Below are 46,884 nucleotides of genomic sequence, written 5' to 3'. Positions count from 1 at the left end.
GGTAAGCCGCATCGTCTCCGCATAGTTGAAGGCTTGGGGTGCTACGTCCCCTCTGCCCTTCGGGGTGAGGGGCCGCTCACGCAAAGCATGCGTACTTTCTGACGAAAAATAGCAAAGGCCCGGACGAGCCGAGCCTTTGAATTTCGTATCTAAAAGAATATCAAGCCGCCTGGTTCAACTCGTCGGCGATGACCGTATCGAGGTTGAGGAAGCAGACCATGGTCTTCTCGAGTGCGACGATGCCGCGGCAGAAGGCGCGCTGGGCTTCCGGGATGATTTCCGGCGGCGGCTGCAGGTCTTCGCTCTTGATGGTCATCATGTCGGAAACCTGTTCGACCAGCAGGCCGACCAGCTTGCCGGCGATGTCGGTGACAATTATCGCCGAGCGCTCGGAGGGTTCGGTCATCTTCATGCCGAGGCGGCAGGCCATGTCGATGACCGGGATCACCGCGCCGCGCAGGTTGATGAGGCCCAACACGTACGGCGGGGTATGCGGCATCGGCGTCACCGGCGCCCAACCGCGGATTTCGCGGATGGCCATGATGTCGATGCAGAATTCCTGGTCGCCCAGATGGAACGAAACGATTTCGAGATAGGCGCCCGACTGCTTGATGGCGTTGTTGTTCATGATCAGAATTCTTCCCAGTTGTCCCCGGCGGGAGCGGCGATGGCTTTGGCGGCAGAACCGCCGTTGAATGCGCCCGCGACTTTGCCGATCAGGCTGCGTGCGGGAGAAGGTCTCGAATGCGAGGCGGCGGTTGCCTCTCGCGGCGTTTGCCGGGCGCTCATGCCCTCGCCGGTTTTGAACTGCTTGATCAGTTGCGTCAGATTTTCGGCGTCGACGGCGAGCGTATGGCTTGCGGCATTCGTCTCTTCCACCATGGCCGCGTTCTTCTGCGTGACCTGATCCATCTGGCTGATCGAAGTATTGATTTCGTTCAATCCGACTGATTGTTCACGCGCAGAGGTTACGATTGATTTAACATGTTCGTCTATGCGCAGAACATCTTCGCCGATCTGGCGAAGCGCTTCACCCGCGGCTGTCACCAGTTCGCCGCCGATCTTCACTTCCTCGCCGGATTTTCCGATCAAGGTCTTGATATCCTTGGCAGCACCCGCAGCACGGCCGGCGAGTTCGCGCACTTCTTGGGCAACGACGGCGAAGCCCTTGCCGGCCTCGCCGGCGCGCGCTGCCTCGACACCGGCATTGAGCGCCAGGAGGTTCGTCTGGAATGCGATTTCGTCGATGACGTTGATGATCTTGCCGATCTCGCGGGAGGCGCCCTCGATTCGCTCCATCGCGGCCATCGCATCACCGACAACGATGTCCGACTTCGCGGTATTCTCGCGGGTGTGAGAGACCATGTGGCCGACTTCCTCGGCGCGGCTGGTGGCGTTACGGACGGTGGCGGTGATCTGGTCGAGGGCTGCCGAGGTTTCTTCCAGGGAAGCGGCCTGCTGCTCGGTGCGCTTGGCGAGATCGTCGGCGGCGGCGCGCATCTGGCGGCTGTTCGCCTCGATCGAGCTGCTGTTGATGGCGATATCACTCATCGCCTTGCGCAGCGTCGCGGTCGTCTGGTTGAAGTCCAGGCGCAAGCGCTCCAGCTCTTCGCGGAACGGCTGGTCGATGGTCACGGTCACGTCGCCGCCCGAAAGGCGGGTAAGGCCGGCGCCGAGAGCGGCGACGGCGGCGCTGAGCGCTTCGGCGTCGGCGAGCTTGGCGGCTTCGCGGGCACGGTGCTCAGCATCGCTGCGCTGTCTGTCTGTCTGGGCTTGGGCTTCAAGGTCGCGCTTCTCGATAGCGGCGAGGCGGAAGCCGTCGGCGGCGCGAGCCATCTCGCCTATTTCGTCGCCGCGGGTCTTTTCAGCGACGTTGCTGGCGAGATCGCCGTTCATGATGCGCTGCATGCTTTCGCGCACGGCGCCGATGCCACGCCGGATCGAGCCGCCATGGACATATTGCAGGACACCCATGACGAGGATGGCTAGGACGCCGAGGCCGATCTGCAGGATGAGGGCCTCTCGCGACACGGCATTGGCGAGCTCGACATGCTGCTGGGCGAAAATGGTGCCGTCAGCGGCGAGCTTGTCGAGGGTCGCGGTCAGCTCGTCGCCGGCGCCGTCGATCGCGTCGTCGATTTTGTCGAATTCCGCATCAGCCGCGCCCTGCTGAACCAGCGCGACGAGATCGACCTGTATTGCCTTGCCGATTGCGGCGACATCGGCGTCATAGCTCTTCAATAGGCTGTCGACTTGCATTTCATTCGCAAGAAGGTGCATCTCTTTCGAACCACCCGAAAGAGCAGTCAGCGAATCACCGATTAGTTTGATGCGCTCGGGCTCGACGGCCTTGCTGTCCTTGTCGACTATGATGTCCATCGCGGCCAAGACCATCGTCAGATTCGCAAGCCGCATGTCGCCGATATGGTTGACGCTCGCCTGGATCTCGCCGGCGCGGCGCAACGCCGTGTCGACCCGCATGTTCTCGTACCAGCCGACGCCGAGCATCGTTCCGAAACCGATGAAGGCCGCACCGCCCAGTGTCCAGAGCCGCTGGCTGACCGACAGGCTCTTGCGCACCGATGAATTCGTCATGAAAAGACCCCTCCACAAACCGCTCGGGTTTATGTTTTTCTTACCCTCATGCGGATGTCCGGAGGTTTCGCCACTCGGCAGACTTCATGTCAGAACGGCTCGACCGGGCCGCACGCACTGCTAAATATAGATGTGACGGCTTAAGCCTTTCCTAATGATGTTCATTGTGAGACCGTCGGTTCGGGCAGAAGGGAAGTCGTTCAGGCGCAATGCGTTTTTGATGAACGCCAAGTCTGGCAGATTGACTTTCGGGTGATCGACGGCTGCGGTTCGTGAGACAATTAATCACGGGTCAAAAAACATATTCTTGAATTGCGCGCCTTCGGCCGAGACGATAATCACGCCGGCAGGGGCGGGTGGCACATCCGCCCGATCGAGGATCACGCCATGAAGAGATTCCGCATCGCCGTCTGGATCGGTGTTCTGATACTTGCCGGGATTCTCGGCGCGGTGAGTTATTCCATGAAGTCGCGGGACGTCGTGGCGGAAGCTCCCTTCGGCGTGCCTTTCACGTTGGTTTCCCAGAGCGGCCAGCCGATCACCGAGCAGGCGCTGCGCGGCAAGCCGACGGCGCTGTTCTTCGGCTTTACCCATTGCCCGGAAGTTTGCCCGACAACGCTGTTCGAACTGAACGGATGGATGGAGAAGGTCGATCCCGACGGCGACAAGCTGCAGGCCTATTTTGTGACCGTCGATCCGGAGCGCGATACGCCTGAGATCATGAACGATTACGTGTCCAACGTTTCCAAGCGAATTACCGGCATTTCGGGCCCACCGGACAAGATCGCCGAGGTCATCAAGGGGTTCCGCGTCTATGCCAAGAAGGTGCCGGTCGACGAGAAGGATCCAAACGGCGACTATACGATGGATCATACTGCGTCGGTCTTCCTGCTCGATTCCGCCGGGCGGTTTTCCGGAACGATCGCCTATGGCGAAAATCCGGACACGGCGGTAAAGAAGCTGGAGAATCTCGTCCATAAGGGGTGATGGCTTCAGCGTGATGGGACGTTGGCTCGACCGATGGCGGGCAAGGGAAACGGGAAAGACCGCCTATCGTGAGTGAAATCCGCCTTTACGTGTCGACCACCGAAAGCCAGGCCGAAGCGATCCTCGATCTCCTGACCCAAGTCTTCGGCGAAGAAGACTTTGCCATCGGCACCACCGAAATCGATGAGAAGAAGGATATATGGGAGGCCTCGGTCTATATGATGGCCGAGGACGAGGCGGATGTGCGCTCCCGCATCGAGGCAGCGCTGAAGGTCGCTTTTCCCGATGCTCAGCTGTCGCGAGAAGTCATCCCGGATGTTGATTGGGTGGCGAAATCGCTGGAGGGCCTGAAGCCGGTCAGGGCGGGGCGCTTCCTGGTGCATGGCTCGCATGACCGAGATAAGGTCCGCTCCGGTGACATCACCATCGAGATCGATGCCGGCCAAGCCTTCGGTACCGGCCATCACGGAACAACGGCCGGTTGCCTGGAGATGATCGATGCAGTGATGTGTTCGCGCCGGGTTCGCAATGCGCTTGATCTCGGCACAGGCAGTGGCGTCCTGGCGATCGCGGTGCGTAAGCTCAAAAACATCCCGGTGCTTGCGACCGATATCGATCCGATCGCAACGCTGGTCGCGGCTGAGAACGTACGACGCAATGGCATCGCGTCTGGCATCGTCACGAAGACCGCACCGGGGTTCCATTCGACGGCCTTCTCGGAGAATGGCCCCTTCGACCTCATCATCGCCAATATTCTCGCCCGGCCCTTGATTCGGATGGCGCCAAAGCTCGCCACGCATCTTGCGCCCGGCGGATCGGTGATCCTTTCAGGCATTCTCGCGTCACAACGGTGGAAGGTGATCGCCGCCTATAGCGGCGCGCGGCTCCGCCATGTCAGGACGATCTGGCGGAACGGCTGGGTGACGATTCATTTCGATCGGCCTTGAGGAGGGAGAGGATCGGGGCGACGGGTGCGACTTACTCCCTCTTCTCCCCGCTGGGGAGAGGAGGGAACAAGTCGTGACGTCAGTTGTCCCACAGGATAGTGCGGTTTCCGTGCCGTTCTCAAAAGAAAAAGGCGGCGCCGATGGCACCGCCTTTGACCGGTCTTCCGGTCAATGCCCGCGAGCTCGAAGGAGGAGGAGCGCTCGAGCGGGCTCTACTGCATTCCAATAGGCTGGTCCGGGAGGGAGGAGACGGACAGGCTTTAAGCTTAGAACGCGTAGCTGGGCGCGCCCTGGTGGCGCGTGACGCGCTGGCCGGCACCGAGAAGCTTGAGGCTGTCCTCGTTCTGCGGACGGCGGGCGCCGATCACGTGACGCACAGTCTGGCGTTCGCCAGCCTGCACCGGGCTGCTATATGCGAAGCGCGAGAGAGAGGCGGTCATTTCAAAAATTCCTTTGTTTGCTGGCTCATCCGAACCGTTCGATGGTCGCTATATAGCTATTCTGAAATGCGGAGGCAGAGGGTTTTCATCATGGGAGCCATGCGGCCAATGCATAAAGCGTGCCAAATTAACTTTTGGCGTCACAGTTCCGTCAAAATGCCGCAGGCCCAACGGTTTCGCCTCGTTTCGTCGCTTTTTCTCCCCATCGATTTAAATTTCGCTAACATGGCCGGCATCCCGTTAACCAGATTCGTTTCAACCATTCGGATTTCCAGCATGTTCCAGTCTTTCGAAGTCACCTCCACGCCGCAGTTCGGCAAGGAACGAGTTTCGGCGCTGCGCGCTACTTTCGATTCGCTAGGCATCGATGCTTTCCTCGTGCCGCGCGCCGATGAGTTCAACGGCGAATATGTTCCGGCCTGCTCCGAGCGGCTGGCATGGCTGACGGGTTTCACCGGCTCGGCGGGCATCGCGCTGATCCTGCGGGCGCAGGCGATCGTCTTCGTCGACGGGCGCTATGTGACGCAGCTCGCCGAACAAGTCGACGGCTCGGTGTTTTCGGGCGGCGATCTGGTGAACGAGCCGCCGCATGTCTGGCTCGCCGCAAACGGAACTAAGGGGCTAAGGCTCGGCATCGATCCCTGGCTTCACGCCGGCGCGGAGGTACGGCGTCTGGAAAGCGCACTGGCGGAGATCGGCGGGAGGTTGGTCTTCCTGTCGTACAATCCGCTCGACAGGTTGTGGAGCGATCGGCCTGCCGAGCCGCTCGGCGCCGTCACCATCCAGAATGTCGCCCAAGCCGGCGTGCTGGCAAGCGATAAGATTGCGACGATAGCCGCCGATCTTTCGAAGAAAAACCTCGCCGCGGTGCTGATCGCCGATCCCTCCTCGGTTGCCTGGATCTTCAATATCCGCGGTGCCGACGTGCCGCACACGCCGCATCCGCTGGCACGCGCCATCATTCATGCCGACGGGCGGGCCGAACTCTTCCTCGACAAGCGCAAGACAGGCATCGAGCCCGAGGCCTATCTCGGGCAGATTTGCACGCAACTGCCGCCTTCGGCGCTCGAAGAGAGGCTTGCTGCCGTGTCCAGGGATGGCGGCCGCGTGCTGATCGATGCTGATATCGCCTCTCATGCGCTGGTGGAGATCATCCGCCGGGCTGGCGGGCAGGTGGTGGAGGGCGCCGACCCCGCCAAGCTGCCGCGCGCGGTGAAAAACGACGTCGAAATCAACGGCTCGGCCGCTGCACATCTGCAGGACGGGGCGGCGATGGTGGAATTCCTCTATTGGCTGTCGCAGGAAAAGCCCGGCACCGTAAGCGAAATCGCCGCCGCCGAACATCTGGAAGCGGTGCGCGCCCGTGTCGGCCAGAGCATGCAGAACCCGCTGAAGGATATATCCTTCGATACGATCTCGGGTGCCGGCGAACATGCGGCGATCATGCATTATCGCGTCACCACCGAGACCAACCGGATGATCGAGGCGGGCGAACTCTTCCTGATCGATTCCGGTGCGCAATATATCAACGGCACGACCGATATTACCCGCACGGTCGGGATCGGCACGGTTTCAGAGGAGCATCGCCGTTTCTTCACGATGGTGCTCAGGGGAATGATCCAGATCAGCACGGCACGTTTCCCGAAGGGCACACGCGGCTGCGACCTCGATCCGCTGGCGCGTATCGCGCTGTGGCGGGCAGGCGCCGACTTCGCCCACGGCACGGGACATGGGGTCGGCTCCTATCTCTCTGTGCATGAGGGACCGCAGCGTATCTCCAGGCTTTCGACGCAGGAGTTGCTGCCAGGCATGATCCTTTCGAACGAGCCGGGTTATTATCGGCCGGGCAGCTTCGGCATCCGTATCGAGAATCTGATCTATGTGCGCGGCGCCGAGGAGATCGAGGGAGGCGACTTGCCGATGCTCGGCTTTGAGACGCTGACCTTCTGCCCGATCGACCGCAGCCTTGTCATTCCCGAGCTTCTGACCCATGACGAGCTGCACTGGTTCAACGACTATCACCGCCGCACGCGTGAGGCGCTGATGCCGCTGATCCACGACCACGACGTCAGGGCGTGGCTCGAAAACGCGACGCTGCCGCTCGAATATTAGGCAAGAGGCGGCGGAGCACTACCTTGTGGCTGCAAGGCCGCGCATCTTTCAGGCACAGGGCAGGGCTCAGGCGCCGATCGTATAACGCCATGCCATCACGACAAGCCAGGCGGCGACGAGCATCCATGTATGGGAAATGCGCAGGCCGACGAACAGAGCGACGATCAGCGCCAGTTTCGATTCCCAGCCGCCAATGAAGAAGGCAGGTGCGACAAGAGTGGTCAGCACGGCGGCCGGCACGGCGTTCAGCGCCGCTTCCATGCGCGGGGGAATGCTCTTCATTCGGGTGATGAGGATATAACCGCCGATGCGGGTGGCGAAGGTAGCGACTGCTGCGGCGAGTATGACGAGCGCCATATGGAGATCGAATTCCATGGCTCAGACCTCGTGCACTTCGGATTGAAGGGCGTCGGCTTCGAGATCCGGCACCTCGCGCGACAGCGGCAGCAGGGCAGCCAGCACGATGCCGGCGGCCGCACCCAGGCTGACATGCCATGGCGAGCCGACATAGCGGTAGGCGAGCACTGATGCTACCGCGCTGACGAGCGCCACCGGCAGGAAGTTGTCGCGCTTGCGGAAGCCGAGGACGATGCCGAGGAAATAGGCCGGCAGCAAGATATCGAGTCCAATTGCCTTGGGATCGCCGATGAAGCCGCCGAGCAGGCCGCCGGCGACGCTGATCAGCACCCAGGGAATGTAGATGATGACGCCGAAGCCGAGATACCAGGCGAAGGTAAGCGGTTTGCCGGCTTCGCCCCGCTTGACTGCCTCGGCAAATTGCGGATCGACGAGCAGGAAAAAGGTGAAGAACTTCTGCACCGGGGTGAAATGGCCGATGTAGCGTGCTAAGGCCGCCGAATAGAGCACATGGCGAAAATTGACGGCCAGGATCGACAGCACGATCAGCCAGGCATGAACCTTGTGGCCGAAGAGTTCGATTCCGACCATCTGGCTGGCACCGGCATAGACCGTTGCGCTCATGAAGGCGGCCTCGGAAAGCGACATGCCGTTTTCAACCGCCAGTGCTCCGAACAGCGCGCCAAAGGGCGCCGATGCCAGCGCAACGGCCGAGCCGCCCCGCAAACCTTCAACAAAGTCGGCGCGATTCATGTGAGTGTCCTGTTGGAAATTCAGGTTTTCCTTATGGGCTAGGGTCTTCCACGGCAATTGAATTTCGTTGATTGACCGATCGATTTCGCTGAAGCATCAACGTCGTGATTGCATTTGTCGGAGAACCAGGCATGCAGAAAATCGAATTTTCCAGGGAAGAAAAGGCTGAGATCGTTTCGCGCATCCGCGCTTATTTCGACCGCGAACTGGATCCCATCGGCACCCTGCCGGCCGAATTTCTGCTCGATTTTTTTACCGAGGAGATCGGGCCTTACTTCTACAATCGAGGGCTGAGAGATGCCCAGGCTGCCTTACTGAAGAGAATGGAAGACGTGGCCGAAGATATCCATCTTCTCGAGAGAGAGCAGAAATCCAGCGCCTGAAAATCAGACGGCAGGCCTGCTTAACGCCAAATTATGGCTGCGGCGATACGGTCGGCGCTTTCCTTCACCAGGTTGGTGTCATTTGGCCCTGATTGTCTCTGTTATTGATGAACCACGATCCGCCAGGCTTGCCAAGGCGATGCTCTTCCTCGCCTGGCTTGCGCTGGCGTCTGCGCTTTGCTGGTCCGAAACGGTATGGCGTGACGAAGTTCGCGCATTGTCACTGGCCCTTCAGGGAGACAATTTCGCCGCTATGCTTCGCCAACTGCAGGGTGAGGGGCATCCTGCCCTGTGGTATATCCTGCTGCGCGCCGCCTATGTCATAGTCGGCTCACCCGTCGTCTTGAAAATCGTCGCACTGACGATTGCGGCGGCCGCCGCCTACCTTCTTGTTTTCCGGTTGAAACTGCCCCTTCCCATCATGCTGCTGTCGCTGTTCAGCAGCTTCTCGATTTTCGATTATGCGGCGATGTCGCGAAATTACGGCATCAGCATGCTGGTGGTCTTCCTTATCGTCCTGAGCTGGGAGAGGGGAGCACGCAAGGGGATATTGCTCGGCTTGTTGTTTGCCTTGCTGGCAAATACCAATGTCCACTCGGTCGTCCTCGTCGGCGGCTTTCTCGCCTATTGGTTTTTCGATCTGGTTCTGGCGCGGCCAAGCCCCCCTTTGAGCGCATATCGGGGCTTTGTGACAGCTGCTGCCATTGCCGCGGTCGGCGTTGTTCTGTGCGTCATGACAGTCTATCCGACCTTCAACGATGCCGGGCAGAACGATCTCGCGGACAAGAATTTCGCTTTGCTTGTCCTTTCTGCCTTTACCGCGGCCAGTTCCTATTTCATGGCATTCTACCCCGACCGGGTCCTTGAACTGATCGTGGCTGATCCATTGCTCGCCCGGATTTTCGCGTCGCTCATGGCTGTGCTCATCTATGGCAGTCTGTTGGGGCTGGCCAACCGGCGACCGGCGATGTTCGCAGCAGCACTGGTTCTCCTCGGGCTTTCCCTGCTTTTTACGCTCGTTTATCCAGGTAGCTACAGGCATCAGGCGCTGTGGCTGGTCTTCATGATCGCAATCACCGCTTTGACCCAGCCCCCTCGGCTCAGCCCCGTCGATGTTGCCGGCACCGAAGCTGCCGTCGTCGTGAAGATCGGGCGTCTGTGCTTGATGATATTGCTCGCGCTGCAGGTCGCTTCCGGCATCGAGAGGGTCCATCAATTCCTTTTCAGCGATATGCCGCTCAGCCGAGCCCAGGATCTCGGCTCGTTCATTCAATCTCGTCCTGATCTCAAGGATGCGATCATCATGGCGGATCCCGACTATCTCGTTGAAGCCTTGTCCTATTACGTTTCCAATCGCACCTATCTTCTAAGAGAGGAACGGTTCGGTGCCATTGTGCATTATACCCGCAATGCGCGGCTTTCTCTCAGCCTTGCCGACATTCTGCAGACGGCGCGGCAGTTGCAGCAAAGCGAGCATGCCCCCGTCGTCATTCTTCTCTCACAGCGGCTTGACCGAATTGCCGCGCCGGTCTCATTGCGCGAAAGTTACAATTGGCTGCTGTCCCTGACGCCAGATGACATTTCCGCATTCCGGAGCGAGACGACCCTCGTCAAGCGCTTCGGCCCCGTTGCCGGCAGCGATGAGACATTCGACGCCTATTTGTTGAAATAGTCGGCGATCGCAAGCTCATTGGCGCAAGGCATCTGCGCTTTTAATCACAGCGATGCCATGCGCCCGCATCTCGTCGATAGCGGCGGCAACACCTTCGGGGGTAATGCCGCGACTTGCATCCTCGATGAAGCGCACGCGCACACCAGGCATCATCTCGAGCGCGTCGAGCGCCGAGAACTTGACACAGTAATCGGTCGCCAGCCCGCAAACGTCGAGATCGGTGACACCTTGTTCCTGGAGAAAATTGGAAAGACCGGTCGAAGCATCCCGGTCATTGTCGCGGAATGCCGAATAGCTGTCGATCCTGGGATCCTCGCCCTTCTGCTGGATCAGGTCGATCTCTTCGGATCTCAGGTGCGGATGCAGTTCGGCGTCGAGCGTACCCTGGATACAGTGGTCGGGCCACATCATCTGTGGCTTGCCGGACAATTCGCCCATCTCGAAGGGAGCGGCGCCCGGATGGGCAGAGGCGAAACTGCCGTGGCCGGGCGGATGCCAGTCCTGCGAGGCGACGATCAAATCATATTTGCCGCTGTCGATCAGCCGGTTTGCGACGGGAACCACCTTGTCGCCGTCCGGCACCGGCAGATTGCCGCCGGGACAGAAGCCGTTTTGGATATCGACGAGCAGCAGCGCTTTCATCAAGGCCAATCCCTTCGCGTTATTGCAATGCAAATGCCAAATGCACCGAACACACCACTAGTGGATTTCCCAGCGCGGGTGCGCAAGTGTTAATTCTAGTACCTCCGGTAGTAGCTGGTCGAAAAAGCACACGCTAATGCAACCATGGATATTGGTCGCGATGACTCTCCTCTCGAAATGGCGGGAGGCGAAGGTTTTACGCTGCGGGATCTCCCCGGCAGAGCCTCATTTTCCCGGTGTCAGCCTTCATCGGTTTACCGGCTGAGGTGCTGCAGCACCGTCTTCGACGGCGACGTCCGCTCGAGCTTGCCCGCCGCCGCGATTTCTGCCTTCTTGGCTCATCAGCAAATCGAGATTGAAGCCATGTCCGAGCCTCAAGCAGATGAAAAGATCGATGCCACCTTCCGCAATGGCTCGCTGACTGCGACCGGGATCATTCTTGGTTTCTCCCTCAATTTCATCAGTCTCTGGGTGTCCAATCCCAATGACTGGAGCCGCGTCGATCTGCTACCGATGTTGTTCCTGACCGTCGGTATCGCCATTCAGGTGAAGGTGTTTGCCGATCTGCTCGCGCGCGACTCCCTGCTCGCCGCAAAATATGACCGGGCTCGGCGACTGTTCCTGATCGGGCTGTCGATCGTCGCCGTCGGAATGGGGATCGCCCTGCTGAACGATATTCTCGGACTCAGCAGTATGCGGATGTTCGGGTAAGGGTTCCCACGCGGTATCACCGCAAATCACACGCGCTCGACGAACCCGTCCAGCACCCGTTTCTGACCGGCGCGATCAAAATCGATCGTCAGCTTGTTGCCTTCGATGCCGGTGATGTTGCCGTTGCCGAACTTCAGGTGGAAGACGCGGTCGCCGAGGGTGAAGCGCGACGGCTCCGAGGACGTGGACTTCGCCACCAGTTCGCCGTCGATCATGCGCCCCTTCGGGCCGCTTTCGCCGTAACCGATGCGTTCGACGGCGTGGCCGGAGCGGGTGCCCCAATTCTCGCGCGTGGCGTCGGTCCTGTTGGCCTGCGCACGTTTCCAGCCGGGGGTCGAATAGGAGTTGGCGAAAGGTTCGGCCTTGTCGAAGCGGGACTGGCCGTAGCCGCCGCGGCCGTAAGCGCCGTAGCTCTGTTCCATCTCGGCGACCTCGACATGGGTCTCCGGCAGTTCGTCCAGGAAACGCGAGGGCAGGGTCGATTGCCAGAGACCGTGGATGCGGCGGTTGGAGACGAACCAGATGTGGCAGCGGCGTTTGGCGCGGGTAATGCCGACATAGGCGAGACGGCGTTCCTCCTCCAGGCCGGCGCGGCCGCTTTCATCGAGCGAGCGCTGGTGCGGAAAAAGGCCTTCCTCCCAGCCGGGCAGGAAGACGGTGTCGAATTCCAGGCCTTTGGCCGAGTGCAGCGTCATGATCGAGACGGCATCGAGGTTCTCGTTGGTCTCGGCATCCATCACGAGGGAAACGTGCTCCAGGAAGCCGCGCATTGACTCGAAGCTTTCCATCGAGCGGATCAGTTCCTTGAGGTTTTCGAGACGGCCCGGGGCTTCGGCGCTCTTGTCGTTCTTCCACATGTCGGTATAGCCGGACTCTTCGAGGATCTGCTCGGCAAGTTCGGTATGCGGTGTGTTTTCAAGCAGCTCCTGCCATCGGCGGAAGGATTGAATCACATCGAAGAGGGCTTTGCGCGCCTTTGGCTTCAACTCGTCCGTTTCGATGATGTCGGCCGCTGCCGCCAGCATCGGGATGTCGCGGGCTCGGGCATAATCATGCAGCGCACGCACCGTTGTATCGCCGAGGCCACGCTTCGGCGTGTTGATGATGCGCTCGAAGGCGAGGTCGTCGGCCGGTTGTGCGACGAGCCGGAAATAGGCCATGGCATCGCGGATTTCGAGGCGCTCATAGAAGCGCGGGCCGCCAATGACTCGGTAGTTGAGGCCAAGGGTGACGAAGCGATCTTCGAATTCGCGCATCTGGAAGGAGGCGCGCACCAGGATCGCCATGTCGTTCAGCAGATGCTTGCTGCGCTGGAGTTGCTCGATCTCCTCGCCAATGGCGCGGGCTTCCTCCTCGGAGTCCCAGGAGGCGTGAACCTGCACCTTGACGTCATCGGGATCGGTGCGATCGGTGAACAACGTCTTGCCCAGACGCCCTTCATTATGGGCGATCAGATGGGCGGCGGCACCGAGGATATGTTCGGTCGATCGGTAGTTGCGCTCGAGCTTGATCACCTTGGCGCCGGGGAAATCCTTCTCGAAGCGAAGAATATTGTCGACCTCCGCACCGCGCCAGCCATAGATCGACTGGTCGTCGTCACCGACGCAGCAGACATTCTGCGGCTCGCCCCTGCTGCGCTGGGCCAGCAGCCTCAGCCACATATATTGGGCGGTGTTGGTATCCTGATATTCGTCGACGAGGATATAGCGGAAGCGGCCGTGATATTCCTTTAGGAGATCCGGATTCTTGCGGAAGATCGCGATCGGATGCATCAGCAGGTCGCCGAAATCGCAGGCGTTCAGCGTCGACAAGCGCGCCTGATAGGCGAAATAGAGATCGCGGCCGCGGCCATTGGCGAAGGCGCGGGCATCGCCTTCGGAAATATCGGCCGGTCCGAGGCCCTTGTTTTTCCAGGTGTCGATCATGCCGGCGAACTGCTTTGCCGGCCAGCGCTTGTCGTCGAGACCTTCGGCCTGGATCAACTGCTTGATCAGGCGGACGACGTCATCGGTGTCGAGGATGGTGAAATCGGAACTGAGGCCAACCAGCTCGGCATGGCGGCGCAGAAGCTTGACGCCGATCGAATGGAAGGTGCCGAGCCAGGGCATGCCTTCGACGGCGCCGCCGACGAGCAGGGCGATGCGCTCCTTCATCTCGCGCGCGGCCTTGTTGGTAAAGGTGACGGCGAGGATCTGCGACGGGAAGGCGCGGCCGGTATTGAGGATGTGGGCGATGCGGGTCGTCAGCACGCGTGTCTTTCCGGTGCCGGCGCCGGCGAGCACGAGGACAGGACCTTCCAGCGTTTCGACGGCTTCAGTCTGTTCCGGGTTCAGTCCAGCGAGATAATCCGGCCGCTTGCCGCCGTCGCGCGCCGCCATGGCGCGGGCGGCGATGCCGCCGCCAGCGGAGGGTCTTCCGGCTGCAGCGACGGACGGCTGCGGCTTGCGCGCCACTTCGCCGGGCTCTTCGTCGAAGAAGGGAATATCGTCGAAACTATTGCTCATGGCGCGTAATGTAGTGATTCGGGAAGGAAAGACCAGAAAAGATGTTCTGCTTTCATTCCCGAACCACCACTATTGCCTGGGTGCGGGTGGCGAGGCTGCCGCGGGTGAGCGGGCGAAAAATTCCGATCGCAGCCTGTCGGAACCGGCGCCGACCAGACGTCCTCGAAGCACGGACAGAAGTCCGGGATACTCGCCAACAAGGAGGCTGTCTATGCCGAAGGTCATTTCAAATCTCTGGTTCGCCGAGCAGGCACGCGAAGCCGTCGAATTCTACGTGTCGATGATTCCGGATTCCAGGATCGGCCGCACCACCATACTTCCGGCGGAAACGCCGAGTGGGCCTCCCGGCAGCGTCGAGCTGATCGAATTCACGCTCGGCAACCAAGCTTTCCTGGCGATGAAGGCCGGCCCGCTCGATAGCTTCAACCACTCGTTCTCGATCGCGGTTCTTCTCGATAGCCAGGCGGAGATCGACCGGATATGGGATGGCTTCCTCGCCAACGGCGGCACGCCGGAGGCATGCGGCTGGCTGAAGGACCGCTGGGGCCTGTCCTGGCAGATCGTGCCGCGCGCTCTCTCGGAGATGATCGCCGACGAAGATCGCGAGCGGGCAAGGCGTGTCACCGAAGTCATGCTCGGGATGGTCAAGATCGATGTGGCTGCGCTGGAGAAAGCGTTCAACGGCTGAGAGCCGGGAGGCGCGCGATCGCAATAAACCGGGCAGGGGTTACTTCGCCCGGTTTCATCCCGCGGGGGCGCGCTCACTGCCCCGCAATCAGAGCCGGCTTGCTCTTGCCGGCGGGAAATCGCCGATTTTCCACGGCTCGAATCACGGGCGCTATTGCACACCTTTTTGACCTTCATGTCACGTCGCTAAATGTGCTGATATCGCGACGCCCCTTTTCTCAACTACAATAAGAAACAGTTTCGTAGAGTAAAAAAATACCGGTGCATGCACAATTTTGTGCATTGCCACAAACGGCCGGTCAGCGTGGAATATACCTACGAAACTATTGATTCTTAGGAACGCCGTGGCCATCTCGATGGTTATACGGCTTAGAGCCTGCGGCATAACCTTAATGGAGGTCCCATGCTGAGTGAATCCGTATTCGATGCGTTTACCCGCAGTTATGAAGCGCGTCGCGAAAGCGACATGTCGGTCTCGGACTATCTTGATCTCTGCAAGACCGATCCGATCGCCTATGCCAACGCCACCGAGCGTCTGCTCGCTGCCATAGGCGAACCACAGATGGTGGACACCGCCAAGGACGCGCGCCTCGGCAGGATCTTCATGAACAGGACGATCCGGGTTTATCCGGCCTTTGCCGGTTTTCACGGCATGGAAGAGACAATCGAACGCATCGTCTCCTTCTTTCGGCATGCAGCGCAGGGGCTCGAGGAGCGCAAGCAGATTCTTTATCTGCTCGGTCCGGTCGGGGGCGGCAAGTCGTCCTTGGCTGAGCGGCTGAAGCAGTTGATGGAAGTGCATCCGATCTATGTGCTGAAGGCGGGCGAAGAGATCAGCCCCGTGTTCGAAAGCCCGCTCAATCTCTTCGATCCGGAGACGATGGGCCCGCTCCTGCAGGAGCAATACGGAATCCCGCAGCGGCGGCTGAACGGATTGATGAGCCCGTGGTGCCTGAAGCGGCTCGACGATTTCGGAGGCGATATCTCCCGATTCCGCGTCGTCAGGATACAACCCTCGCGATTGCGCCAGATCGCAATTGCCAAGACCGAGCCAGGCGATGAGAACAACCAGGACATCTCCTCGTTGGTCGGCAAGGTAGATATCCGCAAGCTGGAAACCTACTCTCAGAACGATCCGGATGCCTACAGCTATTCGGGCGGGCTGAACCGCGCCAATCAAGGCGTGCTCGAATTCGTGGAGATGTTCAAGGCGCCGATCAAGATGCTGCATCCGTTGCTGACGGCAACGCAGGAGGGCAACTATATCGGCTCGGAGAATATCGGCGCCATACCTTTCTCCGGAATCGTCCTCGCTCATTCGAATGAGGCGGAGTGGCAGACTTTCAAGGCCAACAAGAACAATGAGGCCTTCATCGACCGTATCTGTGTGATCAAAGTGCCCTATTGCCTGCGGGTGACAGAAGAACAGAGGATCTACGAAAAGCTGATCGAGGGATCGGAACTGGTGGACGCACCATGCGCCCCGGCAACGCTCGAAATGCTGGCGCGTTTCTCCGTTCTTTCGCGTCTGCGCAAGCACGAGAATTCGACCTTCTTCTCGAAGATGCGCACCTATGACGGGGAGAGCCTGAAAGAAAGCGATCCGCGTGCCCGCAGCGTCCAGGAATACCGGGATGCTGCCGGTATCGACGAAGGCATGGACGGAATATCGACCCGCTTCGCCTTCAAAGTGCTCGCCTCCACCTTCAATCACGACACGACTGACATTGGCGCTGATCCCGTCCATCTGATGTATGTGCTGGAACAGGCGATCCGTCGCGAGCAGTTTCCCGATGATGTCGAGAAGCGTTATCTCGAGTTCATCAAGGCCGATCTTGCGCCACGCTACGCAGAGTTCATTGGCAACGAGATACAGAAGGCCTATCTTGAATCTTATGCGGACTACGGACAGAATCTGTTCGACCGCTACGTAGATTATGCCGATGCGTGGATCGAAGATGTGGACTTCAAGGATCCCGATACTGGTCAGCTTCTCGACCGCGAGCTCCTCAATCAGGAGCTGACGAAGATCGAAAAGCCGGCGGGAATCGCCAATCCGAAGGATTTCCGCAACGAAATCGTCAAGTTCTCACTGAGATCGCGGGCAGCGAATGGCGGAAAAAATCCGTCATGGACGAGCTACGAGAAAATCCGGGAAGTCATCGAGAAGCGTATGTTCTCGCAGGTCGAAGATCTCTTGCCGGTGATTTCCTTCGGATCGAAGAAGGATTCGGAAACAGAAAAGAAGCATAGCGAATTCGTCTCGCGCATGGCCGCGCGAGGTTACACGGAACGGCAGGTTCGGCGCCTCGTCGAATGGTACATGCGCGTCAAACAGGCAAGTTAATGCGGAGCCATTATGCACATTGTCGACCGGCGGCTAAATCCGCGCGGTAAAAGTCTGGAAAATCGTCAGCGGTTCCTTCGACGCATGAAGGGAGCCGTGCAGCAGGCGGTGAAACGTTCGCTGCAAAATCGAAACATTCGAGACGTGCTCGACGGCGGGGAGATCAGCCTGCCGATCGATGGGATGGCAGAACCAAGCTTTCGAAGGGGTGAAGGCGGCATCGCCGACCACATCCTGCCCGGGAACCGGGCTTTCGTCGAGGGGGACATCATTCCGCGGCCGCCGGGCGGGAAGGGCGGAAAACCAAAAGATGCAGGCGAGGGCGACGGTGAGGATGGCTTCCGTTTCGTACTGACGCGGGAGGAATTCCTCGATGTGTTCCTTGACGACCTCGAATTGCCAGACCTCGCCAAGCGGCGTCTAGCCGAAACCGAGGAGGAAACTCCGTTCCGGGCCGGCTATTCCGTATCAGGGTCGCCTTCCAACATTGCCGTCGGCCGCACGACGAAGCTGGCAATGATGCGCCGCGTTGCGCTTGGCCGCCCACGCCGCGAAGAAATCGAAGCCCTGCAGCGGCAGATCGAGGAATGCAAGGACGAGGAGACCCGTCTGGCACTTGAGACAAAACTCAAAGCCCTGACGGAAAAAAGCCGGCGCATTCCCTATATCGATCCGCTTGATGTCCGCTATCGCCGCTTCGAAAACGAGCCGAAGCCAGTCGCGAAAGCGGTGATGTTCTGCCTGATGGACGTGTCAGGCTCCATGTCGGAGCACATGAAGGACCTCGCGAAGCGATTCTATCTGCTGCTCTACCTTTTCCTGTCGAAACGCTACAAGAAGGTGGAAATCGTCTTCATCCGTCATACCGACAGGGCTGAGGAGGTCGATGAGGAAACCTTCTTCTACGGCCCGGCGACGGGTGGCACGCTGGTTTCGAGTGCGCTTGCCGCAATGCGGGCAATTATCGCAGCGCGTTTCGACCCGGCGGAGTGGAATATTTATGGTGCCCAGGCCTCGGATGGCGACAACGCCCATTCGGACGGAAATCTGACCGGGCAGCTGCTGCGCGAGATTTTGCCGCTATGCCAGTATTTCGCCTATATCGAAGTCGGCGAGGAGGGCGGCGATTCTTCAATATCGCGATCGCCGCTGTGGATGCTCTATGATGGGATCCGTTCCGAACCGCTGCCGCTTTCAATGCGCAAGGTCTGCCGGCGAAGCGAAATATTCCCTGTTTTCCACGATCTCTTCCAGAAACGTGAGGCACAGTCGAAGGTGACGCCATGACCATGACGGTGAGGCCAAGAGAGCGGCTCCTATTCGATGGGGCCGACTGGGACTTTGCAACGCTGCAGCGCATCCACGATGCGTGCGAAGAGATCGCGCTCGGTGAACTCGGCCTCGATGTCTATCCGAACCAGATCGAAGTCATTACCTCGGAGCAGATGCTGGATGCCTATTCCTCAACCGGCATGCCGCTCTTTTACCGTCATTGGTCCTTCGGAAAGCACTTCGCGCATCACGAGACCTTCTACCGCCGCGGGATGCGCGATCTTGCCTACGAGATCGTCATCAACAGCTCTCCCTGCATCTCCTATCTGATGGAGGAAAACACGGCGACGATGCAGACGCTCGTCACCGCCCATGCGGCCTTCGGCCACAATCACTTCTTCAAGAACAACTATCTCTTCAAGCTCTGGACCGATGCCGAGGGAATTCTTGATTATCTCGATTTCGCCAAAGGCTATATCACCCGCTGCGAAGAGCGCTACGGCGAGACGGCGGTCGAAAGAACGCTCGATGCGGCGCATGCGCTCATGTCGCATGGGGTGCATCGATATGCCGGCAAGACCACCATCGACCTTCGCCAGGAGGAGAAGCGGGAACAGGAGCGTCGCGCCCACGAGGAGCAGATGTTCAACGATCTGTGGCGCACGGTTCCCGTCGGGAAGGCGAAGAAGACGGGTGACATAGGCTTGGAAAAGCGGCGCGCCGCGCTCGGTCTCCCGCAGGATAATATCCTCTATTTTCTCGAGAAATCTGCGCCCCGGCTGCAGCCGTGGCAGCGAGAGATCCTTCGCATCGTGCGCCACGTCGCGCAATATTTCCATCCCCAGCGGCAGACCAAGGTGATGAACGAGGGAACCGCCACCTTCGTCCACTATCAGATCATGAACCGACTTCACGAGCGGGGGCAGATCAGCGACGGCAACTTCCTCGAATTCCTGAAGTCGCATGCCAATGTCGTCTTCCAGCCAAACTACGACGATCGGCGGTTCTCGGGTTTCAATCCCTATGCGCTTGGTTTTGCGATGATGCAGGACATCGAGAGGATCGTCACGAAGCCGACGGAAGAGGACCGGGCATGGTTTCCCGATATCGCGGGAAGAGGCGACGCGATGGTGGTCCTGCGCGACATCTGGGCGAATTACCGCGACGAAAGTTTCATCAGCCAGTTCCTCAGTCCGAACCTGATCCGACGGTTTCGGCTGTTCCATCTCTACGACGACCCGGAACAGACCGAAGGTGTGCTGGTTTCGGCAATTCACAATGAACGCGGCTATCTGCGCATTCGCCGCCAGCTCTCCCGCGAATACGATATCGGCTGGACCGATCCGGCAATCGATATCGTCGATGTCGATCTCGCCGGCGACCGTCGCCTGTTGCTGCAGCATATCGTCATGAACGGCTGCTATCTGCAGGAAGGTGACACGAAGCTCGTCCTGCAACATCTTGCCGATCTCTGGGGCTACGATGTGCTGCTCCAGGAAATCGACGGTTCGAGCAGCGTGGCGAAGGAACACACGGCAAGCCCGCGCAAGATCGTTCAATGATCCGGTTTTTTGCAACGTGTCGGGCTAAAGGGCATCGTACGCCTTCATCCTTTGTCCGCATCCGGCGGCGATCGGCAATTATCGATGGCAACAAACACAAAGGCTGCGTAATTTAACGCCGCTGCAATCGTTCATATTGGTCTCCACTCAACCTAATTCCACGTTGCAGCGACCTTTCGGGATAGCGCAAAGGCGAGCGACAATGAGTGAAACGCGGCGGAAGCTGACGACGATCTTCTGTGCTGACGTGCAAGACTACACACGGCTGATGGGGGCCGACGAGGAGGGGACGCTTGCGACGCTGAAGCGCTGCCGCGACGCGATGGCACATTTGATTGAGAGCCATGGCGGTCGCGTCGTCAACACCTGGGGCGACGGACTGATCGCCGAGTTTCCGAGCGTCGTCGAAGCCGTGCGCGCGGCCGTCGATACCCAGAACGAACTTGCCGGCTTCAATGCCGGCCGCCCGAGCGACGGGCGCATGCTCTTCCGCATCGGCATCAATCTCGGCGACGTGATCGTCGAAGGCGATGACATTTATGGCGACGGCGTCAATATCGCCGCGCGGCTGCAGACGTCGGCTTCGCCCGGAGGCATCGTAATATCAAGCACCGTCTACGATCAGGTGCGCAACAAGGTGGCTGTTGGTTTCGAGTTTCTCGGGCCGCTGACGGTGAAGAACGTCGAAGAGGGCGTGCCGAGCTACGCGGTCAAGATCGGCGAGGGAGGCGACGAAACGCCGCCTGCCGAACGACCCGCCGCCCGGCAACAGCCAGCCGCCGCCGTCACGGCCGAGGCAAGGCCGGTGTCCGGCGGACGGAGGCTGTTTGCCGTGCTTGGCGTCATCGCCCTCGTGCTGATCTTCATCAATCTCCTGTCGTGGCAGGGTGTTTTCTGGGCGCGCTTTCCACTGCTTGCGATAGCCGTTGTTGCAGCGCTCGCCTGGAATCGTGAACAGACGCGTTTCGACCGCAGGATGGCCACGCTCGCGATTGTGGCGCTCGGCATCATCGGCATCAACGTCCTCACCTGGAGCGGGACCTTCTGGGCGGTTTGGCCGATACTGGGGATCGCAGCAACCATCGGCCTGCGGTGGTCGCTGCGTCGATAGCTAGTTCTTCACTGGTTTTGCTGGTTATCTCGCTTCTGTAACGACGGCGACAAGAGGTTTCGAGTTTCGTTCAAGCAAAAGTGAGCGGCCGGGTTATTTCCAATCTTCGCTGATATTACAAATCGGTAATGCCGGCCGCTTATGCTTGTCGGTAAGCTGTAAACGCGCGATATTGTCGCACCAGATGGGAAGCTTGATCCCGCAGCGCCTCTTTCGACCGGCCCTGGTCCAACCTCGAGTCCCTCCGGAGACGTGAATGGCCTTTTGGAAGCAGTTTATACTTTCACTCATCGTCATCATTGCCGGCTTCGCCGCGTGGGTTTTCCTTGCGCCCGGCGCCGGCGATAAGATGCGTGATGCCGGCATCCCCGACAGTCTCGTTTCGAAGATTGCGCCGAAGGCCGAGGAGACTGCGGACGCCGGTGCTTCCGCCGGGGCACGGGGACAACGGGGCGAGGGGCAAGGACAGGGTCAAAACCGCCGCGGCGGCGGGCGCAACAGCGCCATTCTCGTCGCGACGGAAGCCGTCGTCCAGGGCGTCGTCAACGACCGGCTGAATGCCATCGGTACAGGCGATGCGATCCGTTCCGTCGCGGTAACGCCGCAGGCATCGGGCACGATCCGCGAAATCCTCATCAAGTCGGGCGACAGGGTGAAAGCCGGGCAGGTGCTCGCCAAGCTCGACAGCGAGGAGCAGGTGATCGCCCGCGGCCAGGCGGACGTGGCGGTGAAGGCCGCGGTCGAGAAATCCAATCTCTATCACAACATCAAGTCCAGCGTGTCGCGCATGGACGTCTTCGATTCCGAGATCGCCGAGCAGGGCGCGCGACTGCAGTTGCAGGCCGCCGAACTCAATCTCGCCCGACGCAACATCACGGCCCCGATCGACGGCATCGTCGGCATCGTGCCCGTCAATATCGGCGACAATGTCACCACAACCACGCCGATCGTCACACTGGACGATCGGTCGGAAATCCTCGTCGATTTCTGGGTGCCGGAGCGCTTTGCCAACACGGTTGCGGTCGGCCAGCCGGTTGAGGCGATGTCGGTGGCAAGACCGGGGCAGATGTTTTCCGGCGTGATCGAGGCTGTCGACAACCGCATTGATGCGGCAAGCCGCACGCTGCGCCTGCGCGCCCGCATCGACAATGCCTCCGACGAGCTGCGCGCCGGCATGTCCTTCAGCGTCAGCATGAAATTCCCCGGCGACAAATATCCGGCGGTCGATCCGCAGTCGGTGCAGTGGGATTCGCAAGGGTCCTTCGTCTGGCGTGTGACCGACGACAAGTCGCACAAGGTGCGCGTGAGCGTCGTGCAGCGCAATCCCGACTTCATTCTCGTCAAGGCCGACCTCAAGGACGGCGACAAGATCGTGACGCAGGGCCTGCAGCGCGTGCGTGAGGGTGGCGCGGTGCGTGTTTCCGCCGATGTTGCCGCGAGTGGGGAGGTCGCCACCCAATGAACGTGACGGAACTGCCTCAGGACCGAGCGTCGAGCAAGCAGAGTTTCACCGCGCTTTTCGTTCGCCGGCCGATCCTGGCGCTGGTGTTCAATACGCTGATGGTCGTCGCCGGCCTTGCAGCCTATGTCGGCGTCGAGGTGCGGGAGCTGCCTGATGTCGACCGTCCCGTCGTCACCGTGCGCACCACTTTCGACGGCGCTTCACCGCAGACGATTGACCAGGAACTGACCAAGGTGATCGAGGGTGCAGTCGCCCGCGTCAGCGGCCTGAAGTCGATCTCCTCGACCTCTTCCTTCGGCCAGAGCCGGGTGACGCTCGAATTCTCCGATGCGATCGATCTCGCCGTCGCCGCCAACGACGTGCGCGATGCAATCGGCCGCATCACGCAGAACCTGCCAGACGAGGCAGATGCGCCGCAGATCGTCAAGGCGGATTCGGATTCTTCGCCGATCATGCGCCTTGCCGTCACCTCCACCAAGCTCAACATGGACGACCTGACGCAGCTCGTCGAGAACGAGGTGATCGATCGCCTCGCCTCCGTCGATGGCGTCGCGGATGTCGAGGAATATGGCGACCAGGAGAAGGTCTTCCGCGTCGATGTCGATCAGGGGGCGCTCGCCAGCCGCGGGCTCACCATTGGCGACCTTACCAAGGCGCTCGACAATGCCGCGCTCGACGTGCCGGCCGGCTCGCTGAAGAGCGCGACGCAGGATATCGTCGTGCGTGCCACCGCCAATCTGCAGACGCCGGCGGATTTTTCCGATGTCATGCTGCAAGACCGCGTCCGGCTGGGCGATGTCGCGACGGTGACGCTCGGGCCGCGCGACGGCGATACGGCGCTGCGCTCGAACGGCAAGCCCGGCATCGGCCTTGGCATCATCCGTCAGGCGCAGTCGAATACGCTCAATATTTCGACCGGCATCAAGGCGGCCGTCGAGCAACTATCGAAGACGCTGCCCGAGGGAACGACGATCGCCATCACCAGCGACGATGCGGTCTTCATCCAGGGCGCGATCCATGAGGTGGTGCTGGCGCTGGTGCTTGCCGCCGTCATCGTCACCGCGGTTATCTATCTCTTCCTGCGCGACTGGCGGGCAACGCTGATCCCGGCCGTCAGTATGCCCGTGGCGCTGATCGGCACGCTGGCGGCAATTTACATGGTCGGTTTCTCAATCAACATCCTGACGCTGCTCGCCATCGTGCTGGCGACCGGCCTCGTCGTCGACGACGCGATTGTGGTGCTCGAAAACATCGTGCGCCGGCGCGCCGAGGGCATGGGACCGCGCGCGGCCGCCGTGCTCGGCACCCGCGAAGTGTTCTTCGCAGTTATCGCCACGACAGCGACGCTGGCGGCCGTCTTCATCCCGCTTTCGTTCCTGCCGGGGCAGGTCGGCGGTCTCTTCCGCGAATTCGGCTTTGTACTCGCCTTCTCGGTAGGACTATCGTCGATCGTGGCGCTGACGCTCTGCCCGATGCTCGCCTCGCGCATGCTGACGAAGCCGATGATTGAGGATCACGGAGCGCTCGGTCGCTTCGGCGGCGCGCTCGCCCGTTGCTACAAATGGGCACTGCACGGGTGCCTCAACGCGCCCTTCGTGGTTATCCTGGTCTCGTTGATGTTTGCCGGCGCGGCGCTCATCGCCTTCTCGACGGTCAAGAGCGAGCTCACGCCCGAGGAGGACCGGTCACTGGTGATGATGCGGCTGACGTCGCCGCAGGGATCGAGCCTCGAATATACCCGCGACAAGATGCAGCTCGTCGAGGAATATCTGCAGCCGCTGGTCGATAGCGGCGACATCCGCAACGTCTTCTCGATCTCCGGGCAGGGCGGCTCGCTGAACAGCGGCTTCATGGTGCTGACGCTTGCTCCCTGGGGAGAGCGTCACCGGACCCAGGCCGAGATCGTCGGCGACATCAATCAGGCGGCAGCGAAGGTGCCGGCGCTGCGCGGCAACGCCATATCTTCCAACAGCCTGCGCATCCGCGGCGCCGGCAGCGGCGTGCAGATGGCGCTTGTTGGGAACGATCACGAGGCGCTGACGGCGGCGGCCGCCAAGCTGGTGCAGGGGCTCGACGCCACCGGCCACTACGATACGCCGCGGCTCACCAACGAGCCCAGTCAAGCGCAGGTGTCGGTGGCGATCGACCGCGAGCGTGCTTCCGATCTCGGCATCGACATCACGGGGCTATCGACGGCGATCCAGTCGCTGCTCGAAGGGCGCTCGGTGGTCGATGTCTTCGTCGACGGGGAATCCTATCCCGTGCTTTTGACTTCGACGACGCGGCCTATCGATGATCCCACGGATCTCGAAAACGTGTTCCTGAAAACCGGTGACGGCAAGATCGTGCCGATGTCCGTCATCGCCACGATGAAGGAAGGATCGGTCGCGCCGCAGCTGAACCGCGAGCAGCAGCTCGCCTCCGTCGCGATCACCGCCGGCCTCAAGAACGGCATGTCGCTCGGCGATGCCGTGAGACAGGTGACGGAACTTGCCGAGCCCCTGCTGCCGCCCGGCGCACGTTTGCTGCCGCTTGCGGAAGCCGCGACGCTGGAAGAGAATTCGAGCGGCATGACGCTGACCTTCGGTTTTGCCATCGTCATCATCTTCCTGGTACTCGCCGCCCAGTTCGAAAGTGTGCTCTCATCGGTAATCATCATGTCGACGGTGCCGCTCGGCCTTGCCTGCGCCGTCTTCGCTTTGATCATCACCGGTTCCAGCCTGAACATCTATAGCCAGATCGGCCTGGTGCTGCTCGTCGGCGTGATGGCGAAGAACGGCATCCTGATCGTCGAATTCGCAAATCAGTTGCGTGACAGGGGCGAGAACGTGCGCTCTTCGATCGAGAAGGCCTGCGCGCTGCGCCTTCGCCCCGTGATGATGACGATGATCGCCACCATCCTCGGCGGCGTGCCGCTGGTCTTTGCCCACGGCGCGGGTGCGGAAGCGCGCGTGGCGCTCGGCTGGGTGATCGTCGGCGGCCTTGGCTTCGCCACGCTGGTGACGCTGTTCATCACGCCGGTCGCCTATCTCCTGCTTGCCCGCTTCGCCAAGCCGCATGCCCATGAGGAGGCGCGCCTGCACGAGGAGATGTCGGTCGCGACGGGGCCGCGCGCAGCGCCCGACGAGGAGCAGTTGCAGGCCGCCGAGTAAGCCTTCCATCCGCATTGAACACGCCGCCGGATTGCCATTCGGCGGCGTTTCTTATGGTGTATGAAGCCTTGCGGAATAAGATAAATTTCCTCTGAAGATTAGCCGTTTTTTAAGCATAAGCGGCAATGATCGTGGCCAGGAGCCGACTGGCCTTCTTCGTTTCTTGAAGGCAATGCGCTGGAGACCCAGCGACCCCGGACATGAGTGTCTGTGCGGAAGGTTCATCCCTGTTCAGTTGCGTTCTGTTGTGTTTTTGGAGTCTAGTTCCGTGAGTATTTATCAGCGCGTCTCCGTTGATGCGGCGCTCCATGTGCTGCGTGATATCAATCGCAATATGACGGTCACGCAGAACCACATCACGACAGGCATGCGAGTTGCCAAAGCGGCCGACAACGCTGTTTATTGGTCGATCGCCACCACCGCGCGCACCGACAACAAGGCCATTTCGGCGGTCCAGGACGCGCTCGGCATGGCGGCTGCGACAATGGGCACGGCCTATACCGGTGTCCAGAACGTCATCGACGTTGTCTCCGAGATCAAGGCCAAGCTCGTCGCCGCCACCGAGGACGGGGTCGACAAGAACAAGATCAACGAAGAACTCAAACAGTTGCAGGAGCAACTGCGCAGCGTTTCGGAATCGGCGACCTTCAACAGCGACAACTGGGTGATCCTCACCAATGACGCGACGCCGACGCAGCCGCGCCAGATCCCGGCTTCCTTCATCCGCAATGCCGACGGTACGGTCTCCGTGGGCATGCTGAGCTACCATATCGACAACACGCCTGTGGGGGCGACCACGTCCAAGGATGCGCGCTACCTGATCGATGACCGGGCCACTGGTTCCGGCGAATACGGCGTGTTGACCTCGGCCTATTTCGCTACGGAACTCGGCGCTTCGCAGGACTACGTGCTGATGACCAGCAAGAACGGCACCACCACCGGCCAGGTGGTGATTTCCGTCTCTTCAAGCACGACGAAAGGTCAGCTCAGCGAAATGATCAGCGTGGTTGATGCCGCCCTGACGCAGCTGACCACGGTCGGATCGGCCTTCGGCGCGCTGGAAAAACGCATCGAGCTGCAGAACGACTTCGCCACTCAGCTGCACGACAACATCACCGCCGGCATCGGCCGGCTCGTTGATGCCGACATGGAGGAGGAGTCGAGCAGATTGAGGGCGCTGCAGACGCAGCAGCAGCTCGGCCTCCAATCGCTGAACATTGCCAATGCGACCTACGACACCGTCAGGCAGTTGTTCCAGAATTTCTAAGGGTGAGATTGGGCGCTTGGAGCGGCACCGCAATGTTTGTTGTTTGGAGTCCGAGTATCTCGTAGGAAGATTTGGCGCGCCCACTTCTCCTCCTCATTCCTGTGCTCGTCACAGGAACGAGGAGGAGAACGAAGCGCGCCCGCCGACCCGGTAAAAACTGGTGATATCCGTGCCTTGCTGCAACATGGCTGCTGTTTCGGCGCCTGAAATTCCCCTATCAAGGGAACATCTTCATTTTCTTGCCGTATTCCTTGCCATTTGCTCGCATCAGTTTTGAACGGAGACCGTCCTGTCCATGATCAAGAAATTCATACTTCTGGCTGTCGCAGCAAGCTATCTCAGCGCCTGCACGACGACCGATCCCTATACTGGTGAGCAGAAGGTTTCCAATACAGCGGGCGGTGCGGCGCTCGGCGCGCTCGGTGGCGCTCTTGTCGGCGTGGCCGTTGGCGGCGGCGGGCATGGCAAGCGCAACGCAGCGCTGATCGGCGCCGGTATCGGCGCGCTGGCCGGCGGCGCGATCGGCAACTACATGGACCAGCAGGAAGCCGAGCTTCGCGCCCAGCTCGAAGGTACCGGCATCTCCGTCACCCGCCAGGGCGACAACATCATTCTCAACATGCCCTCGAACATCACTTTCGATGTCGACCAGGACGCGGTGAAGCCGGGCTTCTATCCGACGCTGAATTCGGTGGCGATCGTGCTGCGCAAGTTCAACCGCACCCTGATCGACGTCAACGGCCATACGGATTCGACCGGCAGCCTGCAGCATAACCAGGACCTGTCACAGCGCCGCGCGCTTTCGGTTGCCGATTATCTCGGCGGCCAGGGCATCGACCAGCGCCGCGTCTCCGCCGTCGGCTTCGGCCCGTCCCAGCCCGTCGCCTCCAACGCGACCGAGGCCGGCCGCGCTCAGAACCGCCGCGTCGAGATCCAGATCGCGCCCATCACGCAGGGCTGAGCAGGCGCTCTCTCAGACAACAGAAGGCCAGGCTCGCCCTCGGCCTCTTTCGTTTCTGCTGATCGCATCAATGCTGCATCGTCGCGCCTTTGGTGATCTTGTCGACAATCTTCTTGTCGGCTCTGATCGCAATGCCGACGATATTGGCGTCGTCAGGGGCATACTCGGCAAAGACGGCGCGGTTGGCGGCGTCATGGCCGGTGGCAAACATCTCCTCGATGAATATGGAGGCGGTTACCTCACGTTCCAGCGCGCGGCGGTGGATGGTCGATATCGTCGCTTCGTCGGCGGAAAGCACGATGATTGGCTGGATCGATAGCGGATTGTAGAGATTGCCGGCGCGGTCCTTATACGGCTCTCCGATGATCTCGGGATATTGTCCGGCGATGCCCGTCGACAGGAAGGCTGTGACGTTCAGCTTCTGCCAGCCGGCAAGATTGTTTCGCAGGACGATCGCAATTTTGGTATCAAACATTCCAGTCTCTCTCATCAGGGTATCGAAACGCGTTGAGCCAGGATCTAACGCCGCAGGTCTTCGAGGGTCTTGAACGTTTGTGCGAGCCGCAGGTGGGCAGCGGCATGCTGGCCGCGCCCGCTGGCAGCGGCATCCTGACTGCGCCCTCCTTTCCCGGCATCGAGCGTATCGAGGCGCAGTTTTCCGGCAACGTCTTCGAGCCGCATCGGCACGATACCTATGCGCTTGGTGTCACGCTGCACGGCGTTCAGACTTTCACATATCGCGGCGAGCGGCGCTTCAGCCTGCCGGGGCAAGTGATCGTGCTGCATCCCGACGAGGAGCATGACGGCGGTGCGGCGACCGAGGCCGGGCTGCATTACCGCATGCTCTACATGGAGCCTTCGCTGCTGACGGAATGCCTTGAGGCGGAGAAGATCGGGCTTCCCTTCGTCGAGCAGCCCGTGATTGCCGATAGTGCGCTGGCGAAGGTGCTTTTGGGAGCGCTCGGCGCACTCGATCGGGAGCTGGAAGAGCTTTTCGTCGACGATTTCGTCAGCCACGTCGCCGGCGGCCTGTCACGGCATTCGCAGATGCGCCGCCGGCCACTGGGCACGGTTGCCTGGCGGCAGGTGCGGGCAGCACGCGATTATCTGGAGGCGCATGCGCTGAGGCCCGTGCGCTCGGGGGAACTGGAGAAGATTACCGGCCTTGACCGCTTCACGCTGTCACGGCATTTCCGCACGGCCTTTGCCACCAGCCCGCACCGCTACTTGCTGATGCGGCGCCTGCAGCAGGCGAGGGCGCTGATAGGTACCGGCGAGGGTTTTGCCGACGTGGCGGCCGCGACGGGTTTTGCCGACCAGGCGCATTTCAATCGCCATTTCAAGAAGGCCTACGGCGTCACTCCCGGCCAGTGGGTCAGTCTCAGACGGGGTTTTCCGCAAGGCCGGAACGGCGCGCGATAAAGCGGGCAAGCGCCGGCCCGATCAGCAGAATGACCAGGAAACGGCCGGTCTGCATGGCCATGACAAAGGGCACGTCGACATCGCTTGATGCAGCGATGATGGCGACGGAATCGGCGCCGCCGGGGCTGGTGGCGAGATAGGCGGTCAGGGGATCGATGCCGGCGAAGACGTGCAATGCCGCCGCCATGCAGCCGCAGAGCGCCATCAGCAGCACGATACAGGCAGCGACCCGCGGCAGGGCGCGCGCCACATGGCTGATGATCGAGCGGGTGAAACGCAGGCCGATGCTCCAGCCGACGAGCGCATAGGCGGTGGCAAGCAGCCACATAGGCAGCTCGATCTTCAAAAGGCCAACGCCCTGCAGGAAGGCGCCGAGAAAGAGCGGCACGATGATCATGCCTCCCTGTATGCGCAGGCGCCGCACGCCATGGGCGCAAAAGCCGGTAAAGGCGATCGTCGCGGCAAAGGCTGGCCAGTCTACCGGGGGAAAGAGGACGAGCGGCGGTGGCTCGCCGCCATCGGCCGCCACCCACAGCCGCGATACCACCGATGCGCCGACGGCGACGAAGACGACGCGCAGATATTGCATGAAGGCGACGAGGCGGGCATCGGCGCCATAGGCTTCGGACATGATGACCATGGCGGAAGCGCCGCCCGGCGAGGAGCCCCAGACGGCAGTCGTTCCCGGCAGCACCTGCCAGCGCGTCAAGAGCCAGCCGAGGCCGGTGGCGATGGCGATGACCGAGAAGATGAACAGCAGGAAGATCGGCGCGTCCTTCGCCATCGTGCCGAGAATATCAGGGGTGATGGTGCGCGCCATCATCAGGCCGACGAGGACTTGGCCGAGCTGCAGCGGCAGAAGCGGCACGCGAAGCTTTCCCTTGCCGACGGTCAGCGTCAGCACGATGGCCGCGACCATCGGCCCGATCAGCAGCGAGGCGGGCAGGGCCGAGAGTTCGAGGAAGATGGTAAAGGCTGTGGAAAGCGCGAGCAGCAACGCCCATTTCGGCAGGCCGGCATCCCGCAGCAGGCGGTGCGCGTGGCTGAGTGGCATGAATCCCCGTGTGTTTCTCGGCCGGTGCCAAGCCCTGAGGCTGAAGATGGGAGGAAGCTCCGGCATGACGAAGAGAGGCCGGCTCAAGGGCCGGTCGGTGCTGCTTCGGTATAGGCGGGCGCCGCGAGCGCGGTCAATTGCGAAATCTGGCTTCCGGCGAGGCAGCATGCGAATTTGATTCAAGCCTCGCATCAAGTCCTTGTTATCTCATCTGAGTCGAACATGCTGGACGAGGAAATCGAGCAGGGCGCGCACACGCGCCGGCAGCGGTCCGCCCTGTCCCATATAGACGGCATAGAATTCTTCGATATCGCCGGGATTGGCGGCTTCCAGTACCGGCACCAGCCGGCCGGCATCGATATCGGCGCGCACGGTGAAGGCGGCCAGCCGCGCAAGACCGGCGCCAGAGAGCGCGAGATGGCGCATGGCTTCCCCGTCTCCAACCTGCACGCCCGGCGTGATCGGCACGGACACGGTTTCGCCGTTCTCGCGCAGCGGCCAGCCCTCGACGGCGCGGGCGTAGGAAAAGCCGATGCGGCAATGGCGGCTGAGATCGGCGACGCTGCGCGGTTCGCCATGACGACTGATATATTCGGGCGAAACGACAATGAGCTTGCTAGTGGTGCCGAGCTTGCGGGCAATCAGGCTGGAGTTCTTCAAGGGGCCGGTGCGGATCGCAACGTCGGCGCGTTCTTCCATCAGATCGACCACCCTGTCGGTGTGAGCGATATCGAGCGTAACGGCGGGATGAAGCGCCATGAAGGCGGGCACGAGTGGCGCCAGCACATGATTGCCGAAGGAGCCGCTGGTATTGATACGGATGCGGCCCGAGGCCTGTTCGCGTGACGACGCCTGGCGCTCGGCCTCGGCGATATCGGCAAGGATGGCGATGCTGCGCTCATAGAAGGCGCAGCCCTCCGGCGTCAGTTGCAGCTTGCGGGTCGAGCGGTTGACGAGGCGGACGCCGAGGCGCGCCTCCAGCCGGGCGACGAGCTTGCTCACGGCCGACGGCGTCATGCGCCGCGCCGAGGCGGCTGCGGAAAAGCCGCCACGCTCGACAACACTGATGAAGACTTCCATTTCCCCCGAGCGGTTGATGTCCTGACGGCCCATGATGAATTCAAGTCACAGATGATGTTCTGTTTCGCAATCTATATCAACGGAAATGCCGGGTCTATCTCGGAGGAAACACAGGAGACAGATCGATGGAGTACAGAAATCTCGGCGCATCGGGCCTCAGAGTGCCGGTCCTTAGCTTCGGCGCGGGCACGTTCGGCGGCAGCGGTCCGCTGTTCGGCGCCTGGGGCAATACTGATGCCGAAGAAGCCCGGCGGCTCGTGGACATCTGCCTCGAAGCCGGCGTCAATCTCTTCGATACGGCCGATGTTTATTCGGCCGGCGCTTCCGAAGAGGTGCTCGGTCAGGCGATCCGCAGCCGGCGGGATGCCGTGCTGATTTCGACCAAGACCGCGCTACCGATGGGCGAGGGGCCGCAGGATTGGGGCACGTCGCGGGCGCGGCTGATCCGCGCGACGGAGGATGCACTGCGACGGCTCGGCACCGACTATATCGACCTTTTGCAGCTTCACGCCTTCGATGCCTCGACCCCGGTCGAGGAGGTGCTATCGACTCTCGACAGCCTCGTCGCCGCAGGCAAGATCCGCTATGTCGGCGTCTCGAATTTTTCCGGCTGGGAGCTGATGAAGTCGCTCGCGGCGGCCGAGCGCTGGGGCCATCCGCGTTATGTTGCCCATCAGGTCTATTATTCGCTGGCGGGTCGCGACTATGAATGGGAGCTGATGCCGCTCGGCGCCGATCAAGGCGTCGGCGCCCTCGTATGGAGCCCGCTCGCCTGGGGGCGGCTTACCGGCAAGATCCGCCGCGGTGAGCCGCTGCCGGCCGCCAGTCGATTGCACGAGACAGCCCAGTATGGCCCACCTGTCGACGACGAGAGGCTGTTCGACATCATCGAGGTGCTGGATTCGATCGCAGCGGAGATCGGCAAGACGGTGCCGCAGATCGCGATAAACTGGCTGCTCGGCCGGCCGACGGTATCGAGCGTCATCATCGGCGCCCGCAACGAAGATCAACTCAGGCAGAACCTTGGCGCGGCCGACTGGAGCCTGTCGAAGGATCAGATCGAAAGGCTCGACGCGGTCAGCGCGGTGACGGCGCCTTATCCTTATTTCCCCTATCGACGGCAGCAGGGCTTTGCGCTCCTCAATCCACCGATCGTCTGAGGCGGTCGGCCCGGCCTGTCCATGGCTCCTGGTCTACAACAAAAGGGGAGTGAAATCTTTTCCCAATCTTAACTGGACAGCCGCTTTGACTTGCCCCATACCCAGCCTGCTGCATATCTCCTGAAACGGAATCGATGTAAGACGAAATTATGCAGCAATTTTAAAGTTCTACAGCGTCCATTTACGTCTGAGCGGACGTGCGGCGCAGTAGTCTGCGGGACGCGGTCTCGTCCACGCGGAATGGCAGGGAGAACAAAGGGATGGCGCTGAAGGACGCAAGGGCTGGAACACGCAACGAGGCGGGGATATCCGCTGTGCTCGGTATTCTCAAGCAGAGCTTCGGCGAGCGTTTCCAAACCGGCCAGTCCTTCCGTGAACAGCACGCCCATACGACCACCTATATTCCGCCGCTACTGCCCGATGGCGTTCTCTTTGCCGAAAGCGCCGAAGATGTGAAGATGGCGGTCAGGGCCTGTGCGGCGCACAAGGTGCCGCTGATCGGTTTCGGCACCGGTTCCTCGCTGGAAGGTCAGGTCAATGCCGTCAATGGCGGTATTTCGATCGATCTCAGCCGCATGAGCCGGGTGCTTGAGGTCAATGCGGAGGATCTCGACTGCACGGTCGAGCCCGGTATCACCCGCGAGGCGCTAAACGTCCATCTGCGCGATACCGGCCTGTTCTTTCCGATCGATCCCGGCGCCAATGCCTCGATCGGCGGCATGGCGTCGACGCGGGCCTCCGGCACCAATGCGGTGCGCTACGGCACGATGAAGGACAATGTGCTTGCCGTCACGGCAGTCACCGCCAATGGTGAGGAGATCCGCACGGCGCGGCGCGCCCGCAAGTCTTCGGCCGGCTATGACCTGACGCGGCTCTTTGTCGGCGCCGAGGGCACGCTCGGCATATTGACCTCGGTGACGCTGCGCCTGCAGGCGATCCCGCAGAAGATTGCCGGCGGCGTCTGCGCCTTTCCGAGCATCAAGGCGGCCTGCGACGCCGTCATCATGACGATTCAGATGGGCATTCCGGTGGCCCGCATCGAGCTGCTCGATGCTGTGCAGATGCGGGCGTGCAACGCCTATTCCGGGCTGTCTTATGCCGAAAGCCCAACGCTTTTCCTTGAATTCCACGGCACCGACGCGACCGTGCCGCTGCAATCGGCAGCCTTCGCCGAGATTGCGGCTGAATGTGGCGGGAGCGAGTTTCTGTGGACCGCCAATGCCGAGGAGCGGACGAAGCTCTGGAAGGCGCGTCATAACGCATACTTTTCCGCGAGGGCGCTGGCGCCGGGGCTTGCCGCACTTTCGACCGATGTTTGTGTTCCGATATCGAGGCTTGCCGATTGCGTTTCCGAAACGCAGGCGGATATCGAGGAACATGGGCTGCTCGGCCCTATCGTCGGCCACGCCGGCGACGGGAATTTCCATGTGCTGCTGTTGTTCGACGACAAAAGCGCCGGAGACATAGCCAGGGCCGAGAGCTTCGTTGAGCGGCTCAACCGCCGGGCACTCGATATGGACGGAACATGCACCGGGGAGCACGGCATCGGGCAAGGCAAGATGGCCTTTCTGGAGCAGGAGCTCGGAGGCTCGGTGGATCTGATGCGACAGGTGAAGCAGGCGCTCGATCCGGACGGCATCTTCAATCCCGGCAAGATTTTCCACCAAGGCTGAAAACGGAATATTCTCATGAACTTGGGCCTTGCCCATCGCATGAATAGCGCTAGTGTCGACAACAGAACCCTGAACAGTGTCGGCAACACAATCCCGAATGGAGAATCCTTGCATTGGTAGGCCGGTTCCTCGTCTTTTTGGGGGGAGTGATCGTCGTAGTGCTGTTTGTGGCGCTGCTTGCGCCGTTGTTCATCGACTGGACGGATTTCCGGAAGAACTTCGAGGATCAGGCAAGCCGCATCATCGGTAAGAAAGTCACCGTCCACGGCACGGTGGATGCCCGTCTGTTGCCGTTTCCGTCGGTGACGTTGCATGATGTGCGTGTCGGTCAGGAGGCTGACGGCACGCCGATCGTCAAGGTCGAACAATTTTCCATGGATGCCGAGCTTGCTCCTTTCCTGTCCGGCGAGGCGCTGATCTTTGATATGCGCGTCGTCAATCCGAAGGTGCGCCTCAGATTGCTCAAGGACGGCACACTCGACTGGATGCGCGGCAGCCGCGCCGAAATACCGGCCAAAACAGTCGTTCTCGAAAATGTGCATGTCAGCGGCGGCGAAGTCGATTTCCTCGACGACCAGGCGGGCCGGGCGCGCCGTATCACTGGCCTGAATGCGGAGATGTCGGCCAAATCGCTCGCCGGCCCCTGGCGCGTCGAGGGCGATGCGGCCCTCGACGGCGAACACGGCAATTTCTCGATTTTGAGCAGCCAGCCGGACGAGAAGGGCGTGCTGCGCATGCGCACGAAGCTGTCGCCGGACAAACATCCGGTCAGTATCGATCTCGACGGCGAACTGAAGCTGGTCGACCGCAAGCCGAACTATCAGGGCCAGCTTTCGGCGGCGATCGAAAACCGCAACAGCGCCAGGTCGGCCAACAAGAACGAGCAGCCGCCGAGGCTCAAAGGCCGCTTCGAGCTTACCAACGAACGTATCCGCATTCCCGAATACCGGATGGAGATCGGCCCGACGGACGATCCCTATGTGATAACCGGGGAGGCGACACTCGATACCGGCAACGCGCCTGAGTTCTTGTTGACCGCTGACGGGCAGCAGATAGACGTGAACCGCATCGGCAATCAGGGCGCGGCCGGCAAGACGACGCGGGATGCCGCGGTTTCGGCGCGCCAACGGTTGAATTCTCTGATCGATATCGTCGCGCAGGTGCCGATCCCGCAGGTGCCCGGTAAGGCAAGCGTCAAACTGCCGGCCATCGTTGCCGGCGACACAACGCTACGCGATGTGCAACTGGAGCTGGAGCCGGCCGGTGCCGGATGGATGATCGACAGCGCCGTCGGCACGCTGCCGGGGCGCACGCAGGTGGAAGGCAAGGGCAAGCTCCTGCTTCAGGGAGAACCCTCGTTCAACGGCCAGATCGTGGTTGCCTCGAACCAGCCAACGGGACTAGCCTCCTGGCTGGCCGGCTCGGTTGACCCGGCCATCCGCCAATTGCGGCAGGCGGGTTTTTCCGCCAATGTCAGCCTGACTCATGAATTGCAGCGTTTCGAAAATCTCGAAATCGCCATCGGATCGGCGACGCTGAAGGGCCGCCTGGAACGGCAGGCGATCTCCGGCCAGACGCCGACCCTGTCGGTGGCGCTGAATGGCGACACGCTCGATCTTGACGCGCTGCAGGCGCTGGCTGGTCTCGCGACCGGGCAGGAGAGCGGCGACAATGTCCTCGACCATAAGATCGCCGCGCAGCTCAAGGCCGACAGGTTCACCGCCTTCGGGGTTGACGCCGAGAATGTCGAGACCACCTTCACGATTGCCGACGGGGCGCTTGCGGTCGACCGGCTGTCAGTCAAGAATCTCGCGGGCGCCGAGCTGACGGCGACCGGCCGGGCAGAAGGTTCGCTGCTCGACTATAAGGGTGCGGGTGAGATCACCTTCAAATCGGCCGATCCCGGCGGTTTCTTCACCATGCTGCGCGAGCATCTTCCGCACCATCCCGTGCTCGATCGGCTGGTGCGCAATGCCGGCTGGTACGGCAATACGGCGTTGCGCGGTGCGCTGACGCTCGGCGGCGACGAGGGCGATGCGATGACAGTGACGCTGGCCGGCGTCTCGAACGGCAGCCGGGTGAACCTTGACTACCGCATGTCCGATCTCCTGGCGCTGACCGGCAACGGCACGACGAGCCTTGAGGCGACGCTCGAAAACGCCGTGCCATCAATCCTGTTCGGTCAGGCCGGGCTCGACCCGCTGCCGGTCGATGTCGGCGCGAATGGCCGCCTGACCCTCAAGGTGAAGGCGTCGGGCAACGATCCTGCCGATGCGGCGCTGACCTTTGCGACCGACCGGACCTCGTTTACCGCAAAGGGCAAGGTTGACGTGCGGCCGGAGAGCTTCATGAATGGCCAGATCGCGCTTTCGCTCGACAGCGCCGATATCGACCCTTATCTCATCATGAACGGTATTGCCCTGCCGCAGACCGGAACGGGGTTGCCGCTCGGCCTGCAGGTCAATGCCGCCGTCGATAGCGACAAGATCGTTTTGTCCGATCTCAAGGGACATGCGGCCGACAACGCGTTTTCCGGTGCGCTGACCTTCGATCGCAAGGCTGCGAAGACAACGGCGAGCGGCGAGCTGACGCTTGCCAAGGCAGATGCCGGCTGGCTCGGCGAGGCGGTGTTCGGCCAGATCGTCGATCCCGCCAGCGGCACGCTGTCGAAGGCGCCTCTGGGCCTGCCCACCTTCAAGGATCTGGACGTCAGGGTGAAGCTGTCGGCCAAGGAATTCTGGCCCGGCCTGCCGGAAATAGCCGTGTCCGATTTCACCAGCAACGTCGCCTATAAGGGCGACGAGTTGCAGCTCAACGACATGGCCGGCAACTGGGAAGGCGGCAAGCTCTCCGGCAATCTTCTCTTCACCAATGCCGACGGCACCGGTTTCCTGCAGACGAAGCTGGCGCTTGCCGATTCCGATCTCGCCGGGGTCATCTGGCTGCGTGACGGCGCACCGGTCGCCAACGGCAAGTTCGGATTGTCGCTGTCGTTGGAGGCCTCGGGCAAGACGATCAGTGAGATCGCCAGCTCGCTCAATGGTTCGGGGGAGCTGAGACTCGGCGATATGAGCATACGCGGACTTAACCTCGCCATTCTTCCGCCGCTGCTTGCCGCCACCGACCCAATGCAGGAACAGATCAACGCCGGCAAGGTGCATCCGATCGTCGAGACGTTGCTCAACAACGGCGAGGCGAAGTTGCCGCCGCTCGGAATACCCTTCAACGTCACCGACGGGACGCTCAGGGTGCAGAATGTGACCGTGGCCAACGATCTGGCCCGGGTTACCGCCGACGCGCAGATCGCCTTGCCGGAGCAGCGGATCAGCGCGACGGTCGGTATCGGCCTCAATCCAGGCGCGGAGGCGCTTCCTGGTGTCGAACCGGCGCTGCGGCTGAACTTTTCCGGCATGTTGCCGTCACCCGGCAAGACGATGGACGTGACCGATATCACCAGCTACCTGTCGCTGCGTGCTTTTGAGCGCGAGCGGCGGCGGGTCGAGCGGCTGCAGGCGATCGTGCTCGAAAAGCAGCGCCTGCGCCGCGAGGTGGCGCTCTATCGTTTCAATGACGCCGAGCGCGTCAGAGCGGCGGAAATCGAACGGCAACGGCAGGCTGAGGAAGAGCGGCTGCGAAGACTGGCGCAGGAGACAGCTGCGCAGAAGGCTGCTGCCGAGGCGGAGGCCGCACGTGCGGAGGCAAAAGCCAAGGCTGATGCGCAGGCGAGGGCGGCCGCCGAGGCGGAGGCGGCCCGGCGCTCCGGGCAGATGCAGCCCGGTCAGCTCGATTTCGACCATCTGCCGGGCATTCAGGCGCAATGAAGACGCGTGGGGTTTGCGTCGCCTGATATTTCAGATTTTTATTTGAATTCCCGGCGTCACGGCCGGCCGCCACAGCCGGCTTTCGCCCACGAAAGCACATGGAGCCGCAGCGCTGAGGATAGGTTGCTGGCCGGCGGGCGGTGGTCGTCGATCTCGGAAATCAGGGCGGCAAGCGACATGGAACGGCTTGCCGCAATCGTCTTCAGCTCGGCCCAGAATTCATCTTCCAGCGAAAAGCTGGTGCGATGGCCATGCAGTGTCGCCGAGTGCTTGCGGATCATCAGCCGGTTCACATCGCTATCGGCTTGGAGGATCGATTCAAGGAAATCGCGCAAGTGGCTGATCGCCGATTCGTTTCCGGCTCTTCAAGCTTTGCGTGAAGCTTCATGCGCCGTCGTCATCCGTCTCGATCCGGCCATCGCGGTGAGCCTTGTCGGCCTTCTCGTTCAGAGTGCGGGTGAGCTGCTTTTCGGCCTTGGTGCGGCCGAAGGAAATACGGTTCTGCTCCGCCTGCTTCTCCTTTTCGGAGCGGGCCTGCTTTTTGCGAAACTGACGCAGATTGATGATTTCGGCGCTCATGCGCGAGGCTTGATCCTTATGAAAAAAGGGAGGCTCGGCCTCCCTTTGAAATCACTGCTTCTTGCGGAAGGAGTCGAGCGAGACGACGGAGCCAGGTTTTTTCTCTTCGCCGTCGGCCGGTTTTGCGCCGGCGGCTTCATCGGACTTTCCTGCCGCGTCGACGGGATAGGCGGTGATCTCACCGGACGGCAGTTCCTCGCCGTCGGCGAGCGGCACGTCGAATTCGAGCTCGAAATTGACCGAGGGATCATAGAAGCCGCGGATCGCATTGAACGGTATGACCAGCTTCTCCGGAACGTCGGAGAAGGAAAGGCCAATTTCGAAATGCGTTTCGGTGATCTTGAGATCCCAGAACTGATGCTGGATGACGATAGTCATCTGCTCGGGATATTTGGACTTCAGGTGCTGGGAGATGCGCACGCCGGCGGCACCCGTGAGGAAGGTGATGAAGAAGTGGTGGTCGCCGGGCAGACGACCCGTCGTTGCTACCTCCGCCAAAACCTTGCGGATGACGCCGCGAAGTGCATCCTGCGCCAGAATGTCGTAGCGGATATGATCCTGCCCCATGCTTTTCCTGTCTTTCGTCGGTTCTGAAGTCTTTTCACAAGGTTTATGGCACGTTCAGGCGCCTTGGGAAAGTCCGGAGCCGAGTCACGCATAGATCAGCATACATGATTTCAGTCTGAGGGAGAAGGTGAAGGCTTCTGTTGCCAGGTGCCTTCGGACCCCGCCTAGAGGTGCGAACCACTAGGACTTTGATTGAAGTGTCACACCGCGATTAAGCAGCGAGACGAGCTTCCGCATAGTTGTCGTTTGCAACTACAATTTTAGCCCGATAACGGCGGTACAATGCCGAGCAAAAAGTCGATCTTTACACCCTTGTCGATCCTATTTCGCCCCCATCAAAAGCCGGCCTTGATACCGCCGGTTTTTGGTGGAGGCGCCGGGTACCGCCCCCGGGTCCAATAGGTTTATTACACCGCTCATTTATTGCCATAGCCGGCCCGAGAGCCAGCAGGGCTGATATAGTGATTTCCGTCGTCCAAGGAAAGGGCAAACGTCATAAAAGCTTTAGTCGGGCGGAAGAAAGAACGGGAAAATATCCGCCTGCGATTGGTTTCCTCAAAGCGAAGGCTTAAATTGGAGAAAACGGAATCAGCGCGACATGCAGCAATATCTCGATCTCCTCACCCATGTGATGGAAAAAGGCTCCGACCGGGGCGACCGCACCGGCACCGGCACGCGTTCGGTCTTCGGCTACCAGATGCGCTTCGATCTCGAGGAAGGCTTTCCCGTCCTGACGACGAAGAAGCTGCATCTGCGCTCGATCATCCACGAGCTTTTATGGTTCCTGAAGGGCGAGACGAATATCCGCTATCTCAAGGAGAACGGCGTCTCGATCTGGGATGAGTGGGCCGACGAGAACGGCGATCTCGGGCCGGTCTACGGTGCCCAGTGGCGCTCCTGGCCGGCACCGGACGGTGGCCATATCGACCAGATCGCCAATCTCGTCAAAGGTATCGTCAACAATCCGAACTCACGCCGCCACATCGTCTCAGCCTGGAATCCGGCCGAGGTCGACCAGATGGCGCTGCCGCCCTGCCATTGCCTGTTTCAGTTTTACGTGGCCGACGGCAAACTCTCCTGCCAGTTGTACCAGCGCTCCGCCGATATTTTCCTTGGCGTGCCCTTCAACATCGCCTCCTATGCGCTTTTGACGATGATGGTGGCCCAGGTGACGGGGCTCAAAGGGGGCGATTTCGTCCATACCCTCGGCGACGCGCATCTCTATCACAATCATTTCGACCAGGCGAAGCTGCAGCTGACGCGTCGGCCAAAGCCGCTGCCCTTCATGCGGATCAATCCTGAAGTGAAGGATATCTTCGGGTTCAGGTTCGAGGATTTCGAGCTGATCGGCTATGAGGCCGATGCCAATATCAAGGCGCCGATCGCCGTCTGAGCCGGGACTTTTCATGGCTGAAATCCGCAGGACCATCATCGCCGCCGTCGCACGCAACGGGACCATCGGCCGGGAAGGCGACATGCCATGGCGGCTATCGAGCGATCTCAAGCGCTTTAAGGCGCTGACGCTTGGCAAGCCTGTCGTGATGGGCCGCAAGACCTATGACTCGATCGGCAAGCCGCTGCCGGGGCGGCCGAACGTGGTCATTTCGCGACGAGCAGCGATCGAACACCCCGATGTCGGCATGGCCCATTCGCTGACCGAGGCGATCGACGCTGCCGACAGATTGGCGCTGCAAACCGGGGCCGGCGAAATCTGCATCATCGGCGGCGGGCAGATCTATGCTCAGGCCATCGATCTTGCCGATCGGCTATGCATTACGCATGTCGAGGCCGATCTTGACGGCGACGCGTTTTTTCCGGCGATTGATGCGGGCGTCTGGCAGGCGGGGGAGGTAGTCGCCGTGCCCGCTGGCGAGAAGGACAGCTACCCCACGCGCTACGTCGTCTATGAACGCCGTCGCGCCTGAAAACGAACTATTTTCCAATTAAATTGACCAAGTTTCTCACGCTGCGTTGAAAGCCGGTGCGGCGATACCTATAACGGTCACCAACGCATCGGCCGGTCAGCCCCCACGGTCCCGAATGCGGGGAAGACTTAACGAACAACGAGGTTTTGATGCCCTGGAGCAATCAGAATGGCGGCGGCGGCCCTTGGGGCGGCGGCGGTAACAATCAGGGACCATGGGGCCAAGGGCCGAACCGCCCACGTGGCGGCAAGGGCGGACCGCCTGATCTGGAAGACATCATCCGGCGCGGTCAGGATCAGCTGCGCAATATCGTTCCCGGCGGTTTCAATGGTGGCGTGGCGGCGATCGTCGTGGCGATCGTCGCTGTTTTCTGGCTGATCCAGTGCGTCTACACCGTCCAGCCGGACGAACGTGGCGTCGAGCTGCGCTTCGGCAAGCCGAGAGAAGAGATTTCCATGCCCGGCCTGCATTTCCGCATCTGGCCGATGGACGCGGTCGAGATCGTGAAGGTGACCGAGCAGCAGCAGAATATCGGCGGACGCAACAACAGCAATTCGACGGCTGGACTGATGCTTTCCGGCGACCAGAACATCGTCAACGTGCAGTTCTCCGTGCTCTACACGATCAATGACCCGAAATCCTATCTTTTCCGTCTCGAAAATCCGGCTGAAACGCTGCAGCAGGTTTCAGAAAGCGCCATGCGCGAAATCGTCGGCCGGCGCCCGGCACAAGATGCCTTCCGTGACAATCGCGGACCGATCGAAACCGAAGTGCGCAACATCATCCAGGATACGATGGATCGCTATGGCGCCGGCATTGCGATCAACCGCGTGACGATCGAGGACGTCGCACCGCCGCGCGACGTGGCCGATGCCTTCGAGGAAGTGCAGCGTGCCGATCAGGACAAGCAGCGCCTCGTGGAGGAAGCGAACCAGTACGCCAATCAGAAGCTCGGCCAGGCCCGCGGTGACGCGGCCCGCATCCGCGAAGCCGCAGCGGCCTATAAGGACCGGATCGTCAAGGAGGCTGAAGGTGAAGCGCAACGCTTCGTTTCGATCTACGACGAATATTCCAAGGCTCCTGACGTGACGCGGGAGCGGCTGTTCCTGGAAACGATGGAACAGGTGCTGAAGGGTTCCAAAAAAGTGATCATAGACCAAAAGGCGGGCGCCGTGCCTTATCTGCCTCTCAATGAGGTCGGCAGGCCGACGCAGCAACAACAGCAGCAGGGAGGCTGAGACCCATGTCGAACAGACTTCCGGTAATTCTGATCCTCCTGGCGGTCGTGCTGGTCGGGATCTATTCCTCGGTCTTCGTGGTGAGTGCCCGCGAACAGGCCATCGTCGTTCGCTTCGGTGAAATCCAGTCGGTCAAGACTGACCCTGGCATCTATTTCAAGCTGCCTTTCGCTTTTGCCGATGCCGACAGGGTGCAATACGTGCCGAAGCAGGAACTCCGCTTCGATCTTGACAATATCCGTGTCCAGGTTTCCGGCGGCGCATTTTATGAGGTAAATGCCTTCCTCATCTACCGTATCAATGACGCGCGCCGCTTCCGCGAAACCGTTTCGGGCGACAGGGAGGCGGCAGAAGCGCGGCTTCGTACCCGCCTCGATTCCGCTTTGCGCAGGGTCTACGGCGTGCGCAGCATCGAAGCCGCGCTCTCCCGGGAACGCGTGGCGATGATGCTCGAGGTTCGCAACGAACTGCAAGCCGATGCGGAGACGCTCGGAATCACGCTCGACGACGTGCGCATCAGCCGGACGGACCTCACTCAGGATGTTTCCGAGCGCACCTACAACCGCATGCGGGCCGAGCGACTGGCGGAAGCCGAACTGCTGCGGGCGCAGGGCACTGAGGAAGGCCAGCGCCGCCGCGCCATCGCCGACCGCCAGGTCGTTGAGCTGACCGCCGGCGCACAACGCGACTCCGAGATCCTGCGTGGCCAGGGCGATGCCGAACGCAACCGCGTCTTCGCCGAGGCATTCTCAAGGGACCCGGGTTTCTTCGAGTTTTACCGCTCGATGGCGGCCTATGCGGCGACGCTTTCGTCGCAGGACACAACGCTGGTTCTGTCGCCGGATTCGGAATTCTTCCGCTATTTCAACAACGCCGCCGGCGCCGCGCCGGCGAGCCCGGCTGCGTCGGCTCCCGCAACGCCCGAAGCAACCGCTCCGGCGCCAGCCCAGCCGGCGAACTGAAAGCGCCGGGATCTGTTTCCCTCCAAGATCGAGAAAGGGTCGGCCCAGCGCCGGCCCTTTCGATTTCAAGAGGTAAGGCCGGGCTTTTGTGATGGTCCGTCAGATTGCACGGGGATTTCGCGAAAAGGTGATTTCACCCTCCATCATTCCGCCTTATGCTGGTGCTGAATATGCGCATTTACGCCTTATGAGGAAGCTTGATGGCCCCGACGATTCGCTTGCCCTTCAGACGAACGCTCGCGCTTCTGGCCAGCGCCACCATCCTGGCGCAAGCCGGCGTGAGCGGGGTGGCTTTTGCGCAAACCACGCCTGAAACAGCAGCGCCCGGGGTTGCCGCGCCTGTTCCGGCTGCTCCCACGCCACCTGCATCTACCACGCCGCAGCAGACGCCACCGGTTCAGACCGTCATGCCGACCAACGGTCCGGCTTCCGTTGCCGATCTCGCAGAAGGGTTGCTCGATGCTGTGGTCAATATCTCGACCTCGCAGAATGTGAAGGATGACGAAGGGGTCGGCCCGGCGCCGCGTGCCCCTGACGGGTCACCATTCCAGGAATTCTTCAACGACTTCTTCAACAAACAGCAGGGCAACAAGGGCCCCAACCATAATGTCAGCTCGCTTGGATCCGGTTTCGTCATCGATCCGGCCGGCTATATCGTGACCAACAACCATGTGATCGAGGGCGCCGACGACATCGAGGTCAATTTCGCCAACGGCTCGAAGCTCAAGGCGAAGCTGATCGGCACGGATACGAAGACCGATCTTTCCGTGTTGAAGGTCGAGCCGAAGACACCGCTGAAATCGGTGAAATTCGGCGACTCCAGCGAGATGCGCATCGGCGACTGGGTCATGGCGATCGGCAATCCATTCGGCTTCGGCGGTTCGGTGACGGTCGGCATCATTTCCGGGCGCGGCCGCAACATCAATGCCGGCCCCTACGACAACTTCATCCAGACGGATGCGGCGATCAACAAGGGCAATTCCGGGGGGCCGCTCTTCAACATGAAGGGTGAAGTGATCGGCATCAACACGGCGATCATCTCGCCGAGCGGCGGCTCGATCGGCATCGGCTTCTCGGTACCGTCCGAACTTGCTTCCGGCGTCGTCGAGCAGTTGCGCCAGTATGGCGAGACGCGGCGCGGCTGGCTCGGCGTGCGCATCCAGCCGGTGACCGACGACATCGCCGACAGTCTCGGGCTCGACACCGCCAAGGGCGCGCTGGTCGCCGGCGTCATCAAGGGCGGTCCCGTCGACGACGGCTCGATCAAGGCGGGCGACGTCATTCTGAAATTCGACGGCAAGGCGGTCAATGAAATGCGCGACCTGCCGCGCGTCGTGGCGGAAAGCACGGTCGGAAAAGAAGTCGACGTCGTGGTGCTGCGCGACGGCAAGGAGCAGACCGTCAAGGTGAAGCTCGGCCGGCTCGAAGACAGCGATCAGGCGGCATCCGGCGATGCAGCGCCGGATGGCGTGATCACCCCTGATCCCGACGAAAACGACGATATGGATCAGCCGGATACTGGCGATCAGGCAGCGCCCGCACCGGGCACACCGGCGCCGGACCAGCACCAACAGGGCCAGGTATCGCCGGATGCGGCCATGCCGAAGAACGTGCTCGGTTTGTCGCTGTCGCTCCTCAGTCCCGAAACACGCAAGGCTTTCGGCATCGCCGAAAGCGTCGACGGCGTCGTCGTGACGGAGGTGGAGGCCGGCTCCGCCTCGGCCGAAAAGGGGTTGAAGCCAGGGGACGTTATCGTCGAGGTGGCACAGGAGTTCATGAAATCCCCGGATGCGGTCGCGGCCAAGGTGAAATCGCTGAAACAGGAAGGGCGCCGCAACGCCCAGCTGATGATCGCATCGGCAAACGGCGATCTGCGGTTCGTTGCGGTGCCGATGGAATAGGAGAACTGCGGCGGTGGCGACTAGGTGCCGCCTTCCTGTTCTCGCTCAACTCCTCCCGCATTCCTGTGACGAGCGCAGGAATGCGGGAGGAGGGGCGTTTCGGCCTTCTTAGCCCATCACGAAATCGGTCTTCCGATAACCCTGGATATAAAGAAGTGCCGTCAGGTCGGCGTGATTGATGCGCATCCGCGCCTGAGCGGCGACAGTGGGCTTGGCGTGAAGGGCGACGCCGGAGCCGGCGAGTTGCAGCATGCCGAGATCATTGGCGCCGTCGCCGACGGCGATTGCCTCCTGTGGCGAAATGCCGAGGCTTGCTGAAATCTCGTTCAGCGCATCCACCTTTGCCTGCTTGCCGAGGATAGGTTCGGCGACGAAGCCGGAGAGAATGCCATCCTCGTCCAGCAGCGTATTGGCGCGGTTTTCGTCGAAGCCAAGAGTGGCGGCGATGCGGCTGGTAAAGACGGTGAAGCCGCCGGAGACGAGGGCGGTGTAATGACCTTTCGATTTCATGGTGGCGATCAGCTCCGGCCCTCCCGGCGTCAGCGTGATGCGCTTGGCGATGACCTCGTCGACAACCGAGATCGGCAGTCCTTTCAAGAGGGCGACGCGCTCGCGCAGGGCGGGCTCAAAGGCGATCTCGCCATTCATGGCGCGGGCGGTGATGTCGGCGACCTTCTCCTTCAGGCCGACTTCTGCGGCGAGTTCGTCGATGCATTCCTGGCCGATCATCGTCGAATCCATGTCGGCGATCAGCAGCTTCTTGCGGCGGCTGTCCTGCTCCTGGATGACGAGGTCGATGGGGGCGCTCGAAATGACGGCGAGAAGATTGGCCTCGGCCGCTTGCGCATCCGCGCCGTCGCGCAGTGCGATGTCGCAGGCAACGCCGTCGGCCAGCCAGTAGAGGCCGGAAGCGGTTACTGCCTCGGCCGCTTGTTCGGCAATGCTGGGAGTAAGCACAGGATTTGACGGATTGGCAACAAGCGTGGCAACGAGGGCCATGATGGAAAACCTTCTGAGCGTAGAGAACGCGATCCTGATAACCGGGCCGACCGCCAGCGGCAAGTCCGCCCTTGCCGTGGAATTGGCCAAGCGCCATGACGGCGCGGTCGTCAATGCCGACAGCATGCAGGTCTACGATACGCTGCGGGTGCTGACCGCGCGTCCGTCGGAAGAGGAGATGCAGGGCGTGCCGCATCATCTCTACGGTCACGTGCCGCCGGGGGCCGGCTATTCCACAGGCGCCTGGCTGCGCGATGTCTCGGCGCTTTTGCCGGCCCTCAGGGCCGCCGGGCAGCTACCGGTTTTCGTCGGCGGCACCGGGCTTTACTTCAAGGCGCTGACCGGCGGTCTCTCCGAGATGCCTGATATACCGGAAGTACTGCGGGAAGACTTGCGCACGCGACTCGTGGAGGAGGGGCCGGATGCGCTTTACGTTGAGCTTTGCGAGGCCGATCCCGCCATGGCGGCAAGCCTCAACCGCCAGGACGGTCAGCGCATCGTCCGGGCGCTGGAGGTAATCAAAGCGACGGGACGCTCGATCGCCGATTTCCAGGTCCGGTCCGGGCCTGTGGTGATCGA

The 46,884-nt window shown here is 61.1% G+C and carries 39 protein-coding genes and 1 other RNA gene (1 of these 40 running past the window's edge); 25 read left to right on the top strand and 15 right to left on the bottom strand.

The genetic code is table 11. The features are described 5' to 3' along the window. Positions 1–160 precede the first annotated feature (160 nt). Both AC13QO_RS13320 and AC13QO_RS13315 read right to left on the bottom strand, forming a co-directional pair. A complete protein-coding gene (locus AC13QO_RS13320; RefSeq protein WP_004668786.1) occupies positions 161–628 on the bottom strand; it encodes a chemotaxis protein CheW in 468 nt (155 codons plus the stop codon). A 2-nt stretch (positions 629–630) separates the two neighbouring features. Continuing rightward, positions 631–2,595, bottom strand: a complete 1,965-nt coding sequence (locus tag AC13QO_RS13315) for a methyl-accepting chemotaxis protein (RefSeq protein WP_488540842.1) — start codon at positions 2,593–2,595, stop codon at positions 631–633. 387 nt (positions 2,596–2,982) lie between these two features. On the opposite strand from AC13QO_RS13315, the gene AC13QO_RS13310 reads away from it, so the two are divergent. Together AC13QO_RS13310 and AC13QO_RS13305 are read left to right on the top strand one after the other, a co-directional pair. Beyond that, entirely contained in the window at positions 2,983–3,582 is a 600-nt protein-coding gene (locus AC13QO_RS13310; protein ID WP_488540841.1) for an SCO family protein, read from the top strand. A gap of 68 nt (positions 3,583–3,650) precedes the next feature. Then, entirely contained in the window at positions 3,651–4,529 is an 879-nt protein-coding gene (locus tag AC13QO_RS13305; protein WP_488540840.1) for a 50S ribosomal protein L11 methyltransferase, read from the top strand. A 266-nt stretch (positions 4,530–4,795) separates the two neighbouring features. Here the strand turns inward: AC13QO_RS13305 and AC13QO_RS13300 are convergent, their stop codons facing one another. Then, positions 4,796–4,969 (bottom strand): hypothetical protein, encoded by a 174-nt coding sequence (locus AC13QO_RS13300; RefSeq protein ID WP_004668779.1) that lies wholly within the window; start codon positions 4,967–4,969, stop codon positions 4,796–4,798. Between the two features lie 276 nt (positions 4,970–5,245). Here AC13QO_RS13300 and AC13QO_RS13295 point away from each other — a divergent pair, with 276 nt between their 5' ends. Beyond that, positions 5,246–7,081, top strand: a complete 1,836-nt coding sequence (locus tag AC13QO_RS13295; RefSeq protein ID WP_488540839.1) for an aminopeptidase P family protein — start codon at positions 5,246–5,248, stop codon at positions 7,079–7,081. 66 nt (positions 7,082–7,147) lie between these two features. Here AC13QO_RS13295 and AC13QO_RS13290 read toward each other — a convergent pair whose 3' ends face one another. Continuing rightward, positions 7,148–7,456: an AzlD family protein gene (locus tag AC13QO_RS13290; protein ID WP_488540838.1), complete on the bottom strand. Its 309-nt coding sequence runs from the start codon at positions 7,454–7,456 to the stop codon at positions 7,148–7,150. A 3-nt stretch (positions 7,457–7,459) separates the two neighbouring features. Further along, positions 7,460–8,191 carry an AzlC family ABC transporter permease gene (locus AC13QO_RS13285; protein ID WP_488540837.1) on the bottom strand — a complete coding sequence of 244 codons (732 nt, stop codon included), beginning with the start codon at positions 8,189–8,191 and terminating at the stop codon, positions 7,460–7,462. 131 nt (positions 8,192–8,322) lie between these two features. On the opposite strand from AC13QO_RS13285, the gene AC13QO_RS13280 reads away from it, so the two are divergent. After that, the gene (locus AC13QO_RS13280; RefSeq protein ID WP_221112233.1) at positions 8,323–8,574 is read left to right on the top strand and encodes a DUF2164 domain-containing protein; all 252 of its coding nucleotides are present in this window, start codon (positions 8,323–8,325) and stop codon (positions 8,572–8,574) included. An 82-nt stretch (positions 8,575–8,656) separates the two neighbouring features. Then, complete coding sequence (locus tag AC13QO_RS13275; RefSeq protein WP_488540836.1) at positions 8,657–10,246, top strand: hypothetical protein; 1,590 nt, start codon at positions 8,657–8,659, stop codon at positions 10,244–10,246. 15 nt (positions 10,247–10,261) lie between these two features. Here the strand turns inward: AC13QO_RS13275 and pncA are convergent, their stop codons facing one another. Then, positions 10,262–10,888, bottom strand: coding sequence for a bifunctional nicotinamidase/pyrazinamidase (gene pncA, locus AC13QO_RS13270; RefSeq protein WP_285191565.1), 627 nt, complete (start codon positions 10,886–10,888; stop codon positions 10,262–10,264). Between the two features lie 363 nt (positions 10,889–11,251). Here pncA and AC13QO_RS13265 point away from each other — a divergent pair, with 363 nt between their 5' ends. Further along, positions 11,252–11,599 carry a hypothetical protein gene (locus AC13QO_RS13265; RefSeq protein ID WP_085780124.1) on the top strand — a complete coding sequence of 116 codons (348 nt, stop codon included), beginning with the start codon at positions 11,252–11,254 and terminating at the stop codon, positions 11,597–11,599. 26 nt (positions 11,600–11,625) lie between these two features. On the opposite strand, the gene AC13QO_RS13260 is transcribed toward AC13QO_RS13265, so the two are convergent. Continuing rightward, the gene (locus AC13QO_RS13260; protein ID WP_488540835.1) at positions 11,626–14,103 is read right to left on the bottom strand and encodes an ATP-dependent helicase; all 2,478 of its coding nucleotides are present in this window, start codon (positions 14,101–14,103) and stop codon (positions 11,626–11,628) included. A 211-nt stretch (positions 14,104–14,314) separates the two neighbouring features. On the opposite strand from AC13QO_RS13260, the gene AC13QO_RS13255 reads away from it, so the two are divergent. The 9 genes from AC13QO_RS13255 (at position 14,315) to AC13QO_RS13215 (ending at position 27,924) form a co-directional block, all read left to right on the top strand. Continuing rightward, positions 14,315–14,791, top strand: coding sequence for a VOC family protein (locus AC13QO_RS13255; RefSeq protein WP_488540834.1), 477 nt, complete (start codon positions 14,315–14,317; stop codon positions 14,789–14,791). A 402-nt stretch (positions 14,792–15,193) separates the two neighbouring features. Continuing rightward, complete coding sequence (locus AC13QO_RS13250; RefSeq protein WP_488540833.1) at positions 15,194–17,137, top strand: PrkA family serine protein kinase; 1,944 nt, start codon at positions 15,194–15,196, stop codon at positions 17,135–17,137. Positions 17,138–17,149: 12 nt separating this feature from the next. After that, positions 17,150–18,424 (top strand): YeaH/YhbH family protein, encoded by a 1,275-nt coding sequence (locus AC13QO_RS13245; RefSeq protein ID WP_085778756.1) that lies wholly within the window; start codon positions 17,150–17,152, stop codon positions 18,422–18,424. Then, complete coding sequence (locus tag AC13QO_RS13240) at positions 18,421–19,971, top strand: SpoVR family protein (RefSeq protein ID WP_488540832.1); 1,551 nt, start codon at positions 18,421–18,423, stop codon at positions 19,969–19,971. Before AC13QO_RS13245 ends, AC13QO_RS13240 begins: the two co-directional genes overlap by 4 nt. A 202-nt stretch (positions 19,972–20,173) precedes the next feature. Continuing rightward, on the top strand, positions 20,174–21,082 hold the full coding sequence (locus tag AC13QO_RS13235) for an adenylate/guanylate cyclase domain-containing protein (protein ID WP_488540831.1): 909 nt from the start codon (positions 20,174–20,176) through the stop codon (positions 21,080–21,082). 256 nt (positions 21,083–21,338) lie between these two features. Beyond that, positions 21,339–22,544 (top strand): efflux RND transporter periplasmic adaptor subunit, encoded by a 1,206-nt coding sequence (locus tag AC13QO_RS13230; RefSeq protein WP_085778753.1) that lies wholly within the window; start codon positions 21,339–21,341, stop codon positions 22,542–22,544. Next, positions 22,541–25,696: an efflux RND transporter permease subunit gene (locus AC13QO_RS13225; protein ID WP_085778752.1), complete on the top strand. Its 3,156-nt coding sequence runs from the start codon at positions 22,541–22,543 to the stop codon at positions 25,694–25,696. The genes AC13QO_RS13230 and AC13QO_RS13225 overlap by 4 nt, the downstream gene beginning before the upstream one ends. A gap of 268 nt (positions 25,697–25,964) precedes the next feature. Next, positions 25,965–26,963, top strand: coding sequence for a flagellin N-terminal helical domain-containing protein (locus AC13QO_RS13220; RefSeq protein ID WP_085778751.1), 999 nt, complete (start codon positions 25,965–25,967; stop codon positions 26,961–26,963). Between the two features lie 295 nt (positions 26,964–27,258). Beyond that, complete coding sequence (locus AC13QO_RS13215; RefSeq protein ID WP_085778750.1) at positions 27,259–27,924, top strand: YiaD family glycine zipper/OmpA-like lipoprotein; 666 nt, start codon at positions 27,259–27,261, stop codon at positions 27,922–27,924. A 67-nt stretch (positions 27,925–27,991) separates the two neighbouring features. Here the strand turns inward: AC13QO_RS13215 and AC13QO_RS13210 are convergent, their stop codons facing one another. Continuing rightward, the gene (locus tag AC13QO_RS13210; RefSeq protein WP_085778749.1) at positions 27,992–28,399 is read right to left on the bottom strand and encodes a DUF2000 family protein; all 408 of its coding nucleotides are present in this window, start codon (positions 28,397–28,399) and stop codon (positions 27,992–27,994) included. A 32-nt stretch (positions 28,400–28,431) separates the two neighbouring features. On the opposite strand from AC13QO_RS13210, the gene AC13QO_RS13205 reads away from it, so the two are divergent. Next, on the top strand, positions 28,432–29,346 hold the full coding sequence (locus tag AC13QO_RS13205) for an AraC family transcriptional regulator (RefSeq protein WP_285191572.1): 915 nt from the start codon (positions 28,432–28,434) through the stop codon (positions 29,344–29,346). Here the strand turns inward: AC13QO_RS13205 and AC13QO_RS13200 are convergent. Beyond that, positions 29,306–30,400, bottom strand: a complete 1,095-nt coding sequence (locus AC13QO_RS13200) for an AbrB family transcriptional regulator (RefSeq protein ID WP_488540830.1) — start codon at positions 30,398–30,400, stop codon at positions 29,306–29,308. The genes AC13QO_RS13205 and AC13QO_RS13200 overlap by 41 nt on opposite strands. Positions 30,401–30,607: 207 nt before the next feature. Continuing rightward, a complete protein-coding gene (locus AC13QO_RS13195) occupies positions 30,608–31,513 on the bottom strand; it encodes a LysR family transcriptional regulator (RefSeq protein WP_488540829.1) in 906 nt (301 codons plus the stop codon). Positions 31,514–31,605: 92 nt separating this feature from the next. Between AC13QO_RS13195 and AC13QO_RS13190 the strand changes: the two genes are divergently transcribed. The 3 genes from AC13QO_RS13190 to AC13QO_RS13180 all read left to right on the top strand — a co-directional run bounded on the left by AC13QO_RS13190 (position 31,606) and on the right by AC13QO_RS13180 (position 38,134). Next, positions 31,606–32,640 carry an aldo/keto reductase gene (locus tag AC13QO_RS13190; RefSeq protein WP_488540828.1) on the top strand — a complete coding sequence of 345 codons (1,035 nt, stop codon included), beginning with the start codon at positions 31,606–31,608 and terminating at the stop codon, positions 32,638–32,640. Positions 32,641–32,900: 260 nt separating this feature from the next. Next, positions 32,901–34,313 carry an FAD-binding oxidoreductase gene (locus AC13QO_RS13185; protein WP_488540827.1) on the top strand — a complete coding sequence of 471 codons (1,413 nt, stop codon included), beginning with the start codon at positions 32,901–32,903 and terminating at the stop codon, positions 34,311–34,313. A gap of 113 nt (positions 34,314–34,426) precedes the next feature. Further along, positions 34,427–38,134: an AsmA family protein gene (locus AC13QO_RS13180; RefSeq protein ID WP_488540826.1), complete on the top strand. Its 3,708-nt coding sequence runs from the start codon at positions 34,427–34,429 to the stop codon at positions 38,132–38,134. A gap of 56 nt (positions 38,135–38,190) precedes the next feature. On the opposite strand, the gene AC13QO_RS13175 is transcribed toward AC13QO_RS13180, so the two are convergent. The 4 genes from AC13QO_RS13175 to ssrA form a co-directional block, all read right to left on the bottom strand. After that, a complete protein-coding gene (locus tag AC13QO_RS13175) occupies positions 38,191–38,415 on the bottom strand; it encodes a ribbon-helix-helix domain-containing protein (protein ID WP_285191701.1) in 225 nt (74 codons plus the stop codon). Between the two features lie 103 nt (positions 38,416–38,518). Continuing rightward, complete coding sequence (locus tag AC13QO_RS13170) at positions 38,519–38,713, bottom strand: DUF4169 family protein (protein ID WP_085778743.1); 195 nt, start codon at positions 38,711–38,713, stop codon at positions 38,519–38,521. Positions 38,714–38,764: 51 nt separating this feature from the next. Next, positions 38,765–39,280 (bottom strand): SspB family protein, encoded by a 516-nt coding sequence (locus AC13QO_RS13165; protein WP_488540825.1) that lies wholly within the window; start codon positions 39,278–39,280, stop codon positions 38,765–38,767. A gap of 126 nt (positions 39,281–39,406) precedes the next feature. Continuing rightward, positions 39,407–39,768: a transfer-messenger RNA gene (ssrA, locus tag AC13QO_RS13160) on the bottom strand. Between the two features lie 110 nt (positions 39,769–39,878). Here ssrA and AC13QO_RS13155 point away from each other — a divergent pair. The 5 genes from AC13QO_RS13155 (at position 39,879) to AC13QO_RS13135 (ending at position 45,306) form a co-directional block, all read left to right on the top strand. After that, the gene (locus AC13QO_RS13155; protein ID WP_085778741.1) at positions 39,879–40,673 is read left to right on the top strand and encodes a thymidylate synthase; all 795 of its coding nucleotides are present in this window, start codon (positions 39,879–39,881) and stop codon (positions 40,671–40,673) included. A 13-nt stretch (positions 40,674–40,686) separates the two neighbouring features. Next, positions 40,687–41,205, top strand: coding sequence for a dihydrofolate reductase (locus AC13QO_RS13150; protein WP_085778740.1), 519 nt, complete (start codon positions 40,687–40,689; stop codon positions 41,203–41,205). 149 nt (positions 41,206–41,354) lie between these two features. Continuing rightward, positions 41,355–42,443 (top strand): FtsH protease activity modulator HflK, encoded by a 1,089-nt coding sequence (hflK, locus tag AC13QO_RS13145; RefSeq protein WP_011426043.1) that lies wholly within the window; start codon positions 41,355–41,357, stop codon positions 42,441–42,443. Positions 42,444–42,448: 5 nt separating this feature from the next. Then, the gene (gene hflC, locus AC13QO_RS13140) at positions 42,449–43,405 is read left to right on the top strand and encodes a protease modulator HflC (protein WP_285191581.1); all 957 of its coding nucleotides are present in this window, start codon (positions 42,449–42,451) and stop codon (positions 43,403–43,405) included. Between the two features lie 200 nt (positions 43,406–43,605). Beyond that, on the top strand, positions 43,606–45,306 hold the full coding sequence (locus tag AC13QO_RS13135) for a DegQ family serine endoprotease (protein WP_085778738.1): 1,701 nt from the start codon (positions 43,606–43,608) through the stop codon (positions 45,304–45,306). Positions 45,307–45,414: 108 nt separating this feature from the next. Here AC13QO_RS13135 and serB read toward each other — a convergent pair whose 3' ends face one another. Continuing rightward, entirely contained in the window at positions 45,415–46,305 is an 891-nt protein-coding gene (gene serB, locus AC13QO_RS13130; RefSeq protein WP_085778737.1) for a phosphoserine phosphatase SerB, read from the bottom strand. Here serB and miaA point away from each other — a divergent pair. Next, positions 46,304–46,884, top strand: the 5' portion of a protein-coding gene (gene miaA / locus AC13QO_RS13125; RefSeq protein WP_085778736.1) for a tRNA (adenosine(37)-N6)-dimethylallyltransferase MiaA. Its footprint extends 316 nt past the window's final position; the window shows 581 of its 897 coding nt (coding positions 1–581); its start codon is at positions 46,304–46,306; its stop codon lies beyond the right edge, outside the window. The two genes, serB and miaA, sit on opposite strands and share 2 nt — an antisense overlap.

The sequence above is a fragment of the Rhizobium sp. CNPSo 3670 genome, assembly GCF_057784555.1.
The sequence above is the reverse complement of the archived record's forward strand: the minus strand, read 5'-3'. Positions and strand labels throughout refer to the sequence as shown.

Bases quoted from the DNA above. Each gene is read 5' to 3' on its own strand.
- AC13QO_RS13245 (WP_085778756.1), top strand. From the start codon at position 17,150: ATGCACATTGTCGACCGGCGGCTAAATCCGCGCGGTAAAAGTCTGGAA.
- AC13QO_RS13185 (WP_488540827.1), top strand. From the start codon at position 32,901: ATGGCGCTGAAGGACGCAAGGGCTGGAACACGCAACGAGGCGGGGATA.
- AC13QO_RS13200 (WP_488540830.1), bottom strand. From the start codon at position 30,400: ATGCCACTCAGCCACGCGCACCGCCTGCTGCGGGATGCCGGCCTGCCG.
- AC13QO_RS13280 (WP_221112233.1), top strand. From the start codon at position 8,323: ATGCAGAAAATCGAATTTTCCAGGGAAGAAAAGGCTGAGATCGTTTCG.
- AC13QO_RS13165 (WP_488540825.1), bottom strand. From the start codon at position 39,280: ATGGGGCAGGATCATATCCGCTACGACATTCTGGCGCAGGATGCACTT.
- AC13QO_RS13240 (WP_488540832.1), top strand. From the start codon at position 18,421: ATGACCATGACGGTGAGGCCAAGAGAGCGGCTCCTATTCGATGGGGCC.
- AC13QO_RS13215 (WP_085778750.1), top strand. From the start codon at position 27,259: ATGATCAAGAAATTCATACTTCTGGCTGTCGCAGCAAGCTATCTCAGC.
- AC13QO_RS13230 (WP_085778753.1), top strand. From the start codon at position 21,339: ATGGCCTTTTGGAAGCAGTTTATACTTTCACTCATCGTCATCATTGCC.
- AC13QO_RS13175 (WP_285191701.1), bottom strand. From the start codon at position 38,415: ATGATCCGCAAGCACTCGGCGACACTGCATGGCCATCGCACCAGCTTT.
- hflK (WP_011426043.1), top strand. From the start codon at position 41,355: ATGCCCTGGAGCAATCAGAATGGCGGCGGCGGCCCTTGGGGCGGCGGC.
- AC13QO_RS13290 (WP_488540838.1), bottom strand. From the start codon at position 7,456: ATGGAATTCGATCTCCATATGGCGCTCGTCATACTCGCCGCAGCAGTC.
- AC13QO_RS13235 (WP_488540831.1), top strand. From the start codon at position 20,174: ATGAGTGAAACGCGGCGGAAGCTGACGACGATCTTCTGTGCTGACGTG.
- AC13QO_RS13320 (WP_004668786.1), bottom strand. From the start codon at position 628: ATGAACAACAACGCCATCAAGCAGTCGGGCGCCTATCTCGAAATCGTT.
- AC13QO_RS13170 (WP_085778743.1), bottom strand. From the start codon at position 38,713: ATGAGCGCCGAAATCATCAATCTGCGTCAGTTTCGCAAAAAGCAGGCC.
- pncA (WP_285191565.1), bottom strand. From the start codon at position 10,888: ATGAAAGCGCTGCTGCTCGTCGATATCCAAAACGGCTTCTGTCCCGGC.
- AC13QO_RS13255 (WP_488540834.1), top strand. From the start codon at position 14,315: ATGCCGAAGGTCATTTCAAATCTCTGGTTCGCCGAGCAGGCACGCGAA.
- AC13QO_RS13295 (WP_488540839.1), top strand. From the start codon at position 5,246: ATGTTCCAGTCTTTCGAAGTCACCTCCACGCCGCAGTTCGGCAAGGAA.
- AC13QO_RS13190 (WP_488540828.1), top strand. From the start codon at position 31,606: ATGGAGTACAGAAATCTCGGCGCATCGGGCCTCAGAGTGCCGGTCCTT.
- AC13QO_RS13195 (WP_488540829.1), bottom strand. From the start codon at position 31,513: ATGGGCCGTCAGGACATCAACCGCTCGGGGGAAATGGAAGTCTTCATC.
- AC13QO_RS13260 (WP_488540835.1), bottom strand. From the start codon at position 14,103: ATGAGCAATAGTTTCGACGATATTCCCTTCTTCGACGAAGAGCCCGGC.
- AC13QO_RS13310 (WP_488540841.1), top strand. From the start codon at position 2,983: ATGAAGAGATTCCGCATCGCCGTCTGGATCGGTGTTCTGATACTTGCC.
- AC13QO_RS13285 (WP_488540837.1), bottom strand. From the start codon at position 8,191: ATGAATCGCGCCGACTTTGTTGAAGGTTTGCGGGGCGGCTCGGCCGTT.
- AC13QO_RS13150 (WP_085778740.1), top strand. From the start codon at position 40,687: ATGGCTGAAATCCGCAGGACCATCATCGCCGCCGTCGCACGCAACGGG.
- serB (WP_085778737.1), bottom strand. From the start codon at position 46,305: ATGGCCCTCGTTGCCACGCTTGTTGCCAATCCGTCAAATCCTGTGCTT.
- hflC (WP_285191581.1), top strand. From the start codon at position 42,449: ATGTCGAACAGACTTCCGGTAATTCTGATCCTCCTGGCGGTCGTGCTG.
- AC13QO_RS13315 (WP_488540842.1), bottom strand. From the start codon at position 2,595: ATGACGAATTCATCGGTGCGCAAGAGCCTGTCGGTCAGCCAGCGGCTC.
- AC13QO_RS13135 (WP_085778738.1), top strand. From the start codon at position 43,606: ATGGCCCCGACGATTCGCTTGCCCTTCAGACGAACGCTCGCGCTTCTG.
- AC13QO_RS13300 (WP_004668779.1), bottom strand. From the start codon at position 4,969: ATGACCGCCTCTCTCTCGCGCTTCGCATATAGCAGCCCGGTGCAGGCT.
- AC13QO_RS13250 (WP_488540833.1), top strand. From the start codon at position 15,194: ATGCTGAGTGAATCCGTATTCGATGCGTTTACCCGCAGTTATGAAGCG.
- AC13QO_RS13210 (WP_085778749.1), bottom strand. From the start codon at position 28,399: ATGTTTGATACCAAAATTGCGATCGTCCTGCGAAACAATCTTGCCGGC.
- AC13QO_RS13265 (WP_085780124.1), top strand. From the start codon at position 11,252: ATGTCCGAGCCTCAAGCAGATGAAAAGATCGATGCCACCTTCCGCAAT.
- AC13QO_RS13225 (WP_085778752.1), top strand. From the start codon at position 22,541: ATGAACGTGACGGAACTGCCTCAGGACCGAGCGTCGAGCAAGCAGAGT.
- AC13QO_RS13155 (WP_085778741.1), top strand. From the start codon at position 39,879: ATGCAGCAATATCTCGATCTCCTCACCCATGTGATGGAAAAAGGCTCC.